53 protein-coding genes (2 of these 53 running past the window's edge) are annotated in these 57,671 nt (G+C 38.3%); 19 read left to right on the top strand and 34 right to left on the bottom strand.

Annotated elements, in window-relative coordinates; translation table 11 throughout:
* Nucleotides 1–773 carry the 5' portion of a pseudouridine synthase gene (locus J4N46_RS12700; protein WP_236013903.1) on the bottom strand. The gene continues 568 nt to the left of window position 1, outside the view, so 773 of the gene's 1,341 nt are visible here — the first part of the coding sequence; its start codon is at nucleotides 771–773; the stop codon falls past the left edge of the window.
* Between the two features lie 318 nt (nucleotides 774–1,091).
* On the opposite strand from J4N46_RS12700, the gene J4N46_RS09000 reads away from it, so the two are divergent.
* The 3 genes from J4N46_RS09000 to J4N46_RS08990 are packed head-to-tail and all read left to right on the top strand — an operon-like array spanning nucleotide 1,092 to nucleotide 4,190.
* Nucleotides 1,092–2,864: an AMP-dependent synthetase/ligase gene (locus J4N46_RS09000; RefSeq protein WP_009416483.1), complete on the top strand. Its 1,773-nt coding sequence runs from the start codon at nucleotides 1,092–1,094 to the stop codon at nucleotides 2,862–2,864.
* Complete coding sequence (locus J4N46_RS08995; RefSeq protein WP_208059019.1) at nucleotides 2,861–3,790, top strand: bifunctional riboflavin kinase/FAD synthetase; 930 nt, start codon at nucleotides 2,861–2,863, stop codon at nucleotides 3,788–3,790. Before J4N46_RS09000 ends, J4N46_RS08995 begins: the two co-directional genes overlap by 4 nt.
* Nucleotides 3,750–4,190: a deoxycytidylate deaminase gene (locus tag J4N46_RS08990; protein ID WP_034557516.1), complete on the top strand. Its 441-nt coding sequence runs from the start codon at nucleotides 3,750–3,752 to the stop codon at nucleotides 4,188–4,190. The genes J4N46_RS08995 and J4N46_RS08990 overlap by 41 nt, the downstream gene beginning before the upstream one ends.
* A 61-nt stretch (nucleotides 4,191–4,251) precedes the next feature.
* On the opposite strand, the gene J4N46_RS08985 is transcribed toward J4N46_RS08990, so the two are convergent.
* The 4 genes from J4N46_RS08985 to J4N46_RS08970 form a co-directional block, all read right to left on the bottom strand.
* Nucleotides 4,252–4,929: a hypothetical protein gene (locus tag J4N46_RS08985; RefSeq protein ID WP_208059018.1), complete on the bottom strand. Its 678-nt coding sequence runs from the start codon at nucleotides 4,927–4,929 to the stop codon at nucleotides 4,252–4,254.
* A gap of 96 nt (nucleotides 4,930–5,025) precedes the next feature.
* Nucleotides 5,026–6,504, bottom strand: coding sequence for a proline--tRNA ligase (proS, locus tag J4N46_RS08980; protein WP_208059017.1), 1,479 nt, complete (start codon nucleotides 6,502–6,504; stop codon nucleotides 5,026–5,028).
* Nucleotides 6,505–6,522: 18 nt separating this feature from the next.
* Complete coding sequence (locus tag J4N46_RS08975) at nucleotides 6,523–8,145, bottom strand: S41 family peptidase (protein ID WP_208059016.1); 1,623 nt, start codon at nucleotides 8,143–8,145, stop codon at nucleotides 6,523–6,525.
* A gap of 13 nt (nucleotides 8,146–8,158) precedes the next feature.
* Nucleotides 8,159–10,192 carry a protein-disulfide reductase DsbD family protein gene (locus J4N46_RS08970; RefSeq protein ID WP_208059015.1) on the bottom strand — a complete coding sequence of 678 codons (2,034 nt, stop codon included), beginning with the start codon at nucleotides 10,190–10,192 and terminating at the stop codon, nucleotides 8,159–8,161.
* 980 nt (nucleotides 10,193–11,172) lie between these two features.
* Here J4N46_RS08970 and J4N46_RS08965 point away from each other — a divergent pair.
* Both J4N46_RS08965 and J4N46_RS12955 read left to right on the top strand, forming a co-directional pair.
* A complete protein-coding gene (locus tag J4N46_RS08965; protein ID WP_208059014.1) occupies nucleotides 11,173–14,496 on the top strand; it encodes a helicase-related protein in 3,324 nt (1,107 codons plus the stop codon).
* A gap of 322 nt (nucleotides 14,497–14,818) precedes the next feature.
* Nucleotides 14,819–17,806, top strand: a complete 2,988-nt coding sequence (locus tag J4N46_RS12955; protein WP_208059013.1) for an Eco57I restriction-modification methylase domain-containing protein — start codon at nucleotides 14,819–14,821, stop codon at nucleotides 17,804–17,806.
* A gap of 20 nt (nucleotides 17,807–17,826) precedes the next feature.
* On the opposite strand, the gene J4N46_RS08955 is transcribed toward J4N46_RS12955, so the two are convergent.
* On the bottom strand, nucleotides 17,827–18,906 hold the full coding sequence (locus tag J4N46_RS08955) for an Eco57I restriction-modification methylase domain-containing protein (protein ID WP_317194297.1): 1,080 nt from the start codon (nucleotides 18,904–18,906) through the stop codon (nucleotides 17,827–17,829).
* 43 nt (nucleotides 18,907–18,949) lie between these two features.
* On the opposite strand from J4N46_RS08955, the gene J4N46_RS08950 reads away from it, so the two are divergent.
* Complete coding sequence (locus tag J4N46_RS08950; protein WP_208059012.1) at nucleotides 18,950–19,555, top strand: master DNA invertase Mpi family serine-type recombinase; 606 nt, start codon at nucleotides 18,950–18,952, stop codon at nucleotides 19,553–19,555.
* A 64-nt stretch (nucleotides 19,556–19,619) separates the two neighbouring features.
* Here J4N46_RS08950 and J4N46_RS08945 read toward each other — a convergent pair whose 3' ends face one another.
* Entirely contained in the window at nucleotides 19,620–21,248 is a 1,629-nt protein-coding gene (locus tag J4N46_RS08945; RefSeq protein ID WP_208059011.1) for an acyl-CoA carboxylase subunit beta, read from the bottom strand.
* Nucleotides 21,249–21,392: 144 nt separating this feature from the next.
* On the opposite strand from J4N46_RS08945, the gene J4N46_RS08940 reads away from it, so the two are divergent.
* From J4N46_RS08940 to ruvB, 3 genes are read left to right on the top strand one after another with little or no spacing between them, the layout of a single operon-like run.
* Entirely contained in the window at nucleotides 21,393–21,926 is a 534-nt protein-coding gene (locus J4N46_RS08940) for a ferritin (protein ID WP_208059010.1), read from the top strand.
* Nucleotides 21,927–21,930: 4 nt separating this feature from the next.
* The gene (locus J4N46_RS08935) at nucleotides 21,931–22,932 is read left to right on the top strand and encodes an SDR family NAD(P)-dependent oxidoreductase (RefSeq protein WP_208059009.1); all 1,002 of its coding nucleotides are present in this window, start codon (nucleotides 21,931–21,933) and stop codon (nucleotides 22,930–22,932) included.
* Complete coding sequence (ruvB, locus tag J4N46_RS08930) at nucleotides 22,929–23,954, top strand: Holliday junction branch migration DNA helicase RuvB (protein WP_208059008.1); 1,026 nt, start codon at nucleotides 22,929–22,931, stop codon at nucleotides 23,952–23,954. The genes J4N46_RS08935 and ruvB overlap by 4 nt, the downstream gene beginning before the upstream one ends.
* Before the next feature lie 80 nt (nucleotides 23,955–24,034).
* On the opposite strand, the gene atpG is transcribed toward ruvB, so the two are convergent.
* The 24 genes from atpG to deoC all read right to left on the bottom strand — a co-directional run bounded on the left by atpG (nucleotide 24,035) and on the right by deoC (nucleotide 45,842).
* The gene (gene atpG / locus J4N46_RS08925; protein ID WP_208059007.1) at nucleotides 24,035–24,886 is read right to left on the bottom strand and encodes an ATP synthase F1 subunit gamma; all 852 of its coding nucleotides are present in this window, start codon (nucleotides 24,884–24,886) and stop codon (nucleotides 24,035–24,037) included.
* Between the two features lie 34 nt (nucleotides 24,887–24,920).
* Nucleotides 24,921–25,634: a DUF1266 domain-containing protein gene (locus tag J4N46_RS08920; RefSeq protein ID WP_208059006.1), complete on the bottom strand. Its 714-nt coding sequence runs from the start codon at nucleotides 25,632–25,634 to the stop codon at nucleotides 24,921–24,923.
* A 22-nt stretch (nucleotides 25,635–25,656) separates the two neighbouring features.
* Nucleotides 25,657–27,237 (bottom strand): F0F1 ATP synthase subunit alpha, encoded by a 1,581-nt coding sequence (gene atpA / locus J4N46_RS08915; RefSeq protein WP_208059005.1) that lies wholly within the window; start codon nucleotides 27,235–27,237, stop codon nucleotides 25,657–25,659.
* A 25-nt stretch (nucleotides 27,238–27,262) separates the two neighbouring features.
* Nucleotides 27,263–27,790: a hypothetical protein gene (locus J4N46_RS08910; RefSeq protein ID WP_009416461.1), complete on the bottom strand. Its 528-nt coding sequence runs from the start codon at nucleotides 27,788–27,790 to the stop codon at nucleotides 27,263–27,265.
* A 53-nt stretch (nucleotides 27,791–27,843) separates the two neighbouring features.
* Nucleotides 27,844–28,392 (bottom strand): ATP synthase F1 subunit delta, encoded by a 549-nt coding sequence (gene atpH / locus J4N46_RS08905; RefSeq protein ID WP_009416460.1) that lies wholly within the window; start codon nucleotides 28,390–28,392, stop codon nucleotides 27,844–27,846.
* 10 nt (nucleotides 28,393–28,402) lie between these two features.
* On the bottom strand, nucleotides 28,403–28,894 hold the full coding sequence (locus J4N46_RS08900; protein ID WP_208059004.1) for a F0F1 ATP synthase subunit B: 492 nt from the start codon (nucleotides 28,892–28,894) through the stop codon (nucleotides 28,403–28,405).
* Between the two features lie 83 nt (nucleotides 28,895–28,977).
* On the bottom strand, nucleotides 28,978–29,181 hold the full coding sequence (gene atpE / locus J4N46_RS08895) for an ATP synthase F0 subunit C (RefSeq protein ID WP_208059003.1): 204 nt from the start codon (nucleotides 29,179–29,181) through the stop codon (nucleotides 28,978–28,980).
* A gap of 31 nt (nucleotides 29,182–29,212) precedes the next feature.
* Nucleotides 29,213–30,283, bottom strand: coding sequence for a F0F1 ATP synthase subunit A (gene atpB / locus J4N46_RS08890; protein ID WP_208059002.1), 1,071 nt, complete (start codon nucleotides 30,281–30,283; stop codon nucleotides 29,213–29,215).
* A gap of 321 nt (nucleotides 30,284–30,604) precedes the next feature.
* The gene (groL, locus tag J4N46_RS08885) at nucleotides 30,605–32,239 is read right to left on the bottom strand and encodes a chaperonin GroEL (RefSeq protein ID WP_208059001.1); all 1,635 of its coding nucleotides are present in this window, start codon (nucleotides 32,237–32,239) and stop codon (nucleotides 30,605–30,607) included.
* Between the two features lie 17 nt (nucleotides 32,240–32,256).
* Nucleotides 32,257–32,556 carry a hypothetical protein gene (locus tag J4N46_RS08880; protein WP_208059000.1) on the bottom strand — a complete coding sequence of 100 codons (300 nt, stop codon included), beginning with the start codon at nucleotides 32,554–32,556 and terminating at the stop codon, nucleotides 32,257–32,259.
* Nucleotides 32,557–32,569: 13 nt separating this feature from the next.
* A complete protein-coding gene (locus J4N46_RS08875) occupies nucleotides 32,570–32,848 on the bottom strand; it encodes a co-chaperone GroES (RefSeq protein WP_009416454.1) in 279 nt (92 codons plus the stop codon).
* 105 nt (nucleotides 32,849–32,953) lie between these two features.
* Nucleotides 32,954–33,325 (bottom strand): preprotein translocase subunit SecG, encoded by a 372-nt coding sequence (gene secG, locus J4N46_RS08870; RefSeq protein ID WP_208058999.1) that lies wholly within the window; start codon nucleotides 33,323–33,325, stop codon nucleotides 32,954–32,956.
* A gap of 2 nt (nucleotides 33,326–33,327) precedes the next feature.
* Entirely contained in the window at nucleotides 33,328–34,164 is an 837-nt protein-coding gene (locus tag J4N46_RS08865) for a hypothetical protein (RefSeq protein WP_009416452.1), read from the bottom strand.
* On the bottom strand, nucleotides 34,164–34,664 hold the full coding sequence (locus J4N46_RS08860; RefSeq protein WP_009416451.1) for an LptE family protein: 501 nt from the start codon (nucleotides 34,662–34,664) through the stop codon (nucleotides 34,164–34,166). The genes J4N46_RS08865 and J4N46_RS08860 overlap by 1 nt, the downstream gene beginning before the upstream one ends.
* 5 nt (nucleotides 34,665–34,669) lie before the next feature.
* Complete coding sequence (locus tag J4N46_RS08855; RefSeq protein WP_034557523.1) at nucleotides 34,670–35,320, bottom strand: protein-L-isoaspartate(D-aspartate) O-methyltransferase; 651 nt, start codon at nucleotides 35,318–35,320, stop codon at nucleotides 34,670–34,672.
* A 6-nt stretch (nucleotides 35,321–35,326) separates the two neighbouring features.
* The gene (gene tyrS / locus J4N46_RS08850) at nucleotides 35,327–36,622 is read right to left on the bottom strand and encodes a tyrosine--tRNA ligase (RefSeq protein WP_208058998.1); all 1,296 of its coding nucleotides are present in this window, start codon (nucleotides 36,620–36,622) and stop codon (nucleotides 35,327–35,329) included.
* 237 nt (nucleotides 36,623–36,859) lie between these two features.
* Nucleotides 36,860–40,834 carry a reprolysin-like metallopeptidase gene (locus J4N46_RS08845; protein WP_208058997.1) on the bottom strand — a complete coding sequence of 1,325 codons (3,975 nt, stop codon included), beginning with the start codon at nucleotides 40,832–40,834 and terminating at the stop codon, nucleotides 36,860–36,862.
* Nucleotides 40,835–40,847: 13 nt separating this feature from the next.
* Complete coding sequence (locus J4N46_RS08840; protein ID WP_208058996.1) at nucleotides 40,848–41,660, bottom strand: zeta toxin family protein; 813 nt, start codon at nucleotides 41,658–41,660, stop codon at nucleotides 40,848–40,850.
* Complete coding sequence (locus J4N46_RS08835) at nucleotides 41,641–41,892, bottom strand: hypothetical protein (RefSeq protein WP_208058995.1); 252 nt, start codon at nucleotides 41,890–41,892, stop codon at nucleotides 41,641–41,643. The genes J4N46_RS08840 and J4N46_RS08835 overlap by 20 nt, the downstream gene beginning before the upstream one ends.
* An 18-nt stretch (nucleotides 41,893–41,910) precedes the next feature.
* Nucleotides 41,911–43,740 carry a glycoside hydrolase family 13 protein gene (locus tag J4N46_RS08830; RefSeq protein WP_208058994.1) on the bottom strand — a complete coding sequence of 610 codons (1,830 nt, stop codon included), beginning with the start codon at nucleotides 43,738–43,740 and terminating at the stop codon, nucleotides 41,911–41,913.
* Nucleotides 43,741–43,811: 71 nt separating this feature from the next.
* Nucleotides 43,812–44,105, bottom strand: a complete 294-nt coding sequence (locus J4N46_RS08825; protein WP_208058993.1) for a type II toxin-antitoxin system RelE/ParE family toxin — start codon at nucleotides 44,103–44,105, stop codon at nucleotides 43,812–43,814.
* Nucleotides 44,077–44,343 (bottom strand): hypothetical protein, encoded by a 267-nt coding sequence (locus J4N46_RS08820; protein ID WP_009416444.1) that lies wholly within the window; start codon nucleotides 44,341–44,343, stop codon nucleotides 44,077–44,079. The genes J4N46_RS08825 and J4N46_RS08820 overlap by 29 nt, the downstream gene beginning before the upstream one ends.
* A 63-nt stretch (nucleotides 44,344–44,406) precedes the next feature.
* Nucleotides 44,407–45,180 (bottom strand): exodeoxyribonuclease III, encoded by a 774-nt coding sequence (locus tag J4N46_RS08815; protein WP_208058992.1) that lies wholly within the window; start codon nucleotides 45,178–45,180, stop codon nucleotides 44,407–44,409.
* Nucleotides 45,180–45,842 carry a deoxyribose-phosphate aldolase gene (gene deoC, locus J4N46_RS08810; RefSeq protein WP_208058991.1) on the bottom strand — a complete coding sequence of 221 codons (663 nt, stop codon included), beginning with the start codon at nucleotides 45,840–45,842 and terminating at the stop codon, nucleotides 45,180–45,182. Before deoC ends, J4N46_RS08815 begins: the two co-directional genes overlap by 1 nt.
* A 265-nt stretch (nucleotides 45,843–46,107) precedes the next feature.
* On the opposite strand from deoC, the gene yaaA reads away from it, so the two are divergent.
* A complete protein-coding gene (gene yaaA / locus J4N46_RS08805) occupies nucleotides 46,108–46,866 on the top strand; it encodes a peroxide stress protein YaaA (RefSeq protein WP_208058990.1) in 759 nt (252 codons plus the stop codon).
* A 227-nt stretch (nucleotides 46,867–47,093) separates the two neighbouring features.
* On the opposite strand, the gene J4N46_RS08800 is transcribed toward yaaA, so the two are convergent.
* Together J4N46_RS08800 and sucC are read right to left on the bottom strand one after the other, a co-directional pair.
* On the bottom strand, nucleotides 47,094–47,639 hold the full coding sequence (locus tag J4N46_RS08800) for a hypothetical protein (RefSeq protein WP_208058989.1): 546 nt from the start codon (nucleotides 47,637–47,639) through the stop codon (nucleotides 47,094–47,096).
* Nucleotides 47,640–47,794: 155 nt separating this feature from the next.
* Entirely contained in the window at nucleotides 47,795–48,988 is a 1,194-nt protein-coding gene (gene sucC / locus J4N46_RS08795; RefSeq protein ID WP_009416438.1) for an ADP-forming succinate--CoA ligase subunit beta, read from the bottom strand.
* A 118-nt stretch (nucleotides 48,989–49,106) separates the two neighbouring features.
* Between sucC and tsaD the strand changes: the two genes are divergently transcribed.
* The 9 genes from tsaD (at nucleotide 49,107) to mazG (ending at nucleotide 57,419) form a co-directional block, all read left to right on the top strand.
* Nucleotides 49,107–50,126: a tRNA (adenosine(37)-N6)-threonylcarbamoyltransferase complex transferase subunit TsaD gene (tsaD, locus tag J4N46_RS08790; RefSeq protein ID WP_208058988.1), complete on the top strand. Its 1,020-nt coding sequence runs from the start codon at nucleotides 49,107–49,109 to the stop codon at nucleotides 50,124–50,126.
* Nucleotides 50,127–50,493: 367 nt separating this feature from the next.
* Complete coding sequence (locus J4N46_RS08785; protein WP_009416435.1) at nucleotides 50,494–50,673, top strand: type II toxin-antitoxin system HicA family toxin; 180 nt, start codon at nucleotides 50,494–50,496, stop codon at nucleotides 50,671–50,673.
* Nucleotides 50,674–50,687: 14 nt separating this feature from the next.
* The gene (locus J4N46_RS08780) at nucleotides 50,688–51,068 is read left to right on the top strand and encodes a type II toxin-antitoxin system HicB family antitoxin (protein ID WP_009416434.1); all 381 of its coding nucleotides are present in this window, start codon (nucleotides 50,688–50,690) and stop codon (nucleotides 51,066–51,068) included.
* Between the two features lie 268 nt (nucleotides 51,069–51,336).
* A complete protein-coding gene (locus J4N46_RS08775) occupies nucleotides 51,337–52,230 on the top strand; it encodes a hypothetical protein (RefSeq protein ID WP_208058987.1) in 894 nt (297 codons plus the stop codon).
* A 146-nt stretch (nucleotides 52,231–52,376) separates the two neighbouring features.
* A complete protein-coding gene (locus J4N46_RS08770; RefSeq protein ID WP_208058986.1) occupies nucleotides 52,377–53,063 on the top strand; it encodes a metal-dependent hydrolase in 687 nt (228 codons plus the stop codon).
* Between the two features lie 105 nt (nucleotides 53,064–53,168).
* A complete protein-coding gene (locus tag J4N46_RS08765; RefSeq protein ID WP_208058985.1) occupies nucleotides 53,169–54,836 on the top strand; it encodes a M23 family metallopeptidase in 1,668 nt (555 codons plus the stop codon).
* A gap of 28 nt (nucleotides 54,837–54,864) precedes the next feature.
* A complete protein-coding gene (locus J4N46_RS08760; RefSeq protein WP_208058984.1) occupies nucleotides 54,865–55,242 on the top strand; it encodes a RidA family protein in 378 nt (125 codons plus the stop codon).
* An 18-nt stretch (nucleotides 55,243–55,260) separates the two neighbouring features.
* Entirely contained in the window at nucleotides 55,261–56,637 is a 1,377-nt protein-coding gene (hisS, locus tag J4N46_RS08755; protein ID WP_208058983.1) for a histidine--tRNA ligase, read from the top strand.
* Nucleotides 56,634–57,419 carry a nucleoside triphosphate pyrophosphohydrolase gene (gene mazG, locus J4N46_RS08750; protein WP_208059033.1) on the top strand — a complete coding sequence of 262 codons (786 nt, stop codon included), beginning with the start codon at nucleotides 56,634–56,636 and terminating at the stop codon, nucleotides 57,417–57,419. The genes hisS and mazG overlap by 4 nt, the downstream gene beginning before the upstream one ends.
* Here mazG and J4N46_RS08745 read toward each other — a convergent pair.
* Nucleotides 57,388–57,671: the end of a class I SAM-dependent methyltransferase gene (locus tag J4N46_RS08745; RefSeq protein ID WP_208058982.1), read on the bottom strand. 499 nt of this gene lie beyond the right edge of the window; 284 of the gene's 783 nt are visible here — the last part of the coding sequence; its start codon lies beyond the right edge, outside the window; its stop codon occupies nucleotides 57,388–57,390. The two genes, mazG and J4N46_RS08745, sit on opposite strands and share 32 nt — an antisense overlap.

Genomic DNA, 57,671 nt, shown 5'->3' with positions numbered 1-57,671 from the left:
AAACGCACTTCATCAGTAGGTTTTACTCTGTAACCTAAGGTAGTCATTACTTCGCCATTTACGGTTACGTTACCAGAGGAAATATAGACATCGGCATTGCGGCGTGAACAGATGCCTGCATCGGCGATGTATTTATTTAGGCGTATTTCTTCAGTAGAAGCCGGCAAATCATACTCTACAGGTTTTTGGTTATCAGGCTGGTAATAAGTTTTTTTGTTGAAAGGCTTTTTATAGCCATTGTTATTATTGCCTTTATAGCCTCCTTCTCGTGAGTTGCTATAGCGATTTCCGTTGTTATAGCGGTTTTCGCTATTGTTATAGCGATTTTCGTTGCTGCTGTAACGATTTTCGCTATTGCTGTAACGATTTTCGCTGTTGTTATAGCGGTTTTCGCTGTTTTTATAGCGATTATTTCCGTTATTATAACGATTTTCGTTATTATTATAGCGGTTTTCGTTATTGTTATAGCGATTATTTCCGTTGTTATAACGATTTTCGTTGTTATTATAGCGGTTTTCGCTATTGTTGTAACGATTTTCATTATTATTATAGCGGTTTTCGCTATTGTTATAACGATTTTCGTTATTATTATAGCGATTATTTCCGCTATTATAGCGGTTATTGCTATTATTACGTTGATTTTCTTGTTGGCTTTCGTAAGGTTTGTTGTAATCCCTACGTTTGTTATTCCCTTGATAATTATTTTTTGCCTGATAATTATTCTTACCCTGATAGTTTTCTCTGCCTTCTCGGCTGAATTTTCTGTTTTCCATATTAAATTTCTCTATTTTTTAATTACTCTTAATGATAACTTTTTGGTCAGGTTAGGTTAAATCATTGTAACTTTGGGGCAAAGATACAAAAAAAAACTGAATTATGATTTTTTTTAAATATTTTTTTGTAAGAATTGTAGTGTTGCTTATCTACCCCTTATCCTTCGCTTATCCTTCGCTCAAGGTTCGCTCATCCTTCGCTCATCCTTCGCTGGGAAGAATTATGAATTTTGAATTGAGAGGCTGTAAAAATTCATAATTCAAAATTCACAATTCAAAATTATTTTGTATCTTTGCCTCTCTAAAACAAAAAAATATATGATTACAGTTACTCGTTTATTTGATATTCCTTATTATCAACAAACTAAATACCCCTTATCAGTAGCTTTGGCTACTAAAGTAAATGGGATATGGCAAGAAACTTCTACCGATGAATATATTAAAAAAGTGAATACCGTAAGCAGGGGATTACTGCGCTTAGGTATTGAAAAAAACGATAAAATAGCGGTTATCTCTTCTAACAATCGTACGGACTGGCATATCTTGGATATTGGTATTCTGCAAGTGGGCGCCCAAAATGTCCCTATATACCCTACTATTACTGCTGATGACTTTGAATATATTCTAAACCACTCCGAATGCAAATATTGTGTCGTTTCTGACGTGGTTCTATACGAAAAAATAAAGGCTATCAAAGATAAACTACCTCACCTAAAAACAATTTATACCTTTGACGATGTGCCTAATGCCCAAAACTGGAACGAAATTATTGCTTTAGGTGCCGATGAAAGTAACCAAAATGAAGTAGAAGCTCGCAAAAATAGCATCGATAAGCACGATTTGGCTACAATTATCTACACTTCAGGCACTACAAGTAGACCAAAAGGGGTAATGCTATCTCACTGGAACATTATTTCTAACATCATCAACTGCCAAGACCGCTTGCCTGTGAAAACGGGGTCTACCGCACTCAGCTTCTTGCCTGTGTGCCACGTGTTTGAACGGATGCTTACTTACCTTTACCAATACGATGGATTGCAATTGTATTTTGCGGAATCTATTGATAAAATTAGCGATAACCTCCGCGAGGTGAAACCGCATATCCTCACCGTAGTACCACGATTGATAGAAAAAATCTACGACAAGATATTTGCCAAAGGTGCTGAACTTACAGGCATCAAGCGTACGCTGTTCTTTTGGGCACTGAACTTAGGCTTCCGCTACAAACCTTATGGCGAAAATGGCTGGTGGTACGAACTACAACTGAAAATAGCTAACAAACTTATATTCAACAAATGGCGGGAAGCTTTGGGCGGTCGTGTAGAAATGATTGTATCGGGTAGTGCTGCGCTCTCACCTCGATTGGCTAAGGTATTTTCAGCAGCAGGACTGACTATTATGGAGGGTTACGGACTTACTGAAACGGCTCCTGTAATTTCTGTAAACCGCGAGGCTGGAAGATATTGGAAAATAGGAACCGTAGGGAAGCCTGTTAACAATGTGCAAGTGAAAATAGCTGAAGACGGCGAAATACTGGTGAAAGGTGAAAACGTGATGCTGGGCTACTATAAAGACGAAGCGCAAACGAAAGAAAACATTACCGATGGCTTTTTTCATACTGGCGATATAGGCGAATTGGATAAGGAGGGCTTCCTAAAAATTACCGACCGCAAAAAGGAAATATTTAAAACCTCTGGTGGTAAATACGTATCGCCACAGCTGATTGAAAACAAACTTAAACTTTCCCGATTTATAGAAAACGCTATGGTAGTGGGCGAAGGTGAGAAAATGCCTGCAGCTATTATTCAGCCTAATTTTCCTTTTGTGAAAGAATGGGCACGCCGCCACAACGTAAATATAGGCACTACCAATGCTGAAATTGCTGCTAGCCCTATCCTGCACGAGCGTGTGGCTAAAGAGGTGGAACGCGTAAACCAACGCCTTGGCAAATGGGAACAGGTAAAACTTTTTGCCTTTACTCCCGATGAATGGACTATTGATGACGGACACCTTACCCCTACCCTAAAACTCAAACGCCGTGTTATCAAAGAAAAATATATAGACATCTATAACAAGTTTTACAACAAGTGATTGAAATAACTGATATTAGTACCTTTACCAGCCCTAAACCTACTGTTATTACTATCGGTACTTTTGACGGAGTACATCTCGGTCACCAAAAAATTATCAATAAGGTAGTGGAGAGCGCTCGCCGAGAAAACCTCTTGGCGACTATCTTTACTTTTTTCCCGCACCCTCGTATGATAGTGCAGCACGACAATAGTCTGAAACTGATTCATACTCTGAGTGAAAAGAAAGAGGCTCTAAAAGCCTTAGGAGTTGATTTACTGATTGTGCAACCCTTCAACGAAAAATTTGCGAATCTTACTGCTGAAGATTTTGTGCATAAGCTATTAGTAGAACGCCTTAATGCCAAAAAAGTAATCATTGGCTACGACCATCGCTTTGGCAAAGGGCGCACAGCTGATATAAAAGATATGGAACACTTTGGGGAACAATACGGCTTTGCAGTGGAAGAAATACCTGTGGAAGAAATCAATGAGGTGAGTGTGAGCTCTACGGCTATACGCAATGCACTGCTGTCAGGAAAGATGGATATTGCCGAACGCTACCTTGCTGCCCCTTATAGCCTTACAGGTACGGTGGTGCACGGAATGAAGTTGGGTCGTTCTATAGGCTACCCTACTGCTAATATAGTGGTAGATGACAAGTATAAACTTATCCCAAAGGACGGGGTTTATGCTGTGTATAGCCTTATCAACCAACAAAAGGTATACGGGATGATGAGCATAGGCAAAAACCCTACTATTGAGGGGAAAGGCAGCTCTATTGAAGTGCATTTTTTTGACTTTAACAGCGATATTTACGACCAGCAAATTACCATTTATTTCATAAAATACTTACGTGAAGAACAAAAATTTGATTCTATAGAACTCTTAAAACAACAAATAGCTAATGACGAAACAGCAGCGAGAAAAGCAATTGCGCTACGATAAAGCCTATATGCGAATGGCTATGGAGTGGGCTAAACTCTCTTATGCGCAACGTAAGCAAGTGGGTGCTATTATGGTGAAAGACCGAATGATTATTTCCGACGGCTATAATGGTACTCCTACAGGGTTTGATAACTGTTGTGAAGATGAACAAGGCAATACGCACTGGTTTGTACTGCACGCCGAAGCTAATGCTATAATGAAGGTTGCTGCCTCTACACAATCATCACAAGGCGCAACGCTATATATTACGATGTCGCCGTGCAAAGAGTGTAGTAAGCTTATCTATCAGTCGGGGATTAAGCGGGTGGTGTATAAAGAAGGTTACCGCGATAATGAAGGGTTGGTATTTTTAGAAAAAGCAGGGGTAGAAGTAGTGCATTTAGAAGATGTTGGGCAATAAAAAAATCAGGCTACTATATAGTATAGTGCCTGATTTTTTTTATTTTTAGTAGCTTTTTCTATTAAAAATAAGCGTTAAGAGTTGCTGAAAGTACTCCTAAACCATCTTTACCACCAATGTTGAAGCCCAGTCTATTTTTTTCTGTATTGCCATTACTTGCGTAAGTAAAGTTTACACCATAAGTGTATTGAGCTCCAAGTGCTACTTTAGGAAAGATAAAGTACTCAACCCCTGCAAAACCATTTACACCTAAGCCAAAGGCTGTTTGTTTTTTAGCAGGAGATACAAATCCTACCAAAGCATCAGCTCCATAGTAACCTTGCAAACGAGTAACGCCTTTTCTCCACTCTTTACCATAACCTGCTACTAAACCAACGCTACTTACAGCATCTACATCTTTATCTTTAGACAAGTTGAAGTTGAAGCTTGCTATGTAACGAGTAGCGGTATTATCGGTATCAAACTTTTTACCAACAAAAGTAAGTACTGAATGGGTAGAAGAGAAAACTCCTTCACCAAAACCAACAAAGTTTTGTCCTTCAAAAAGGTTTTGTCCTGAGTTAGAAGGTGAACCGTTGAATGCTTGTCCTACGAAAGTTAAAGCATTACCTACATTGAAACCGATTGACCAGTCTCCTTGTTTAGGAAGGTACTGTTCACCTTTAGAAGACACCAAACTTTGTGCTGATACAGCACCAAAAGCAAAAATTGCTACTAATGATAAAATAATTTTTTTCATCGTAATTATGTTTTTTTTAATTATTACAATGCAAAGATACTTCTTTTTATAATAACTACCAAATATTTTTATATATTTTTTCGTTATATTGCAATATTAATAGGCTTTAGCAAATAGTACTCGTCTTGCCGAAGGCTTGCCCGAATACATACATACTCCTGCCTCTTCTTTGCTGTTTAAAGGAATACAGCGTATGGTAGCTTTTGTCTCTTCTTTTATTTTTGCCTCTGTTTCGGCAGTACCATCCCAATGGGCTGCAAAGAAACCGCCTTTGGTTTCTAACAATTCCTTGAACTCGTCATAGCTATTTACCTCTGTAATATGAGTATCGCGGTAAGCTAAAGCTTTTTTGTACAAATTTTCTTGTATTTCGGCTAAGAGTTGTTGTATATGTGCAACAATAGCATCAGCGGAGATGGTTTCTTTGGTGAGGGTATCACGGCGAGCAACCTCAAAGGTGTGGTTCTCTAAGTCGCGTTGCCCCACTGCCAAGCGTACGGGTACGCCTTTTAGTTCATATTCATTAAACTTAAAACCTGGTGATTGGGTGTCACGATCGTCAAACTTCACGCTAATACCTTGTTTTTTAAGCTCTTCCATTAGCGGTGTAATGCGCTCACGCACGTTCTCTAATTGGGCAGTACCTTTATAAATAGGTACTATTACCACTTGTATGGGTGCCAAATTAGGCGGCAATACCAATCCGTTGTCATCGCTGTGGGTCATAATAAGGGCGCCCATCAGGCGAGTAGAAACCCCCCACGAAGTAGCCCATACATAATCTTGTTTTCCCTCTTTGCTCACGTATTTCACTTCAAAAGCCTTAGCGAAGTTTTGTCCTAAAAAGTGTGATGTGCCGGCTTGTAATGCTTTGCCGTCTTGCATCAATGCTTCAATACAATAGGTATCATCAGCCCCTGCAAAACGCTCACTTTCGGTTTTCACGCCTTTGATAACAGGTACTGCCATAAAGTTTTCTACAAAAGTAGCGTATACATTCATCATTTTTTCGGCTTCTTCTATTGCCTCAGCTTTGGTAGCGTGGGCGGTGTGCCCCTCTTGCCACAAAAATTCAGCTGTACGGAGGAACAAACGGGTACGCATTTCCCAGCGCACTACGTTAGCCCATTGATTTACAAGTATAGGCAAATCACGATAGGATTGAATCCAGTTTTTGTAGGTATTCCAGATGATGGCTTCAGAAGTGGGGCGCACTATCAGCTCTTCTTCTAATTTTGCTTCGGGGTCTACCATTAGCTTGCCTTTTTCGCTGGGGTCTGTTTTGAGGCGATAGTGAGTTACTACCGCACATTCTTTGGCAAAACCTTCTGCATTTTTTTCTTCAGCTTCAAAATAGCTCTTAGGAACAAACAGCGGAAAATAAGCGTTATAGTGTCCTGTTTCTTTGAACATACGGTCTAATTCAGCCTGCATTTTTTCCCATATAGCATAACCGTAAGGTTTAATCACCATACAGCCACGTACTCCTGAATTTTCAGCCAAATCGGCTTTTACGACCAATTCGTTATACCATTTAGAGTAATCTTCACTTCGCGAGGTTAAGTTCTTGCTCATACTATTTAGTTCGTTTTTTTAATAGTTTTTTTTGTGTTTCTTTTTAGTAGTAGAGGTGTGTTTTGGAGGTTTCAGATAGTGCAAGCATTCCTCTATATAGAGGTCGCCCTGGTTGCGTATCATTCCTGCTACATTTTCATTGAACCATATTTCGCCTAAATTTGCTTTTAGGTGCTTGGTAATGTCCTTTCCGTTTTTTGCAAAGTTAATACTAATACGCCTATCACGCAGGAATTTAGCAAAGGCGGTGAGCATTTCTTTCGGAATTTTATACTCGTTGATAAAATAGTTTTTATAGGGTTTGTTGTTTAGAGCGGGGTGTTTGTCTAAATATTCAAACAGAAAGAAACTTGTAAGCCCCGAACTTAAGAGTTCATTCACAAGATAACTTTCGGGTTTCATATCAATAGGTACAAACACATCGGGGTAGATACCGCCACCACCATAAACTATTTTCCCTTTAGGCGTTTTAAACTTAAGCGAATCGGGGACTGTAGCGTTATCTATAGGGACACTGCGGCGTTGCTGCACATAAGCGTAAGGTTTCTGTATAGAACGCCCTGTGGGAGTGTAGTAACGTGCTGTAGTAAGCCGTACTGCTGAGCCATCGGGTAAAGGCATTTCGCTCTGTACCAATCCTTTACCAAAGGTACGTCTGCCTACAATCACTCCTCTGTCATTATCTTGTAATGCTCCTGCTACAATTTCGCTTGCCGAAGCTGAATTTTCATTGACCAATACGAATATAGGACGATTTTCGAACAAGCCTCCATCGGTGGCATAAGTTTCTTCGGTTTCTTTGCGATTGTTTTTGGTAAATACAATCATTTTGTTTTTACGCAAAAACTCATCGGCTATTTGTATACCTACATTGAAAAAGCCTCCCGAATTGTTGCGCAAATCTAATATCAGGCTATTGATTCCTTCCTTATCAAGTGCTTTGAGGGCATTGGTAAATTCTTCGGTAGTGGTTTCGGCAAATCTATTCATACGAATATAGCCTAATGTATCATTCACCTTATAATAGCAATCTACACTCTTGATAGGGATAAACTTGCGCTGTATGGGCACGGTGAATATACTGTCTTTGTTTTTTCGGTAAATGGTTAAATCTACGCGAGATTCCATTTCGCCTTTCAGTATATTTTTGATTTTTTCGGTACTGAGGTGTTTTTTATAGAGGGTATCCTTGCCTGCCATCAAGATACGGTCGCCAAAGCGGATTCCTTTTTTTTGGGCATCACTATCCTCAATGGTTTTAATGACAGCTATGGTATCGCGATACACATAAAAGCTAATACCTACGCCTACAAACTTACCACTCATCGTTTCGGCTACCTCTTGTATGTCGTTTTTAGCGATGTAAGTGGAGTGTGGGTCTAATTTTCGCAAAATGCTATTAATCGTTAAATCGACAATGCTATCGGCGTTTACCTTATCAACATAATCCTCTTCTATATAATCCATCAGCTTGCCGAGTTTTTCCATATAAGGGCTTTGTGGAATTGTATCGTCAATCACTACGGGTAAAGGAGGGGGTGGCTTTGGGATATAGATATTAGCCAGCTGCCTACCCAATATCAATCCTAAAGCTAAAGTAGTTCCTATAATCGTGGGAAGTATATAGTATTTATTTTTCATCAGGATTCCCTAATTATTTTTTAAATGCACCAATACCTGTTTTTAGCCATTGGTAAAATTCTTCGGCTTCATCGGTATCGAGTGTATAACCAATGGGTGTGTTTAGGTTTTCTTCGTTATGCCCTACCAACACGTAAAAGGGTTGGGTATTGGCTTTATAGCGAAGCGTTTGGAATTCTGTCCACTTTTGTCCTATTGTTTTTATCATTTTTCCTTCACGCACTTGTGAAGGTTTTACTTCGTTTTCGGGCAGTGGGCGTTTGTCATCTACATAAAGGGAAATAAGCACAACTTCATTGCGCAACACATCGAGCACCTGAGGGTCTGGCCATACATTTTGCTCCATACGCCTACAATTGACACACGACCAGCCTGTAAAATCTAACAATACGGGTTTGTTTACCTGTTTGGCATAGGCTAATCCTTTATCGTAATCGTCAAAAGTTACAATATTGTGAGGCTTAAACAAGTGAGCTCCTTCGGGTAACTTGCCTTCATCTACACCTGTTGCATTGCCACCGGCAGTATAGCCTACCCCGTAAGGTGATTCGCTATAATGTTGTGGAGGTGGGAACGCATTGATAAGGTTTAGTGGTGCGCCCCACATCCCTGGTAGCATATAAATCGTAAAGCTGAGGGTGAGCAAGCCTAAGCACAACCTGCCTACTGAAATACGGCTTTCGTTGTCATCGTGTGGCAAGCGTATTTTGCCAAACAAATAGAGGCTCAAGGCACCAAATATGGCTATCCAAATGGCGATAAACACTTCGCGTTCGAACCAATGGCTTTGTTCAACCAAATCGGCATTTGATAAGAATTTGAATGCTAAAGCGAGCTCTAAAAATCCTAATACTACTTTGACTGTATTGAGCCATCCACCTGATTTAGGCATTGAGTGTAGCCACCCTGGGAAGGCTGCAAAAAGGGCAAAAGGAAGTGCTATAGCCAATGAAAAACCAAACATTCCCATAATAGGAGCGATGCCCCCTTCGGAAGCGGCTTGCACTAAGAGCGTGCCTACAATGGGGCCTGTGCAAGAGAATGACACTATAGCTAAAGCTAACGCCATAAAGAAGATGCCTACAAAGCCACTGCGGTCGGCTTGGGCGTCTATTTTAGTACTCCACGAGCTAGGCAAAGTAAGTTCAAATGCTCCTAAGAACGACACAGCAAAAACTACTAAGATAATGAAAAATATGAGGTTGAACCAGAAGCTACTTGCCAAAGCGTTTAGCGCATCGGAGCCAAAAACTGCGGTAACTACAGAACCTAAAAGCACGTAAATGACGATGATGGAAAGTCCGTAGATAACGGCATTTCTAATACCTTTGGCTTTTGATTTACTTTGCTTGGTGAAGTAGCTCACCGTCATTGGTATCATTGGGAACACGCAGGGGGTAAGCAATGCTGCAAAACCTGAAAAGAAGGAGATAATGAATATCGTCCATATGCCCATTTGCCCTACTGGGGCATCATTGGTGGCACTATCGGTGGGGGTAGCTACTGCTTTTGTATTGCTGGTAGCGGTAGCTGCTGTATTGTCATCGGGGGTGAGGGTAAAGCTAAATTGGGGGGTGGCTGTAGCGACTGCACTGCTGGTGGTATTGGGCAGTGTAAACTCTAAGTCGGCAGTATCTGGGGGGAGACAACTGTGGTCGTTACAGCTCATAAATTCGACACTTGCTTTAATAGTTTGCAAGGGCTGTGTGAGCTTGATGTGTTGTGTGAAAGTAGCCCGATTGTAAAAATAGGCTATTTCCATATCGAAGACGTTGTCGTGCTTTACAATAGGTTTTGACTCTTCGGGTGTGCCTATTAGCTCATAGCCTTCTTGTTTTTCAAAAGTGAAGGTGGTGGGTACAGGTCCGTTGGCAGGCAGGTGCTGTCCGTAGAGTTTCCAACCGTTTTCTATTGTAGCAAAGGCTACTAAGTTGTATTCGTTGTCGTTAATTTTCTGGGCTTGTGTAGTCCATTTTACAGGGTTGTGTATCTGTGCGGATACAGCTACTGTAAAGGCTATCATTATCAGTGTTATAAATTTTCTCATTATTGTTTTTATAATGTTTAATATTTAAAATTTTAAATGTTTAATATTCAATGGTTAAAATATATGTTTTATAAAAATTACTTGTGCGGCACTCTCTTTGGGGCATAACACTTACCAAAGAAACATAGCATATATTGTGCCAAAAAATACTACTGCTTTTGCAGGGGGCAAAGGTACGAAATAATGTTTAATTATTAATGCTTTGAGAAGAATTTTGAATTTTGAATTCTGAATTTTGAATTTTGAATTGATGGGACTTGTAGGACTTTTGGGACTTGTGGGAGGTGTGGGACTTGGGGGGAGTGCGTTATCCTTCGCTAAACCTTCGCTCATCCTTCGCTCATCCTTCGCTGAAGGTTCGGTGAGAAGAATTTTGATTTGATGGGACTGTTGGGACTTGTGGGGAGTGCGTTATCCTTCGCTAAACCTTCGCTCATCCTTCGCTGAAGGTTCGGTGAGAAGAAATTTGATTTGATGGGACTTTTGGGACTTGTGGGAGGTGTGGGACTTGTGGGGTTTTGGGGGGAATGTTCCAGAAAAACTTTGGCAAACTTTGAAAGTTTGCCAAAGTGTGTGGCGCAGCGAGGGACGGGGGAATTATGAATTGGGAGTGATTGTATAAAAAATATTTGTTTATTAAAAAACATTTACTATTTTTGCCGTTGTTTAAAAAAAATGTCTTTTTCTTTAAAACTGACTATGGAAAGGTTATATACTGGTATTATTAAACAGATAATAAAACACAAAAATAAGGGAATTATTGCCTATACTGATGATAGTGGTATAGAACAAAAAACTCTTTTTTTTTAATTTGAAATTAAAAGGTAAAACAAGAAAATATTGAATATTGCGAAATTTTTGAAGGAAAAATCTATTATTTGAATGAATGTCCTTATAAGATTGGAAAAGATATTTATGTGATTGTTGCAGGAGTTGATAAAAAAGGAATTATTAATTTTAAAACCGTATTGTAAGCATTTATGAGTTCTAAGTTTTTCACCAATACCGAAGGGAATACCTTGTTTAAGAAGTTTGAAGGAGTGCTTGAAAATAATCCTATAGCTTTTTTTGATGCTTTAGTAGGCTATTTTAGGGCTTCAGGTTATTTTAAATTGCGTCCTTTTTTAGAGAAAATGAGCGAAATACGTATATTGGTGGGTATTAATGCTGATAAACTAATTGCTGATGCTAAACGAAAAGGATTATTATACTTAGAGGATAAGATTAAAACGAAAGAAGAACTTTTGAGGTCTATTACACAAGATATAGATAAAGCTCCTTATGAAGCTGAAGTGGAGGATGGTATTAAGCAGTTTTTAGACGATATTTTTTCGGGCAAAGTAAAGATAAGAGCTTACGGACAGAAAAAACTGCATGCTAAATTCTATATCTTACGCCCAATGAACTTTAATAAAGATTCTTTTGCAAGTGTGATAATGGGTTCGTCTAACCTTACAAATGCTGGTTTAGGGATTTATGATGATGCTAATTACGAACTTAACGTACAACTCAACAGTTATGATGATGTAAAGTTTGCTCTTGATGAGTTTGAGCCTCTTTGGAAAAATGCTTCTGAACTTATTCCTGCAGATATAGACAAGCTGATCGCAGGCACTTATTTAGCTAAAAATACTCTTACTCCTTATGATTTGTATTTAAAAATGCTTATAGAGTATTTTGGTGAAGAAGCTGTTTTGGATAGTCTAAACAATGAAGAACTACCTGAAGGGTATACCAATTTGCAATATCAGGCTGATGCTGTAAATGAGGGAGTGCGTATGCTGATGAAACACAATGGTTTTATACTAGCTGATGTCGTGGGACTTGGTAAAACAGTGGTAGCAACTCGCATCATAAAGAAGTATATTGCCAAGAACGGACATAACACTAAAGTATTGGTAGTTCATCCTAATGCTTTGAAAGTGGGGTGGGAAAACACAATAAAAGATTTTGGTATAGGTAATTATGTTGATTTTATTTCAAATGGTAGCTTACACAAACTATTTATAGATAAAAACATTGACTATCAGAAACCTGAGGAATATGATCTTATTATAGTGGATGAAGCTCATAATTTTCGTTCGTCTAACACTACTAAATACGAATATTTAGAGTTACTTTGTAAAACACCACGTATAGGATTGGGTAATGATATGAGTAATAGAAAAAAAGTAATACTTATTTCGGCTACCCCTATCAATAATAAGCCTGATGATATAGCAAACCAAATATTTCTCTTTCAAGATGCAAGGAATTCAACTATTGAAGGAGTTCCTAACCTTAAATCATTCTTTTATGAGAAAAGTGTAGCATACCAAAACTTAAAAAGTTTGAAAGGTGATGCGCTAATAAAGGAGGTAAAAGCTATTTATGAGCCTATCAGAGAAAAAGTATTTTCGGAAATAGTAATTAGGCGTACACGTGCTGACATTAAGAAAATAGAACGTTATAGTGAAGATATAGCCTCGCAAGGAATGACATTCCCTACAGTAGTAGGTCCTAATAAAATAAGCTATAATTTTAATGCTTATCAGGCACAAGTATTTGAAAGTACAGTAACTGCTATTCTCACTAATTTGGCTTATTACAGGTATAGAGCTATTGAATTTCTTAATCCTGAATTTGCTAATTTATACGATAATGCTCAACACATAGCTTTACAGTTGGCAATGATAATGAAGACATTACTGGTAAAACGTTTGGAAAGTAGTTTTACAGCTTTTGTTAATTCTTTACGCCGCTTCAAAATTTCTAACCAGAGAATGATAGAAATGTTTGCCAATGATAAAGTGTATATTGCTCCTGATTTGGATATTAATAAGTTTTTAGACAATTACCGAGAAGAAGAATTAGAGGCTAAAATAGAATCTTTAAGTGAAAAATCGCCTAAGAATAGGATATTTAAGGCTAAAGATTTTTCGGAAGGCTTATTGGAAGGACTCAAAAAAGACCAAGTAATATTGGAAGCATTGGTACAACAGTGGGAAAATATAGGAGAAGACCCTAAGCTAGAAGAGTTTTTTAAAACAATAAATACTACTCTTTTGGATGAGAGGAATATAGAGAAAAAATTAGTTATCTTTTCTGAAAGTACAGAAACAGTTGATTATTTAGCTGATGAGCTTAGAAAGATAGGCAGGAATGATGTGTTGGCTATCAGTGCTAAAAATAGCAAAACTCAATTTGCTACTATTCGTAAGAATTTTGATGCTAATTACCCTGAAAATCAGGAAAATAAATACAATATAATCATTACTACAGAAGTACTTGCTGAGGGTGTTAACTTGCACCGAGCTAATGTGATATTGAATTATGATATACCTTGGAATGCTACTAAACTAATGCAGCGTATAGGGCGCGTGAATCGTATTGGTAGCAAAGCTAAAAACATTTATGTTTATAACTTTTTCCCGACTGCTGAATCTAACAAACTAATAACTCTTAACGAAAAGGCTCTGAAAAAACTACAAAGTTTTCACACTGCATTGGGGGAGGATGCCAAAGTGTATACGGAAGAGGAACAAATAGTAGATAACGTTTTAGGTAATCTACAAACACAAGAAGAAGTAGATGAGCGTTTACAATATTTGGAAAAAGTACGTATGCTATATAAAAATGATTTGAAAACCTACCAACGTATTAAAAAATTACCTTTAAAAAGTCGTATTGCACGATTAGCCAATGTGAAACGTGAAGAAGCTCTTGCTGTTATAGGACAACCTATAGATAATGCTGTACTTTGCTATCTGCGCAACCAAATGAAAGAAGGTTTTTATGTAGCTAATGAAAACAACTGTGTGGAAATTACTTTTTACCAAGCTATTAAGCTATTTGAAGCTACCAAAGAGGAAAAAACCACTATTATTGAAACACAATTATTTAAACCTGTAAATAAGGCTATTATTCATTTTAAGGAAGTATACAACAGAGAGTATTCGGTTGAAGAATTTGATAAATACAATTTAAATAAGCAGGAAAATAAAGCAAAAAAATTCTTAGAAAATTTGATAAAGATGAAAGTGCAAGCAGGACTTACAGATATGCAAGTAACAATTATAAAAACAGGCTTGGAGACTATATATAGAGGAAAATTTAATCGTTTTTTAAGAGAAGTAACTCAATTAGCGACTATACAGAAAAAGAAGCAATTTCCTCTATCAATATTGGTAGAGAAACTTGCAGAGATATTAAATCATTATCCTTTTGCAGAGATAGCTCGTCTTGATAGTTTACGACTAAAAGAAAATCATATAGTTCAAACCTACGAAGAACCTACTATAGTGCTTACAGAAACTTTTATTTAAGATGACAAAGACCGAATTACGCCAAATATTTCAAGCTCCTTACAACCAAAAAACTTGGGGGCATAGTCTTCATTTTTTGAGTGGCAATAACGATAGATTACAATTACTTTTACCACCCAAAAGTATTACTCTTTATACTAATGAAGCTACTAAGCTAGTAAAAAGCTTTCATCTGTTAGGAAAGCTGAGAACAAACGATGATGTAGAGTTCCCCATCTATGAAGTGATTTTGAATAACAAGGTACAGATAAGCCATAATAAAGTAACGGTAAACAACTTTGTAAAGAAGTATATCGTAAACAATGCTATTGAAGGAGCACTGGTGACTTATGCTTATGAAGATACCGATAGAAAAGAATGGCGTTTTTCATTCATCAGTAAAAATACAGCTAGTGAATTTTTTGCTGAGGCTGAAAGTAAAGAAACTAATCCGCGAAAATATACTTACGTTTTTGGTACAGATGAGCTTCATACTACAGCTGTTGAGCGCTTTTTTACTCTACAACAATCTAATTTTGAAGTAAAAGATTTTTTTGCTGCTTTTGAAGTAGAAGCACTTAATAAAGAGTTCTTTGAAGAGTATAAAGCTATATATGAGGATTTTGTAGAACACATTACAGGAAAGCGTTTTGTAAAAGAAAAAGGGAAATGGGTAGAGAAAGAAAAACACTTGCCAGACCCACAATATCTCTCTCCTTTTGGAGAAGATGACAAATGCGTACGTGATTACGTAAAGAAACTATTAGGACGCTTGGTGTTTTTATATTTCTTACAAAAGAAAGAATGGCTGAATGGTGATGTAAATTATCTGAAAAATTTATTTGGAAAATCAGATAAAACATCTTTTTTGGAAGAGGTATTAGAGCCACTATTTTTTGGAGTACTTAATACCAAACCAGAAGACAGAAGAGCGCTTTTTGAAGCTGAGCAGTGGAATTTATCACTACTAAAGGAATGGGAAAAAGTGCCTTACCTGAATGGGGGGCTGTTTGAAAGAGATATTATAGATAATGAAAGGGTTATTTTCTCGGAAGAACTTTTTGAGCGTACCTTTGAGTTTTTTAGTAGATACAATTTTACCATTGATGAGAACGACCCTGAAGATACCCAAATAGGTATTGATCCTGAAATGTTAGGGAAAATATTTGAGAATCTTTTGGAAGACAATAAGGATAAAGGGGCGTTCTATACTCCTAAAGAGATTGTACAATATATGTGCAGAGAGTCGCTTATTGCCTACCTAACTGAGAAACACAAAGAGGAAGAGGTAAACATACGCAATTTAGTAGAAAAGCACAACACTAAATGGGAGGAGGATACTTGCAAAAAAGTACTTAATAGTCTAAAAGAGGTAAAAATATGTGACCCAGCGATTGGGTCGGGAGCATTCCCTATGGGGATGCTGAATGAGTTGTACAAATGTAGGATAGCACTTGGGGAGGAGAAGTCGGTAAATATAAAGAAGGAGATCTTGCAAAACAATATCTATGGAGTAGATATTGAGAAAGGGGCTGTGGATATAGCACGTTTGCGTTTTTGGTTAGCCTTGGTGGTAGATGAGACTATTCCAGAACCTTTGCCTAATTTAGATTTTAAAATTATGCAGGGAAATAGCTTGTTAGAGAGCTATCAGGGAGTGGATTTGAGTAATCTCACAACAGAAAATAATAATTTAATGCTTGTTGAAAATTCACAAAAAGACTTATTTGGAAACTATGTAGAACCACAGCTTAAAATAACCTTTACCAAAAAAGACTTTACTGAAAGCTTGCAGCAAGATATTAAAAAATATTTTAGTGTTACAGACGCTGAAACAAAGAAGCGTTTAAGAAAACAAATTAACAACAAAATACAGGAGCATATAGATTATAATTTGGAGTTGCGTAGAAATCACCTAGAAAGATTAAAGTTAGAAATTACTCCTAAATATAAAAATGATATTTTAACTCTTAAGCAAGAAAGAGAAAAAGAATCCTTAGAGCAGGAGATAGCAAAATTAGATATAAGCCGTAAGGAAATAATAAAACTACAAGAAACAGATGAAAAACCTTTTTTCTTATGGCATATATATTTTGCTGATGTATTTAAAGGGGCAAATAATTTAAACAACTCTGGCTTCGATATTGTCATTGGTAACCCACCATACATTGATTCAGAAGCAATGGTGAAAAATGGACAAGAAGCTATTAGAAATACATTATCTATAGAATATGACTTCTGTAAAGGTAATTGGGATATTTATATAGCTTTTTTTGAAAAAGGTTTTAAAATACTTAACGAAAAAGGAATATTAACATATATCACCCCTGATAAGTGGACTTCTAAGCCTTTTGGTTATGAATTAAGAAAAGAACTATTCCCAAACTTTTATAGAATAACAGAATGCGGAAGAAATATTTTTGAAAGTGCTAATGTAGATGCAATTATAACATTTCTAACAAAAAAATTAAAAAAGGAAATTCTTATAGATATTTTTGCAAAAGAAAATATTATAAACTTTTCTATCATCAGTAAAGAAATAATAAAAGAGCCTTACTCTTTAGATTGGTTATTCTCTAAAAATATTAGTATCATAAATAAGGTAGATTCTTGTATAAAAATATTTTCTGACTATTGGGTATGTGAAAATGCCTGTGCAACATCAGATGCTTATAAGATAAAACCATACATATCTGATACAAAGTATGATTCTAGTAGACTGAAAATAATAAATACAGGAACAATAGGTAGATTTATATCTAAATGGGGGGAGAAAACAATGACTTACCTTAAAGATAAATATCAGATTCCAACAGTTAATAAAGAAGAGTTTAGTTTGAATTTTAAAAATAGTTATGGTATGAAATCTTATTGCCCTAAAATTATTATTAAGGGCTTAACTTTATTGGACGCTTGCATTGATAAAGAAGGTATTATTATTCCTGGAAAATCAACATTAGTTATCACATCTGATACTGCAAAAGAACTTTTTTTCCCTTTAGCCCTTATAAATTCAAAGTTTTCTATTTTTTATATAACAGAAAAATATAGAGGCTCAAGCTACAATCAAGGTATAAATTTCAATCCTGAAATGATTAATAACTTACCTATTCCTTTAATAGAAAAGGATATATTATATCCTTTTATAACTTTAGTAACACAAATTCTTAATGCTAAAGAAAAGGATTCTAACTTTGACACAATAGACTTAGAAAATCAGATAGATATCTTAGTCTATAAACTTTATAACCTAACGTATGAAGAGGTAAAAATAATAGATCCTAATATTGAAAGTATTATATCAAAAGAAGAATATGAAGCAAAGAAGTGAGTTTTTAACTCACTTCTTTGTTAATCATTGTCAGATAGTCTAAATTCTATTTCATAGTTTTTTATAAAATCAATTTCTTCTTGTGTAAGTCCGTACAAAGGACAAATAAGATCGTCTATTTTGTCAATAATATGTTTTGATTTTTGAATTTTATACTCTTTAAATTCATTGATATGATAACTTGAATCCTCTGTTACAGTCCTATTCTTAGCATTATTTTCTATATCAGCTAAGTATTCTTGATAAAGTTTTTCTAATGCTACAATATCTTTATCACTAAGATAGGGTATTGTAAAATTCTCTATTTCATAACTTTTCCAATTAAGATTGTCAGAATAAATCTGATAAAACCAAAAAGAAAGATTACTACTTAGTATTCCTCCAATAGAATTAGATAATTCAGAAGAAAATAATAGCATTTTTTCAGCAGAAGAACCTGTTGAATAATTTGTAACAACTTTAAAATATCTTCCTCCTGCAGCTCTATAATATATAGGATTCCCTTTCTCTGATAGATATTTAGATATAGTTTTTTGATTGAGTATTTTTGTTAAAATATTTCTTTCTATATTATAGCTGATTTTTGGTATACGTCCTACTAACATTAGATCTTTTGTTTCAACAAAATCTAAATTATTAATAAGTTGTTCAAGATTAAAGTTTTTTCCTCTTCTATACATTTTAGTAGATAGAATACTCTCACAAGGTGTATTTGTTTTCACATATTGAATAATGGAAGTATTTACCATTGCATTTTCAAAAACAGGTTTAGGACGAACCGCATAAGAGGACAGCTTTATTGCTCTACAATTATTTCTTAGTAGCTTATGAATTCCTATTACAGCTTCGCTTGATGTAATAGATATAGGTACTATAAAGCCTAAATTTCCTCCTTTTTTCAATAGGTTATAGCCTAATTCAATAAAGAGTGTATACGTATCTAATGAACCTTTTTGTATTCCTTTGATAGTTTGAGCAGATATATATTTCTTCTTTAAAACCTCTTTATCTTCTTGTGAAAGTTTAGCTCCATACGGTGGGTTACCAATGACAATATCGAAGCCAGAGTTGTTTAAATTATTTGCCCATCTTTGTTTTATTATTTTTAGCTATCTTTGTCGGTTAATTAAATTAATTTAGACAATGATATACGGTTACATTAGAGTAAGTTCTGACAAACAGACTGTTGAAAACCAACGTTTTGAAATTGGTAATTTCTGTGAGAAAAACAACCTAACTATTGATGTTTGGGTTGAAGAAACCATCTCGGGGATGACAAAAGTGGAGAATAGAAAACTTGGTAAACTCCTTAAAAAAATGAAGAAGAATGATGTGCTTATTTGCTCGGAGTTGTCGCGGTTGGGGCGTAACCTCTTGATGATTATGGGGGTGCTGAATGAGTGTATGAACCGCGATATTCAGGTGTGGACTATCAAAGATAATTATCGCTTGGGGAGCGATATCAATAGCAAGGTGCTGGCGTTTGCCTTTGGGCTTTCGGCTGAAATTGAACGCAACCTTATCAGTCAGCGTACCAAAGAGGCTTTGGCTCGCAAAAAAGCGGAGGGGGTAGTGTTGGGTCGCCCTAAAGGTAGTAAATCTTCCAAAACGAAACTTACGGGAATGGAAAAACAAATTAAGGAGCTTTTGGACAAGAAGGTGTCGTATTCGGCTATCGGGCGTATTTTGGGGGTGCATCGGCTTACGGTAAGTGCTTTTGTAAAGGAAAGGCTGGAAAAACTTATGTAAAGAGGGGGAGAATTACCTTTGGCAAACTCTTGAAATTTGCCAAAGGTGTGGCGTAGTTGTTTTTTTAGACTTGAATAACGCCTAAATTGAAGGGGCGTTCGATAGGGGCGTGGTTGGCTGCTTCGATGCCGATGGAAATCCAATTGCGGGTTTCTAATGGGTCTATCACTGCATCTGTCCAAAGGCGAGCGGCTGCGTAATAGGGTGAAATTTGAGCATCGTATTTGTCTTTTATATGGTTGTAGAGCTGTGTTTCTTTTTCAGGGGTGAGTTCTTCGCCTTTCTTTTTGAGGGTTGCAGCTTCTATTTGCAAGAGTACTTTGGCGGCTTGTGCTCCGCCCATTACGGCTATATTGCCTGATGTCCAAGATACAATAAGGCGGGGGTCGTAGGCTTTACCGCACATTGCGTAATTGCCTGCGCCATAGGAATTGCCTATAATAACTGTAAATTTGGGCACTACGGAATTGGCTACGGCATTGACTAATTTAGCTCCGTCTTTGATGATACCTCCGTGTTCGGATTTGGAGCCTACCATAAAGCCTGTAACGTCTTGAAGAAAGACAAGTGGTATTTTTTTCTGATTGCAATTGGCGATAAAGCGGGTTGCCTTGTCGGCACTATCGGAATAGATAACGCCGCCAAATTGGAGTTCGCCTTTTTTGGTTTTTACTACTTTTCGCTGATTGGCTACGATGCCTACTGCCCAGCCATCGATGCGGGCATAACCTGTGATAATGGTTTGTCCGTAGCCTTCTTTGTATTCGTCAAACTCGGAATTATCTACCAATCGGTAAATAATTTCTTTCATATCGTAAGGTTCGGAGCGCAATTTGGGCAAAATGCCATAAATCTCCTTAGGGTTTTTAGCGGGTTTTTGAGGTGTAACACGATTGAAGCCTGCTTTTTGTGCATCGGCTATTTTGCTCATAGTGCGGCGGACGCGGTTGAGTGCATCTTTGTCGTCGAGGGCTTTATAATCGGTAACTCCGCTGATTTCGCAGTGTGTGGTGGCGCCTCCAAGTGTTTCATTATCTATATTTTCGCCTATAGCGGCTTTTACTAAATAGCTGCCTGCCAAGAAAATACTGCCTGTTTTATCAACAATCATAGCTTCATCGCTCATAATGGGCAAATAGGCTCCTCCTGCCACGCAACTGCCCATCACTACGGCTATTTGAGTGATGCCCATACTGCTCATCATCGCATTGTTGCGGAAAATGCGCCCGAAATGCTCTTTGTCGGGGAATATTTCATCTTGCAAAGGGAGGTATACGCCAGCACTATCGACAAGGTAGATGATGGGCAAGCGATTTTCAATAGAGATTTCTTGTGCACGAAGGTTTTTCTTGGCTGTAATGGGGAACCAAGCTCCTGCTTTTACGGTGGGGTCGTTGGCAACAACTACGCATTGTTGTCCTTCTACATAACCGATTACTACTACCACGCCTGCAGCTGGGCAACCGCCGTGTTCGGGGTACATACCATCGCCTGCAAAAGCTCCAATTTCAATATATGGAGCCTCTTTATCTAACAGATAATCTATGCGTTCGCGAGCTGATAACTTGCCTTGAGCGTGAAGTTTTTCGAGGTTTTTAGCACCGCCTCCTTCTTTTACTTTTTTGAGGCGTTTGCGCAATTCGCTAAGTGCTAACTTGTTAAAATCGTCGTTGCTATTAAAATCTAAATCCATTTTCAGTAGTATATGAAAGCGCAAAGATATGAATAATAATTCATTATAAATTAAAATTTGGTGCTTTTTGTTGCTTTGGGATTGTCAATTGCATTTTAATTCGTACATTTGCAGCATCAATAACTTAAAAACAAATCGAAAAAAATGACAAAACACAAGTACACGAGAAAGCAAACCAGCCTACACCCAGAAATTATTGACTTGCTAAATGAACAAGTAAGCAAAGAAGCTGAAGCGAGCTCACTTTACTTGGCAATGGCGTCTTGGTCGGAGTACAACGGTTATCCTCGTAGCGCTGAGTTCTTTTACGATCACGCTGTGGAAGAAAGAGATCATATGATGAAAATCTTCCGCTTTTTGAACGAAAACGGAGCTCGCGCATACGCTCCTAAAGTGGGTGAAGTGCAACAAGATTTTGAATCTCTTAAAGAGGTTTACGAAAAAACTTTAGAACACGAAATTAAAGTTACTCAATCTATCTTTGCTATATTCAAAAAAGCACGCCAATCTGACGACTATGCTTCTGAAAACTTCCTACAATGGTTTGTACAAGAGCAGCTTGAGGAAGAGCGTTTGGTGCACTCTATCTTAGACTTGTTTGAGTTCTACGATGAAAACTCATCACCTATAGACCTTAAACTAATTGACGACCGTATTCCATTGGAAGGAAAGGAGTAACAAAATGATTTTAGTAACTGGTGGTACAGGGCTGATTGGTAGCTCCTTGCTTTTTTACCTTACACAAAATAAGGAGCATAAAGTGAGGGCTATCTATCGTAATGCCGATACCTTACAGCGAGTAAAACAACTATTTAACAGCCTATCTAACAATGGCGAAGCGCAATTTGCTGCTATTGATTGGGTAGTTGCCGACCTTAATGACATCCCTGCGCTTGAAAAAGCGTTTAGGGATGTTACTTTTGTTTTTCACTGTGCGGGACTCATCTCTTTCAAACCCAACGATTTTGATAAACTTATAGAAGTGAACGTACAGGGCACGGCAAATATTGTGAACTTATGTATTGACTTTGGGGTGAAAAAGCTGTGCTATGTGAGTTCGGTAGCTACACTTTCGGCAACTCCTAACAAACTAATTACCGAAGAGAGCGACTGGAACAACGAGGAAAACAACACTGATTACGCTATCAGCAAACACGGTGGCGAAATGGAGGTGTGGCGTGGCTCGCAAGAGGGGCTAAAAGTGGTGGTGGTAAACCCTTCGGTAGTGCTGGGCAGTGGGTTCTACGACAGTGGTTCGGGACTGCTATTCAAGAAAATAGCTGAAGGATTGTCTTACTACCCCTCGGGAGGCACGGGCTTTGTAGCGGTAACTGATGTTGTACGCGCTATGATACTACTGCAGTTTTCGGAAATTGAAAATAGGCGTTTTATACTCAATACGGCTAATTTAAGCTATCACTCTCTTTTTGAAAAAATAGCCCAAGCAATGGGCGCAAAAGCTCCTACAAAACTTGTATCGCATAAAAAACTGCGTTTATTGGCTCGATTGGATGCTTTTTTGAGCTTTTTACACTTGAAAAAACAACAACTTTCACTATCGGCAGCTGATGCTTTGGGGCTTACAACTACTTATGATGGTAGCGCCATAGAAAAAGCTATCAACTTTAAATACAGCGACATAGACGATGTAATAAAAAAGAGTGCTAAGGGACTAACAAAATGAATGCAAATTTAAATCCTAATAAAGAAAATTACAGTAGCCAAGAATTGGATATAGAGCGGGCACTACGTCCGCTTTCATTTTCTGATTTTGCAGGTCAGGAGGCTGTATTGGAGAATCTGAAAGTATTCGTAAAAGCTGCGAATATGAGGCAAGAAGCACTCGACCACACGCTATTTCACGGGCCTCCAGGACTAGGGAAAACGACCCTAGCGCATATTTTGGCTAATGAATTGGGAGTGGGGATAAAGATTACCTCAGGCCCTGTATTGGACAAACCGGGTGATTTAGCAGGATTGCTGACTAACCTAAAGGAACGCGATGTTCTTTTTATAGACGAAATACATAGGCTAAGCCCTGTGGTGGAAGAGTATCTGTATTCGGCAATGGAGGATTATAAGATTGATATTATGATTGAATCGGGTCCTAACGCACGAACAGTACAGATAAAACTCAATCCTTTTACTCTGATAGGTGCTACTACGCGCTCAGGACTATTGACGGCTCCTATGCGGGCTCGCTTTGGAATACAAAGCCGCTTGCAGTACTATTCTACCGAATTATTAGCCGAGATAGTGCAACGCAGTGCTACTATCTTAAAAGTACCCATTAGTGCAGAAGCAGCTACCGAATTGGCAAGTCGTAGTCGTGGTACGCCTCGAATTGCAAATGCTCTGTTACGGCGCATTCGCGATTTTGCACAAATAAAAGGTAATGGAAAAATTGATATAGAAATCACTCGTTTTGGGCTTAAAGCTCTAAATGTAGACGCTCACGGACTAGACGAAATGGATAATAAGATTTTAGCTACCTTGATAGATAAATTCAAAGGAGGGCCTGTAGGGATTAGTACACTTGCTACAGCTGTTTCGGAAAGCGCGGAAACAATTGAAGAAGTATACGAACCTTTCTTGATACAAGAAGGCTTTATAGTGCGCACTCCGCGAGGTCGTGAGGTTACCAACTTGGCATATAAGCACTTAGGACGCTTAAATCCTGAAAAACAACCTTCACTTTTTGACTAAACCCTCAAAAAAGAAAGGCTATCTAAGAATTAAAAACTCTCAGATAGCCTTTTTTCTATTTTATAATAAGGCAAACCTAATTAAGCCAAAGCCTCAGAACCGCCCACAATTTCAATAATCTCACCTGTAATTGTAGCCTGACGTGCTTTATTGTAAGTAAGTATAAGCTCATTTTTAAGCTCTTGCGCATTATCAGTAGCTTTATGCATAGCCGTCATACGGGCTCCGTGTTCAGAAGCTGAAGAATCACGTAAAGCTTTAAACAACTGCATTTTTAACGAACGAGGTATCAATTCCTCTACTATCTCACGTTTAGAAGGCTCGTAGATATAATCAGTAACAGCTTCTTTAGAAGATACCGGTTGAATTGGTAAAAATGTTTCGGTTGTTAATATCTGAGTAGCAGCATTCTTAAAGCTGTTATACACAAGCACAATTTGATCAAATTGTTGCGAGGTGTAAAGTTGCATCAGCTCAGAAGCAACATCGGCAGCTGCGGCATAAGATAAATTATCAAATATATGATTGTTATTAGCCAATACCTTATCTGTCTTTCTCAGAATATCATTACCTTTTTTACCAAGTGTATAGAAGTGCAATTGCTTACCTTTAAAGGTAGTTTGCTGCAACTCCAACACTTTCTTCAGTACACTCGAGTTGAAAGCACCGCAAAGCCCACGATTGGAGGTAATAGCCACTATAAGTACATTTTTTGTTTCACCTGCTCGTGGATTATACACATTCTCGCTGCCTAAAGCTGAACTGAGATGCTCTAACAATTGTTTTAACTTGTAAGCATAAGGTTTCATTGATAGAATAGCATCTTGCGCTTTCTTAAGTTTAGCTGCCGATACCATTTTCATAGCTCCCGTGATTTGCATCGTAGAGCTCACTGATGAAATCCTGCTTCGTATTTCTTTTAAATTTGCCATTGTATCAATTTAGCATTCGCAATTTATATTGCGGTTAAAAAGAGTATTTCTGATAAACATCTATATCTTCTATCCTTCTCAATGAAGGCGACTTACTATGAAATAGCTGTGAGGCTAAAATAATAAACTCTTCTAAATCAAAGCCTTGAATAGTACGTCCTAAAAGGAAAGAGATAGTATATTCTTGCCAATTTTTGCCTTTTTCTTTTGCAATAGCAGCTACTTGGTTTAGTACTTCCCACATTTCAGCCTCGGTAAGATACTTACACCAATAGCACCATTTAGCTAATGAGGCAGCACGGCACAAATCCCAAGCGTAAGCACTTTGTACAGCTGCTACTTCTGCTACTTCTATTCCCAAACCTTTGGCTATTTGTTTCTGTATTTTGCTAAGCTCAGCAGAAGTTTGTGTGAGTGCTGGGCGGAACTGCTGCGAACGCTTCAGTGCCAATAAGTCGCTTAAGGTAGCTTTAGCACTTGCAGCATCAGTAACACTCCACTGCTGGCGCAATCCTGACTGATACCTATCTAACACCTCTTTAGGCATAAGGTTTGTAAGGTTCTCACCGCGATAATAAGCTAATATCGCTCCGTAAGTAAGCAAACGTTTTTGCTCATCTGTAAGCGGTTGCTGATTGATGTGCCCTACTTGTCCCTGCAAGCGCTTCTTTGCATATAGGTTAGTTACCAAAATTTGTAGCCCAACCGCCACTACTATTATAATAATTATATATACATAAAAAGGCATAATAATTTTCTATGATGTTAAATTATTTAATGTATTTTTCTGCTAATTCCTTAGCTACTTTCTCAAGAGTAGCGGTAATCTCATCGGTGAGCTTGTCTGCTTTAAGCTCGTCCAACACATCGCGATGTGAAATATTCAGAAACTCTAAATATTCTTTCTCAAATTCTTTTATCTTATTTACAGGCACTTGGCGTAATAAGTTTTTAGAACCCGCATAAATAATCGCAATTTGATTTTCTACAGGGTAAGGGTCGCTTTGTGATTGTTTTAATATCTCAACATTACGCTTACCTTTTTCTATAACCCCCATAGTAGCAGCATCAAGGTCTGAACCAAACTTAGCAAAAGCCTCAAGCTCACGGTATTGAGCTTGGTCTAACTTCAGTGTACCCGCTACTTTTTTCATTGATTTAATCTGTGCTGAACCACCTACTCGCGATACCGAGATACCCACGTTGATAGCAGGGCGTACCCCAGAGTTGAAAAGGTCGGACTCTAAGAATATCTGTCCGTCAGTAATAGAAATCACATTGGTAGGGATATATGCTGATACGTCACCTGCTTGTGTTTCGATGATAGGAAGAGCCGTAAGAGAGCCTCCTCCTTTCACTAAGTGTTTAATAGTATCAGGAAGATCGTTCATTTGGCGTGCAATAGTATCATCGCCAATCACTTTAGCAGCACGTTCTAAGAGGCGAGAGTGCAAGTAGAACACGTCTCCAGGGTAAGCTTCACGTCCTGGTGGGCGGCGCAATAACAACGACACCTCACGATAAGCCACCGCTTGTTTAGAAAGGTCGTCATAAATAATAAGTGCTGGGCGACCTGTGTCGCGGAAATACTCACCTATAGCAGCACCCGCAAAAGGCGCATATACTTGCATAGGTGCAGGATCGGAAGCATTAGCCGCCACAATAGTAGTATATGCCAAAGCACCTGCATCTTCCAATGTTTTGGTAATACCTGCTACGGTTGAAGCTTTTTGTCCTATAGCCACATAAATACAATATACGGGCTTACCAGCATCGTAAAACTCTTTTTGGTTTAGAATAGTATCTATACACACCGAAGTTTTCCCTGTTTGTCGGTCTCCAATCACCAACTCACGTTGCCCACGACCAATAGGTATCATTGCATCAATCGCTTTAATACCTGTTTGTAATGGTTCATTCACTGGCTGACGGAAAATAACCCCTGGTGCTTTGCGCTCTAAAGGCATTTCGTAAAGTTCCCCAGTAATAGGTCCTTTACCATCTATAGGCTGCCCAAGAGTATTTACCACACGCCCTACAATACCTTCACCCACGTTGATAGAAGCTATCAGTCCTGTGCGTTTTACAGTATCTCCTTCTTTAATATCGGTTGATGTACCTAAAAGAGTAATCCCTACGTTATCTTCTTCAAGGTTAAGTACAATACCTTTTAATCCATTTTCAAATTTTACCAACTCACCATATTGAGCATTCGACAGCCCAAAAATACGAGCAATACCATCACCCACTTGCAATACCGTACCCACTTCTTCAAGTGAAGCATCAGCATCAAAATGTGCTAATTGTTCTTTTAAAATTGCTGAAATTTCAGCGGCTTTAATTTCTGCCATCTTTTTCAGTTATTAATTTTAGTCCTTAGTTTTTAGTATTTGTTTTTTTAGAGTGTTGTTGCTTTGCTGCTTTTTTTGCAAGATTATTATCTGTTAGCAAATCACTTTCAGCAACAATACGCCATTCATCTTTCATTTTCTGAAATATCAAATAGGAAGGATAGTCTTTCGTTTTTTGATTTATTGTAACACTTTTTACAAACGAACACTTAGCCCTCTCCCCATTCTGCTGAATACTAATAGTTCCTTTTATTTGCTGATAATAGTCGGGTTTAGCTTTTAGATAAGCCATTTTCTTATCAATACACTTATCTTTATTATTAGCCTCGCCATAGAGCAATACATCATCGGCATACAAATCACTAAAGGTATACAGCCCCCTTTCGTTATGAGCTTTATTCCACTTTTTTACAAGTCCTTCTAATTCTTGATTGTCTTCACCAAAACCTTCCGAGCTGTAAGGCTTGTTGTAGATGTTTGCTGTAACAATCTCCTCTGCATTACTATTAAAGCTCCACAATAACAATAATAATATATATAGTATTTTATTCATAAACCATCAATTTTCATACATCATTCAAAATCACTATAATATTACAAAGGCTTTTATACAAAAAGCTTTTCTTGGAAGTCCTGCCTCAATTTATTCAATTTATAAGCAAGACTTGCATTGTACTGTACATCACCCACACGCAAGATAAAGCCCCCTATAATATGCTCATCTACTTTGTTTTCAAGTGTCATATGAGGGTTCTTAGTAAGACTTATCACTTTTTGAAGCATTTCTCCCTTTAGTTTTTCATCTAATGGCAGTGCCGTAGTTACCACCGCTATTTCGTTATGCTTATAGCTGTTATATTGTATGATAAAGTTACCTGCTATATGTCCTAACATTGGCAAACGCCTATTCTCAATCAGTAAGTCTAACAAACGCTTTACTTGTGGTGATATAGTTGTAAAGACTTTCTCCAATACACTTCGCTTCACCGTAGTTTTTACTATAGGCGAAATAAGCATACGCTCTAAGTCTTTATGTTCTTTTATAGTTTTATTTATCAAACTCATATCTTGGAATACCACCTCGAGCGCATTTTGCTCAATAGCATATTCCAGCAAAGCTTTGGCGTATCTGTTTGCAGCTCTCAATCCGTACATAGTTTTCAGCTTAGTTTAAAGTTACGTCCTTTAAATAGTTATTGATAAGTACTGTTTGTTTTTTAGTATCAACAAGCTCATTTATCATTATTTTTTGCGCCATTTCTATTGAAAGAGCAGCTATTTGATCTTTTAGTTGGGCTAATGCTACTTTTTTCTCACTATCAATTAGATCTTTAGCCTGTTTTATAAGCTTATCACCTTCGCGTTGTGCCTCTTCTTTAGCCTCAGCCACAATTTTGTCTTTCATTTCACGAGCTTCTTTCAGCATCAAATCGCGTTCTACACGCGCCTCTGCAAGCAATCGCTCGTTATTAGCCTTCAAATTTTGCATTTCTTTTTTAGCCTCTTCAGCAGCTTCCAAAGCACTGTTAATAGATGCCTCGCGCTCCTTTACCGATTTCATTATAGGCTTCCAAGCATATTTAGAAAGCAAAAATAACAAAATTAGAAAGGTGATAGTATTCCAAAATAATAAACTCTCAGGATGTGCTAAATTCATTTTATTTAGTTATTAGTTATTAGTCATTTGTTAATAGTAAAACCACCTTACAACCAACCGTTATAAGGTGGTTTTTCATTGATTTACTTGTTAGTAATTAGAGCTACGATTACCGCGAAAAGAGCAACCCCTTCTATCAAAGCGGCAGCAATAATCATTGCGGTTTGGATTTTTGAGGTAGCTTCTGGCTGGCGTGCAATAGCTTCCATTGCCGAGCCACCTATTTTACCAATACCAAGTCCTGCTCCAAGTGCTGCTAATCCAGCACCAATACCTGCTAAAATCATATATATAAAATTTAAATGTTTACATATTATTTTAATGATGTTCTTCTTCCACCGCATTTCCTATAAATAGTGCCGATAACAACGTAAATACATACGCCTGCAATACAGCCACCAACAGCTCCAATGTACTGATGAACAAAGAGAACAATATAGAAACAGGTGATACCCACACTGTTTTAAAGATAAATATAAGCGATAGCAAACTGAGTATAATGATGTGCCCTGCACTCATATTGGCAAACAAACGCACCATTAAGGCAAAAGGCTTTGTAAATATACCAATAATTTCTATAGGAATCATTATGGGCAACAAAAGCGGTGGAACACCAGGGGTAGCAAAAATATGTTTCCAATAATTCTTATTACTACTAAATAGCGTAATAAGAAGCGTAAATACGGCTAATACTGCGGTAAATAGAATATTATTAGTAACTGTTGCTGCAAAAGGGAAGAAAGGTATTAGCCCAAATAAGTTTGCTACCCATATAAGAAAGAAAACAGTTAGCAAATAAGGCATATAACGCATATAATATTTCTCGCCTATATTAGGAATTGCAATCTCATCGCGTATGTAAAGCACTAAAGGCTCTAATAAGCCTGCCATTCCTTTGGGTGCTTTGGGATTCTTCTTGTACGAACGAGCCATAGAAGTAAACAAAACTACCAATAGCACTGAAATGAGTAACAGCGAAAATACATTTTTTGTAATTGAAAAGTTTAGCGGACGAGCATTCGTTACCTTCCCTTGTTCATTAAAAGCAACCGTACCATCTTCATTGGCATAGTAAATATCTTCTTTATAGCGCACAAAGCGTTGTCCGTCTTTCTCTACCACTACTTTTCCTTCATTATCGTGGTGAAACTCACTCGACAAAAAAGTTACTAGCCCATTATCAGTATACAAGATAATAGGTAGTGGCATTGCATAGCTATGCCCATTGTAATCGAATAAATGGAAATCGTGACTGTCCCCCGTATGCCCATCAATCAAATCGTTGATGTTAAAAGGCTTATCATCTTGTGAGGCTGAAGCATTGCTCACCAAAGGAAATAACGCTATTAAAAATAAAGTGATATACGTAATACAATTTTTCACTTTCATTATTTTTGTTGTTTTTACTTGTGCAAAAATAGAGCTTTATTTTCTAATTAAAAAATTTTCAGGCTACTTTTTATGTTAAATTTTTATGATTATTTTATATTTTGCTGATAATCAATTATTAATAATCTTAAATTTTATTTTCGTATCATTTCTTTTTTTACCTTTCAGCTTTCATTTTGCACTTAAAACAATAGTTTTTCCTTTTTATAGCTATAGTTGAGGATTTTTTGAATTACTTTTCAAACAGTCGCTGTGTGAGGCATAATTATAAAAAAAGACTGCCAAAAGCTGACAGTCTTTTTTATAGTGTAATAACATTTTTTACATCATTCCTGGCATACCACCACCCATTGGAGGCATTGCCGCTGCTTTATCGTCTTTAATATCTACCAAAGCACATTCGGTAGTAAGTATCATTCCTGCTACTGATGCAGCATTTTCAAGTGCTACACGAGTTACCTTTTTAGGGTCGATGATACCTGCTTTGAACATATCGCAATAGTTGTCGGTTTTAGCGTTGTATCCGAAAGCATCACGTGATGACTCAAGTACTTTTGCTACTACTACCGAACCTTCTACACCTGCATTTTCTACAATAGTACGCAAAGGAGCTTCTAAGGCTTTTAGTATAATTTTCATACCTGTTTCCTCATCAGTATTTACAGGTTTTAGTTTAGCCAAAGCACCTTTAGCACGGATAAGCGCAATACCACCACCTGCTACAATACCTTCTTCTACAGCAGCACGTGTTGCGTGAAGCGCATCGTCTACGCGGTCTTTTTTCTCTTTCATTTCCACTTCAGATGCTGCACCTATATATAATACGGCTACCCCGCCTGAAAGTTTTGCCAAACGCTCTTGTAGTTTTTCGCGGTCATAATCAGATGACGTATTTTCTATTTGTGCTTTTATTTGTGCAGCACGCGCTTTGATATCTTCTGATTTTCCAGCACCGTTTACAATTGTAGTATTATCTTTGTCAATAGATACTCTTTCGGCAGTACCAAGCATATCTATAGTAGCGTTTTCAAGGGTAAAGCCTCTTTCTTCAGCAATTACTGTACCTCCTGTAAGGATAGCAATATCTTCAAGCATTGCTTTGCGGCGGTCGCCAAAACCAGGAGCTTTTACAGCTGCAATACGTAGCGTACCACGTAGTTTGTTCACTACAAGAGTAGCCAAAGCTTCACCATCAATATCTTCAGCAATAATCAACAAAGGTTTTCCTGATTGTGCTACAGGCTCTAATACAGGTAGCAAATCTTTCATAGTAGAGATTTTTTTGTCGTACAACAATATGTACGGACGATCTAGCTCTGCTAGCATTTTTTCAGAATCTGTTACAAAGTAAGGAGATAGGTAACCACGATCAAACTGCATACCTTCTACTACATCCACATAAGTATCAGTACCTTTAGCTTCTTCAACAGTGATAACCCCTTCTTTACCTACTTTTTCAAACGCTTGCGCAATAAGTTCGCCTATTGCATCATCGTTATTAGCCGAAATAGAAGCTACTTGTTTAATTTTTTCAGAAGAAGAACCTACTTCTTTTGCTTGTTTAGCAAGGTTTTCAATGATTTTAGCTACGGCTTTATCAATACCGCGCTTCAAATCCATAGGGTTAGCCCCAGAGGCTACGTTTTTAAGACCTTCTTTTACGATAGCTTGTGCCAAAACAGTAGCGGTAGTAGTACCATCACCTGCAAGGTCGTTGGTTTTAGAAGCAACTTCTTTCACCATTTGAGCTCCCATATTTTCAAGAGCGTCTTCCAATTCTATTTCCTTAGCTACGCTCACCCCGTCTTTAGTAACTTGTGGTGAACCAAATGATTTGCTAATGATTACGTTGCGCCCTTTAGGACCCAATGTTACTTTTACAGCATTTGCCAAGGCATCAACCCCACGTTTTAAGCCTTCGCGCGCTTCAATATCAAATTTAATATCTTTTGCCATTTTTCTCTAATTAGTTATTAAAAATATGTTAAAACATCTTGAATGAAGTTTAGATCTAAAAATTCATCAGGTAAGATAAACCAACAAGGGTTTCCATAAAAAGCAGGGAATCCTAAACATTCTTTTGTTCCATTCTGTTTATCGGGGTCGCTATTTTCTTTGCTAGAAACATTCCATCTTACACCTATTTTCTGTTTTCCATTATGATCAGTGATTTTAGCAATAGAATAGGCAACAGTTTGCTTTATTACTATTAGACTGCTGATTTGATCTTTTGGGACTAAAATACTTTGAGGATCTTTTATTTTAAAACTCATAAATTCCCTTTTTTTAGATTACTGCCAACACGTCGTTTTCGCGCATAATAAGATAATCTTTACCTTCCAATTTTAGTTCAGTGCCTGCATATTTTCCATAAAGCACCACATCACCTACTTTTAGGGTTACAGGGTTATCTTTAGTACCAGCCCCCACAGCCACTACTGTACCTTTTTGGGGTTTTTCTTTTGCTGTATCGGGGATAATAATCCCTGATGCTGTAGTAGTTTCGGCTACGGCAGGTTCTATCACTACCCTATCTGCCAATGGTTTAATATTCAATTTTGCCATTATTCTTGTTATTTTTTATTTTGTTATTATTGTTTTATTGCCACGTTGTGCAATCAACTTATTACCAAAATTGTGCCACGCTCATTTTGCTGACATTTTGTCAGTTTAATTTCCTGTTTGAGATGAAGTGGCAGGGGTTGCAGGAGCTGCATTGTCATTATTGGCAGGAGCTTGTGTATTTTCAATAGGGTTTGTTGCAGGTAAATTGCCGTCTAACAATTTAGAATCTGCATTTACGCCTGTATTTCCTTGCAAAAGAGTATTAGCTATCAAGATAAGGGCACCAAGAGCAATTGCAAATGTCCAAGTGCTGCGTTCAAGGAAGTCGCCTGTTTTCTTTACTCCTCCTACTACTTGTGTATTACCACCAAAGGTAGAAGAAAGTCCGCCTCCTTTAGGGTTTTGTACCATTATTACCAAAGCAAGTAGCAAGCATACGGCTACTATCAAAATTAAAAAGATGTTGAATACTGTCATTGTTATAAATTATTTTGTTGTAGTTTTTTGATTTTTTCTATTTCGGCTGCAAAGTAAGCACTTTTTTTTGGATTTTTCAAAATTAATATTTGATATGCCTGTATTGCTTGTTTGTATTTACGCTGATTTACATACACTTGCGCCAAAGTTTCTGTCATTAATTGTTTTTCATCGGTTTTTACTTCATCGGCTAAATTCACATTGGAGACGTAATCTTTTGAGGGTTCTATTTTAGGATTGGTCTCTAAGAATTTATCAATAATTTTAAACTTCTCGGCTACATTTTCATCTTTGTATTGGGTGGGTGGTGGGGTAGGTGTAATTGTATCGGTGCGATTCATCCAGCTTGGCTGGGTATTTTCGGCTTCTTCCACACTTTTTTTAGGAACGAATATATCTGCTAATTCGCGATGATTAATGAGTTCATCGGGGAATATATCTTCTTGAAAGATAGGATCGGGCAATTTAGGGCGAAAAGTACGCGGTTCGCTTTCTATATAACTCACTTGTGGTGGTGTATGCTCGTTTATCGTAGGGTCTTTTCGCTCGTGAGCCTTACTAATACGTTGAAAATCGCTGCTTATATCAGTAAATCGCGAAATATCGCTTTTTGAATTGATAAAATTGAACAATATTGTGCGATTTGTAACGTGAACAGCCGCCAATTTCAGTGCCTTATGGTATTTGTAATCACCTTCGGTATGCAACATTTTGAGCTGTAATACTCTGGCTGCCTGAAAATAAGGATATTCTTTCACTATCTCATCAAGTTCTTGCATTTGCTTGTAATTGATGGTGTGAGGTTCTTTTATAATATGTATAAATTCAGCTACTGTCATTACCAATCGGCTAATGATGCATTAAAAATATCTTGTGTAATACGTTCAAATATCTGTGGGATAGCCTCCCTTTTCACACTATTGAACTGTGCGGCAGCAGGATAATCGTAATAAAACGAAAAGCGTTTTTCAAAATCTTTTTTTTCTTCGGTATTATTAGTGAAACGCACTTTCACAGCTATGGTAAGTCGGTTTTGAGCTGCTGTTTGTCCTGCAGTAGCAGTCATTGGTGTAATGTTAAATTCTACTATTTCGCCCTCATATACCAAGTCGCCATTGCGGTCGGTAAGGCTTAAGTTGGTTTGGTTGTTTATGAGGTCTTGTAAGGCTATTGTAAAATCTCGGTCGAGACCAGGTTCTACCAAAGGTGCTTCATTTCTGAAAAAATTTACTTGAAAGGTTTTAGCATCGCCCGTGCTACCTCCTGTAAAGTTGTAGATACCACAACTTGACAACAGTAAAAATCCAACAGCAATAAGGGCGTTTCTAAAATTTTTCATCACTATTAATTTTTTTCTTTAAGCATTGGAACAAACTGAAATTCACCATAGTCTGTTTTGTGAAATTCTTTTTCTGAGACACGTTCGTATAGTGTCATCACCTGCGACCCCTCCCCTATTGGGATAACCATTCGTCCGCCTACTGCCAATTGCGAAAGCAAATCTTGTGGCACATAGGGTGCTCCTGCTGTTACTAATATTCTATCAAAAGGGGCTATTTGGGGTAATCCTTTATAGCCATCGCCAAAGTATAAATGGGCTCTTCGGTTTATTAGTTTGGGCAATAGTAGTTGCGTTTGCTTAAAAAGTTTATACTGGCGCTCAATACTATAAAGCCGTACACCAAGGTAAAGCAGTACGCTACTTTGGTAACCACTGCCTGTGCCTATTTCTAATACTTTATGTCCTTGTTGCACTTGCAGTAGTTCTGTTTGGAAAGCTACTGTATAAGGTTGCGAAATGGTTTGGTCTTCATCTATTGGCAAAGCCTGATCTTTATAAGCATAGTCTTCAAAACCCAAGTCGATATATAAATGTCGTGGAATTGCTCTTATGGCTTCTAAAACTCTGGCGTCTTTTATGCCTTTTTCTTTTAATAATGCTACCAATTGATTGCGCTGCCCTTGATGTTTGAGTGTGTCATTCAGTGGTTGCATCATCTATTATATTAATTTCAATACAAAATAGTTCTTTTTACCTCGTTGTAACAGCACAAATTTGCCATTAATGATATCTTTTTCGCCTACTATATAGTTTTCGCCTACTTTTTCTTTATTTACAGCTATAGAATTTTCTTTCAAAGCTCGTCTTGCTTCTGAATTTGAAGCTATAAAACCTGTTTTTGCTGAAAGTACTCCTATCATATCTATTCCTGCAATTACATCGGCTTTGGGCAATTCGGCTTGTGGCACTCCTTCAAAGACATCTAAGAAGGTTTGCTCGTCTAATTGCTTCAAATCGTTGGAGGTAGAATTACCAAAAAGTATTTGTGAAGCTTTTTTCACTTTTTCCAAGTCGTCTTGGCTATGTACCAATACAGTCAGTTCATCGGCTAATTTGTTTTGCAAAACGCGCAAATGAGGTGCTTGGTTGTGCTGTGCAATGAGTTCCTCGATAGTTTCTTTGCTCAGCATTGTAAATATTTTGATATAGCGTTTAGCGTCTTCGTCTGAGGTATTCAGCCAATATTGGTAGAATTTATAAGGTGATGTTTTTTCGGGGTCGAGCCATACGTTCCCTCCTTCACTTTTACCAAATTTAGTACCATCGGCTTTGGTGATGAGTGGGCAAGTAAGAGCATAGGCTTTGCCAGAAGCGATACGCCTAATGAGTTCGGTACCTGTGGTGATATTTCCCCATTGGTCGGAACCTCCCATTTGCAAGGTCAGTCCTTTTTCTTGATAGAGGTGCAAGAAGTCATAGCCTTGTAGTAGCTGGTATGAAAATTCGGTAAATGACATTCCGTCAGTATTTTCGTTGGGGTCGAAACGTTTTTTTACAGAATCTTTAGCCATCATATAATTGACGGTGATATGCTTGCCGATGTCGCGTATGAAGGAAAGGAATGAAAAATCTTTCATCCAATCGTAGTTGTTTACTAACTCGGCACGATTATCTGCCTCGCTTTCAAAGTCGAGGAATTTGGCTAATTGTTTTTTTATACCTTTTATATTATGAGCTAAAGTTTCTTCTGTGAGCAAATTGCGTTCTACTGATTTTCCTGAAGGGTCGCCAATCATTCCTGTGGCACCTCCTACTAGTGCATAAGGTTTATGCCCACAATTTTGGAAGTGTCGCAACATCATTACTCCTACTAAGTGCCCTATATGCAGAGAGTCTGCAGTAGGATCAATTCCCACATAAGCAGCGCGCAACGCCTCTAATAAGTGTTGTTCTGTTTCAGGCATAATATCCTGAATCATACCTCGCCATCGCAATTCTTCTACAAAATTCTTCATTAGTTTTACCTCGTTTTTAAAAAAATTTGTGCAAAGGTACGAAAATAATGTTTAATGAACAATGATTGATGATTAATTTTCTTTTTTCGCTAGTGCTAGCAGCATTAGTGAATGTTTATCCTTCGTCACACATACTCGGCTGTGCCAGCTCGCCGACTTTCCTTCGCTCAACCTTCGCTCATCCTTCGCTCATCGTTCGCTCAACCTTCGCTGAAAATAGGAAATAAAAAGGAGGAGCTATCTCACATACAAAAATCCTTGTTTTGCTTCTTCTTTGCCGTTTTTGTAGTATCTAACGATATAAAAATAGGTTCCTGCTAACGATTTGTTTCTTCCTATCACTCCTTGTACATTAGGATAACCTCTAAACACTTCACCATATTCTTGATAATGATTGCTTTCGTATACTTTTAATCCCATTTCATCAAAAATAACTACTGAAATGGCAGTATTAGCATCTGTATTATCTATACGGAAATAATTTTCGGAATTATTTTCTAAAGATACGCCGTTATATACTACGACTTCTTCTTTTTCTGAAGTTTTGACTACCTTAATATTTATGGTTTGGGTATGGCTGCGCTGGTTGCCACATACATCACGGGCTACCCAATGGTAAATAACTTTTGTTAGTTTTTCATCGGTATATTCTTCTTCTTGAGTACGTTTAACTGTTGGAGCACCTGCACAACCATCTTCTGCCGAAATACTTTGTTGTGTAGGAATCTGTTCGTTTTCATCTATTGTAATATCTTGTGGCAAATCGCCTACAAAACTAGGTGGTACATCATCCCATACTTTGATAGTTTGTGTGTGGGTGAGGGTACTGCAACCATCGGTAGCGGTAAAGATGCGCAATAGGGTAAAACGATTGAGGCATTGTACAGCTGTTTTCAGCTCTTGCACACGATAACTCACACTTGCACAGCCTCCTGTAGTAGTAGGTGTTACCACAGCTGGGACTTCTTTGGCACAACTAAAATTAAGGTCGTGAGGTAGGGTTGAAGCTACAAATGCTAAAGGAGGAGTTGCTGCTTTAGGAGTGAAAACAATAGTCTGAGTATAAACAGCCTGATTACCACAAGCATCTTTTGCTTTCCATATATACAACAATTTACTTACCTTACCATTCTGTTTCTCAGTCTGTTGTATAGTACTTACTGAAGCACTTCCACAATTATCTGTAGCGGTAAGTACTATTTGTGTAGGGGTAACTTTGCCCTCTTCTATCGTAATATCCTGCGGCAAATCGCCTACAAAAGTAGGTGGTACATCATCCCATACTTTGATAGTTTGTGTGTGAGTAAGGGTACTGCAACCATCGGTAGCAGTAAAGATACGCAATAGGGTAAAACGATTGAGGCATTGTACAGCTGTTTTCTGCTCTTGCACACGATAACTCACACTTGCACAGCCTCCTGTAGTAGTGGGTGTTACCACTGCTGGCACTTCTTTGGCACAAGCTAGTGTAAGGTCGTGAGGTAGGGTTGAAGGTACAAATGCCAAAGGAGGTGTTGCTGCTTTGGGAGTGAAAACAATAGTCTGAGTATAAACAGCCTGATTACCACAAGCATCTTTTGCTTTCCATATATACAACAATTTACTTACCTTGCCATTCTGTTTCTCCGTCTGCTGTGTAGTACTTACTGAAGCACTTCCACAATTATCTGTAGCGGTAAGTACTATTTGTGTAGGGGTAACATTGCCCTCTTCTATTGTAATATCCTGTGGTAGAGTTCCTACAAAAGTAGGTGGCACATCATCCCACATTTTGATAGTTTGCGTGTGGGTAAGGGTACTGCAACCATCGGTAGCAGTAAAGATACGCAATAGGGTAAAACGATTGAGGCATTGTACGGCTGTTTTCTGCTCTTGCACACGATAACTCACACTTGCACAGCCTCCTGTAGTAGTGGGTGTTACCACAGCTGGCACTTCTTTGGCACAACTAAAATTAAGGTCGTGAGGTAAGGTTGAAGCTACAAATGCCAAAGGAGGAGTTGCTGCTTTAGGAGTGAAAACAATAGTCTGAGTATAAACAGCCTGATTACCACAAGCATCTTTTGCTTTCCATATATACAACAATTTACTTACTTTACCATTCTGTTTCTCAGTCTGTTGTGTAGTACTTACTGAAACACTTCCACAATTATCTGTAGCGGTAAGTACTATTTGTATAGGAGTAACGTTGCCCTCTTCTATTGTAATATCCTGTGGTAGAGTTCCTACAAAAGTAGGTGGTACATCATCCCATACTTTGATAGTTTGCGTGTGGGTGAGGGTACTGCAACCATCGGTAGCTATAAAGATACGCAATAGGGTAAAACGATTATCGCACAGCACAGCAGTTTTCTTCTCTTCCATACGATAGCTAACACTCGCACAGCCCCCCGTAGTGGTAGGCATTACCGTTGTAGGCACTTCCTTAGCACAACCAAGATTAAGGTCTTGAGGCAAAGTAGCAACTACAAATACTAAAGGCTCAGAAGCAAGATTGTTGTCTTTTTCAATAGTAAAGCCTCCTGTTTTAGGATTATAATCTGTAAGCGCAAACGCCAATCCCTCTATTACCTCTACTTTTAGCACTGCTTTAGATGTATTGATATTAGGCAAAGTAACCTCTTCGGTACCATCATTTGCCGTTTCGGCTAAAACAATATGCTTAAACGTTTTTCCTAAATCATCTGATAGTAGCACACGCACCTTTGTATCTGCAAAAATAGCGGTGTCAACCTTCCATTGTAGCAAGATTTTCTCACCCCCTTTGTATTTATTTTTAGGGTTAGTGGTGATTTCAAAAGGCGTTCCCTCTTTTACAGTAACCTTTGTTTCTGCCAAATCGTATTGTACTATATAATCGGCAGATTGTTGAGGTTGCGCATCACTTACCCCCAACCAAAAGGTAAAAGTACCCGTTGCTTGATGTGCTAAACCGCTATTGGCTACTACTGTGCCCGAATCATTATATTCTGTTTTAATCGTAACAGGGTTGGTGGTAGTAGGTTTGTAAATAGTGTATTGGGTTATAGGGGTTTCGTCAGCATTGCGTACATCGTGCTGATTTACAGCATATAGCAGTTGATCGCTATCGGGGTCGGTAGCGGGAATATAAAACTGGAAGAAAGTGCCTTTCGGAATCGTATAATGACTTTTGAGTTTGTTGTGGTCTATACGAGGGGCTTGAGTAGTAAAGGTTTTATCGTGAGCTTTTGTAGGTACTTCTGTCAATCGTTTGCGTATACGCTCTATGCTCGATAGCGAGAAAAAATCACGCGGACTGCCATAGCTCATCACCGAAGTACCACTCCCCTGCTCTGTTTTTTCACTATCATAGGCAGTAGAACCTTTATGAGAGCTAAAAGTATGTCTGCCGCCAAATAGGTGTCCTATTTCGTGTGCTATAACTTCTTTGGTAAGTACAGCTACTGCATCAGCTTTGGTATTAGATTGATAAACTCCTTCAATATACGCCAATCCTCTTGTACCTTTCTTCAAAGAGCTAGTATATACAAGAGAAATACCCACATCATAACTATTTTCGCCAATAAGATCTCCGATAACACGAGTTGAATTACTCATCACATAATCGGCACGATCAGTTCTTCTGAAGGTTTCTTTTGCTTCATCTTTGATAATAAGGCGTTCATCTTTTAACACTTCAAAACGCACTCCTAAATCGCGCAGGTATATTTCGTTGAGAAAGTTTTCAGTATCTGCCCAAAAGGTTTCTACTTTTTCTAGCTTTTCTTTGAAGTGCTCTGTAGTGAATGTGCTATAAGGGATGTGCATTGCCAATCGGTATACTCTTAGCACTTGGGTATTGGCAATCTTTGGTTGCGCTTGTTCGGCAGCTAAAACAGGTCTTGCGTAAAGATTGTGTTGTTCTTCCTTATCTTGATTGCCGCAGATACCTTCTTCATCTTTATAAAATACTAACTGCCCTTTACTATCGGAAATTTCGTATGAAATTCCTTGATAATTAAAACTCCCCGAAACAGACTTTCCAACTGAAAGAGTTGCCACAAAGTTGCCATTGTGGTACCCTACAAAACTTTTAATTCCTTTTTTCGCAAACGAAGTAGGGCGCTCTTGCCATTGAATGTCAATTCCCTGCTGTTCTGACACTGCTTTTAGCCATTTATCTGCTTCATTTTGTGCTTTTCCGAAGAAAACACATCCTATCAGTATTCCTATTGTGATAATATTCCTCATAATTTTTGTTTTTTTAGTTTTTTATCTGTTGAACTAATATTTCTACTATAGCTTTTATAGAGGGTATCATTCGTGGTATAGCCATATTAGTTCGTTCTATCAATTGTAAACGAAGTGCCTTATCCTGATATTGTTTTTCTCTTGCATTTATAACTTCTACCGAAGGTAGAATATTTACATCCCATTCTTCTTTATTCAATGTAAAAGTAACTAAATGTTTTTCAGCCTGATAGCTGTAAAGATGTATTTTATTAACTGCTTTTTCAGTATATAAACGGTCTAGTGAACAGAGTAGCCCTTCTACCGCTTTGTCGTGCGAACTTTTGTCTGCTAATCTCCCATATCCTTGAAAATCAATTTCCTCCTGATAACGCAAATAAAAACCTAATTCTGTAAAAAGAGCAGGTGCTGCTATTGCAAAGGCTTCGGTGTCAAAACCATTTTCTCTAAATGCCAATGCAGTACGCAAGGGTACTTCTGGATTGCGCATAGTACCTTCTACAATAATATTGTATTTATAGGTTATAGCCTCTTGTATGAGAGCCTCTGTGAAAAAGTTAGAGAATATTTGTGTTTCAACCGAATATCTCTCAGTATATTTTATAAGTTCATCTGCTTCAGGGTGAAACTCCCTATAAATATCCCCATTTACAAAAAGGAAATCCTTATCAGGGAACTGTCGTAAAATAGCTTTTGCCAATCCACTCTTTCCCGAAGCAGGCTGTCCCCCTAATATAAAGGCTATCGGCTTTTCTTGCGAAACTATTCCTTTAATTAATTTATCCTTTTTATTGAGATAAATACTTTTAACTTTTTCTAAATCCATTCATTTCTTTTATTAACGGACTATAATAATGCACTACTTTATCCATAACAGAAAGTCGTGCCATATCATTTATACCATATAGCATTTTTTCTTCTTGTAAATACATTGCTATTTTTTGATTTAATAACTCCTTTTCTTCAGCGTTATTAGTTTCATCTATTTGTTTAATAGTTCTTACTTTCAATGACCCTACAATTTGTAGAGCTGTATCTAAACTAATGGGTTCTTTCATAGTTCATTCTCTTTTTAATTACTTATTCATCACTATAATAAAGCTTGTCTTCCCTGCTATTTGCAAAGTATCTCCTAAAACTATTTCTTTTCCTGATATTATCTCTTTACCCTTCAAAAATCCCGCCAAACTCTCTGCAAAGCGGTTCAGCTGTAGTGTTTGCGGCTTTTCGCTGTTGTTGAGCACTACCATTACCGTCTCAGTATCGTTGTAGCGAAAATAAACATACACTTCGTTTTCAGGCAAATATTGCTTAGTTTTACCATAGTGAATCACTGCCTTATCCTTACGCCAATTGAAAAGCTGAGCGGTAAAATCGTAATACTCATTTTGGATAGTCGTACGCCCAGCGGCAGAGAAAGCATTTTGAGTATCTCCTTGCCAACCCCCTGGAAAATCTTGTCGTATGTCGCCATCGCCTTTGCTCTTATCGCCTGCCATACCTATCTCGCTGCCGTAGTACAATTGCGGAATACCGCGTGCCGTAGCCAAAAGGGTGATAGTGAGCTTGTAATCGGCTATTTTAGGATATACTTGATTGACACGTGCGGTATCGTGGTTTTCAGCAAATATAAGTATATTATTAATATCTTTATAGAGAAAATCATTTGTAAAATTGTCATACAACTGTATCATACCCTTATCCCACGAAGGAGCTGAGCGAAATGCTTCGCCTATCGCATTAAAAAGCGGAAAATCCATCACAGTAGGCAGATAAGTATTGTAGCTCTGTATCGCACTTATAGGGCTGTCTTTTTGCCAATACGACACCTGAGCACTTTGGTTGAGCCATACCTCGCCCATAATATTAAAGTAAGGATACTCATTCATAATCGCTTTTGTCCATTTAGCGATGCCCTCTTTGTCGTTGTATGAATAGGTATCTACGCGCAGTCCATCAAGGTCGGCGTATTCTATCCACCAGATAGCATTCTGGGTGAGGTAGTTAAGCACCAAAGGATTGGCTTGGTTTAGGTCGGGCATAGAGGGGGCAAACCAGCCTTTTTCGCAGTATTTTTTATCCCATTCGGAAGCATTGCTATCCATTTGGGTACTCATACGGAAAGTACTCTGCCCGTACCCTGGGAACTGATGCAACCAATCGTAGCAAGGCAAGTCTTTCACCATCCAATGCTGACTGCCCCAGTGGTTCGTTACATAATCTTTAATGAGCTTCATTCCCCGCTTGTGCAAAGCCGCTGATAGCTGTATATATTCCTCATTCGTACCATAGCGAGGGTCTATTTTATAGACATCAGTTTGGGCATAAGTGTGATACGAATGTTGCAGTTCGTTATCCTCACATAAGGGCGTATGCCATATAGCCGTAGCCCCTAAGGATTGTATATAGTCCAGATAGTTGATAATCCCTTGAATATCACCCCCATGTCTGCCGTCAGAAGCCTCTCGGTTCAGTTTATCAACAAGAGCCAAATGCGAATTGTTATCGGGATTACCATTAGCAAAACGATCGGGCATCAGCAAGTAAATCATATCAGAGCTATCGAAGCCTTTACGGAGGGCAGAGCCCTCGCGCCTGCTCTTCAGCGGGTAAGTTACTGAGGTTACTTGCTTCTTTTTATCAAAAAGAGAAATATGGTAATTACCAGCTTTTTTAGTTTTGGTATCTACAGTAACAAACAGATAATTAGGGTTTTCAGTTTTCAATACATTGATGATAGGCAAATCACTTTCTACGCGGTATTGCGCTATATTTTTGCCATAGAGCAATACTTGCACCTCAGCGTATTGCATTCCTTCCCACCAAAACGGCGGTTCTACGCGCTCTATTTGAGCGTGTGTATTAAAAAAAGTAAATAGTCCCATAAGGATAATGATATATTTCATTATTAAATAGATAAATTGCAATTTGATAATAAAAGCCTACCTTAATCATTACAAGGCAGGCTTTGTTGGTTTTAAAATAAAGGTTTTTGCTTAGTACTTCTAAAATCAATAATCCAAATAGTAGTTTCTTCCTCTATAATCCTATAATAAAGAGCAAACTTACCTTTAAAAAAGATTTTAAGATATAAATTTATTTTCTCACTATAATAATTTTTTTGGTAAGGATTCTCTTGTATTTCTTTCAAAGCTTTTTCTGTCTCTACAATAATTTTATTAGAATAGGTTTCAGAATCATTACGTTCTGTCCAATAATCAAGAGTATTGAATAGTGCCAATTTAGCGTTTATTGTCCATTTTGTTTTCATATATCCGCTGTCTTGCTTCTCTAAAAACCTCCTCACTATCTATTAGCATTCCTTTTTGGGCTTGTGCTATTGATTTTTCTAATCTTGCTATATCCTCTACTGACAAATCATCATAAAAATCATAGTTTTTTTCTTCTATGATCTCTGTATGTGCTTTAAACTTCTCTAATATTGTTTTGATAATAGGAAAATCTAAAACACTTACTTCTGATTGAAATCTTATAACTCCTGTTTGCATACCTCTATATATTTTGGGCAAAGATAGTTATTTTTTTTCAAATGAGTGCTATATTATAAATTACTACGCTTTTTTATCGGTGATTTCGAGCAGTATAGGGCAATGGTCGCTGTGGTGGGCTTCGGGCAAAATGAGGGCGCGAGTCATACGATTTTCTAAGGGGGTGGCTACTAAATGATAGTCGATTCGCCAGCCTTTATTGTTGTTGCGCGCATTAGCTCTATAGCTCCACCACGAATATTGATGGGGCTCTTTGTGAAAATAACGAAAACTATCTATAAAACCGCTTTTCATAAAGGTATCAATCCACGCTCGCTCTACGGGCAAAAACCCTGATACAGTGGCATTGCGTACGGGGTCGTGGATATCAATTGCTTGGTGACAGATGTTGTAATCGCCGCAGATTACTAAATTGGGTACTTTCTTTTTTAGCTCATCGATATATTTCTGAAAATCGTCCATAAAAGTGAGCTTAAAATCTAACCTATCGGGGTTGGTGCCTGAAGGCAGGTATAGGCTCATTACTGAAACATCTTCAAAATCGGCACGGAGCACACGTCCTTCTTTGTCCATATAGTCAATTCCGGTACCTACTTCTACGTGTTTGGGTGCTATTTTTGAAAGAATTGCTACCCCACTATAGCCTTTTTTTTCGGCGCTGTGATAATATTGGTGGGTGTAGCCTAATTGGGCAAATACTTCGGTGGGTATTTGTGCCTCTATGGCTTTTATTTCTTGTAGGCATAACACATCGGGGTTGGCTGATTGCAACCATTGGGCGAAGCCTTTGGTGAGGGCTGCCCTGATGCCATTTACATTATAACTGATAATTTTCATTAGTAACCTGTTCCTTTTTCTCCTTTAAAAATCGCAATACCATTGGAAGTTCCTATGCGTTCTACTCCCAGATTTACGTACTGCATAGCTGTTTGGTAATCGCGTATACCGCCAGAGGCTTTTACTTTTGCCTTGTGCTGTACGCATTCTTTCATAAGAGCTACATCGGCGAGGGTGGCTCCTGCTGAGCCAAAGCCTGTAGAGGTTTTCACAAAATCGGCTTGTGCCTCGAGCGCTAAGCGGCAAGCCAATCGTTTTTCATCATCGGTAAGATAGCAGGTTTCTAAAATTACTTTTAGCACGCGATTCTCGCCAACGATGTTTTTAAGTGTTTTTATTTCTTCTAATACTTTATCGACTTTGCCTGACTTGAGTAGCCCTACGTTTAGTACCATATCAATTTCGTCTGCTCCATCGGCTATTGCTTGATTTGTTTCAAAGTATTTAGCTTCAGCAGCCATTGCTCCTAAGGGGAAACCTACTACGCTGCAGACTTTGACATTTGTACCTGTTAAAAAATTCTTTGCAGTAGCTACATAGCCACTATTTACACACACTGAATAGAAGTCGTAGGTTATGGCTTCTTGGCAAAGGGTTTCAATTTCAGCAATGGTAGCTGTAGTTTTCAAAAGTGTGTGATCTATAAGTTTGTTTAGTTTCATATATTGTTGTTTTTTATCAACTTTTAAAAATATAAATATTTGTGCAAATATAAGACTTTTTTTATATTTGCGCAAAATTTTTAATCTTATGGGTGCGAGCCGCACGGGCTTTTATTATTCGCTCAACCTTCGCTCATCCTTCGCTCATCCTTCGCTGAAGGTTCGGTGGGGAACAATTTTGAATTTTGAATTTTGAATTATGAATTGGGCGATGTGGATTGGGGGAATGGGATGAGTTGTAGTTTATTGTTTATTAAATATTGTTATGAAAATTGTACTTTCGCCAGCTAAAACTATGAATTTTGAAGGGATAGTCCCTACAAAACGCTATTCGTTGCCTCTTTTTCAGCAAGAAATTTCTGAGGTGCATTCTTCGCTAAAGCCGCTATCGCCACAAGCGCTATCGGCTTTGATGCATATTTCGCCTAAACTGGCTGACCTAAATTGGCAACGCAACCAATCGTTTGTAATGCCGTTTACGCCTGAAAATGCGCGTCCTGCTCTTTTTGCTTACGATGGCGATGTGTATGATGGGCTGCAGGCGGCTACGCTTTCGGAGAAACATATTGAGAAATTGCAGGGTTGCTTGCGGATACTCTCGGGGCTTTATGGTATGCTGAAGCCTTTAGACCTTATTGCGCCTTATCGGTTGGAAATGGGGATTAAATTGGCTGTTGGGGAGTATGCTGACTTATACACTTTCTGGAAAAATAAAATTACACAAGCCCTGAATGAAGAATTAGTACCTAATGAGCTTTTTATCAACTTGGCGAGTGAGGAATATTTTAAGGTGATTGACAGTTCGCTGCTGAAAGTGCCTGTTGTTACGCCTATATTCAAAGATTACAAGGGCGATGTGCTGAAGGTGGTGAGTTTTTATGCTAAAAAAGCGAGGGGACGGATGTTGCGCTATTTGGCTGAAAACGAAATTACTTCAATAGATGACCTCAAGGGGTTTGATGCTGATGGGTATACGTATGCAGCGCATTTATCTGAGGGGTATAAATTGGTGTTTATAAGGTAGTTATATAGAGGCTATCTAAAATATTTTGCTTTAGTTTAAAACAAGCTTATTAATAAATAGAATATTTTTGTAACTAATTGATTATTAACATCCCCCCTTCCCCCCTTCAAAAGGGGGGGGAGATGCCGAAGTTGTACTATTAAAGACTTTTTGGACAGCCTCTTTATAAGGTAGTTATATGATCCTTTGCCAAAGTGTATGTAAAAAAAATCGTTGTGTGCTGTATTTTAGAAGTTCCTTATAATTCCTATTGAAAGGTAGGGCTGTAGGTAGGTGCGTTCTATCGTTATGTTATTCTTTTCGTAAACTGCGCCGATAACTTTAGTTCCTAATGCTATATAAGGGTGTGTATCTAGAATAGATAATGAGGAGAAAAGTTGCACTTCGGTACCGCAGCGCATAAAAAACCAGTCGGAATAACGCTCACGGGTGGGAGAACCCATTACAAAATGAGTTTCGGAACGCAGGCTAATTTTTTCGTTTGTATAGAATCTAAAGCTGCCACTAAGCCCTATGCCCGAAGTGATAGTTTGGGCTTTGTTGAGAAGCTCATCGCGGAAGGAAGAGAAGCCCAGCTCTAAGATAAGTCCTAAGCGGAATTTCTCGGAAAAGCTATAACCCATCCCAATATCTAAATTGATTTGGCTCATCGCTTTTTCACCACTCACAAAGTTACTTCCAAAAGAAAGGTTATCGTTGTGGTAAATCCCTTTTTGTGCCAAAGCTAAATGAGTAAATAGCAAGGCAAATACTGCTAAAAATACTTTTTTCATAGTTTTTAATTATTTATTATTTTTAAGGCGCAAAGATATAACTTAATTGTAAAAAAAAAACACTATCAATAAAAAATTTTGCCAAAGGCTAAGATAATATCTTATAAACCTTTGGCAAAGTTACAATCAAATTTGTGTATATGAAAAAAACTTCTTTATGATAATACTTCTTTTACCTTATCGGCAGCTTCTTGGAATAAGATAGCTGAATGTACCGCTAAGCCTGAATTATCAATTAATTCTTTAGCTATTTCGGCATTAGTACCTTGCAAACGCACGATAATAGGCACTTTTATTTCGTCACCCATATTTTTGTAGGCATCTACAATACCTTGAGCTACACGGTCGCAACGTACAATACCGCCGAAGATATTCACCAAAATAGCCTTTACATTAGGGTCTTTTAAGATGATGCGGAAGGCAGTTTCTACACGTTTAGCATCGGCAGTTCCACCTACATCGAGGAAGTTTGCAGGGGCGCCACCTGCCTGCTTAATCAAGTCCATTGTAGCCATTGCCAAGCCAGCACCATTTACCATACAGCCTACGTTACCATCAAGAGCCACATAGTTAAGTCCGGCGGCTTTAGCTTCTACTTCTATAGGGTTTTCTTCGCGGAGGTCTCGGTAAGCTGCATATTCGGGGTGGCGATAGAGAGAGTTATCGTCAAGTACTACTTTAGCATCTACTGCAAGAATTTTGTTATCGGAAGTTTTTAGTACGGGGTTGATTTCGAACAGACTAGCGTCTGCCGACACATAAGCTTTGTAAAGCGCAGTAACGAATTTGACCATCTCTTTTTGAGCTTCGCCTGTAAGTCCCAAATTGAATGCTACTTGTCGTGCTTGGAAAGGAAGCAAGCCTACTGCGGGGTCTATTTCTTCAGTAAAGATAAGGTGAGGTGTTTTTTCGGCTACAGCTTCTATATCCATACCACCTTCGGTAGAATACATTATCATATTCTTACCAGTAGCTCGGTTTAGCAATACCGACATATAGAACTCTGAAGGTTCGCTTTCGCCAGGGTAATAGACATCTTCGGCAATAAGCACTTGGTGCACTTTTTTACCTGTAGGAGGTGTTTGAGGAGTTACGAGCATCATTCCGATGATGTTATTAGCCAAAGGTTCTACGTCTTTCAGCCCTTTAGCTAATTTTACTCCGCCTCCTTTACCTCGACCTCCAGCGTGTATTTGCGCTTTTACCACATACCACTGTGTGCCCGTTTGCTCAGTAAGCTGTTTTGCTGCCTCTACAGCTTCAGCAGGATTTTGCGCTACAATACCACGTTGTACGCGTACTCCAAAACTCGATAGGATTTCTTTTCCTTGATATTCGTGTAAATTCATACGTTGATTAATTTTAGAACTTTCGCACAAAGATAAGAACATTTTCGGAATATAAAAATTTTTTTAGTAAAAAAAAGAAAATATTTTTTTATACCTTTGCGGCTCAATTAGATAAATAATGGAAAAAGTTTATATTTTGGCTATCGAATCTTCTTGTGATGATACCTCAGCATCAGTACTTTGCAATGATAAAGTGCTTTCTAACGAAGTAGCCAATCAAGCTGTACATCAGCAATACGGGGGGGTGGTTCCGGAGCTTGCCTCGCGTGCTCATTTACAAAATATAGTGCCTGTAGTGGCAACGGCTTTACAAAAAGCGGGCATCAACAAAAGCGAACTTTCAGCAGTAGCTTTTACACGGGGTCCTGGTTTATTGGGGTCGTTATTAGTGGGTACTTCATTTGCTAAGGCAATGGCTATGGGGCTGGGCATTCCACTTATTGAGGTGAATCATATGCAGGCACACATCTTGGCGCACTTTATTGACGAAGGGCAGCCTAAGCCTTCTTTCCCTTTTCTTGCTATGACTATCAGCGGCGGACATACGCAGATTGTGCAGGTGAATAGTTTTTTTGATTTTCGGGTATTGGGTGAAACTTTGGACGATGCTGTGGGCGAGGCTTTTGACAAGACTGCTAAAATACTTGGGCTGCCCTACCCTGGAGGCCCGCTTATTGATAAATATGCCCAAGAGGGCAACCCTACTGCTTACTCTTTTGGCAAACCTAATATTCCTGCACTCAATTTTAGTTTTTCGGGGCTTAAGACTTCTATTTTATATTTTATTCAGAAGCAAACTGAGCAGAACCCTAATTTCATTGCTGAAAATCTTGCTGATATTTGTGCTTCGGTGCAACACACTATTATAGAGATACTGATGAAAAAACTAAAACGAGCGGCTAAAGAAACGGGCATCAAGCATATAGCTATAGGGGGTGGGGTCTCTGCCAACACAGGGATTCGCAACGCACTGCAAGCCTTAGGGGCGCAATATGGATGGCATACTTATATACCTAAATTTCAGTATTGTACCGACAACGCTGCTATGATAGGCATTGTAGGTTATTACAAATACTTACAAGAGCAGTTTGTAGGGCAGGAAGTTACCGCACAAGCGCGTTTGTCATTAGGCAGGTAGTGGGGAAGAATTATGAATTTTGAATTTTGAATTGGTAGTATGGCTGGAATTGGCAATTAAAAATAAAACTAAAATTTCTTTGGTAGGTTAAAAAAATATAGTACTTTTGCAGCGTAAAAATGCAAAGGCATTTTGTTTATAGTTGCCCTTTTACACAAGCAGTAAAACAGGCACTTAAAAAGCGAACTACACAAGCCTCTTCCAAGCGGAGAGGCTTTTTTGTATTGGTGGGTGATGTGTGGTGAGCAGAGATTTTTATGATTTAGATTGTAATAGCAGGAGATTGTGTAAAAATATTTTTGCAGAAAAATTTGTTTATAAGTATATAATTATATACCTTTGCATTATGAAAACTAAGTAAAACTATATGAAGTCAAGTGAGTTACACCGGCTTATCATTGAAAATGGTTGGATACTGATACGAGTAGCTGGTAGCCATTATATCTATCAGAAAAATGATAAAACATATCCTGTTCCTTATCACGGAAGCAAAGAGGTAGGGAAAGGGCTTGAGAAAAAAGTAAAAAAAGAAATGGATTTATCCTAAAAACATTATATCATATGAAAAATATTACCATTATTATAGAACGTAGTAGTGATTTTTATTGGGCTTATGCTGATAATATAGAGGGCATAAGTGCTGGAGGCAAGACTGTACAAGAGGCTAAAGATGGTATTTTGGAAGTAATTGCCCTACAAAAAGAACTTGGTAATTTTCCTTATACTGACTATATCCTTACTTATAAATACGACACTGAAAGTGTTTTGCAATATTTTAAAGGTGTAATAAGCAATCCTGCTTTTGAGCGACTTACAGGTATCAATCAGAAACTTATTCACCAATACGCCGTAGGGCTAAAAAAACCACGTGCTGCTCAACGTCAAAAAATACAAGAAGGACTACATAAATTAGGTGCTGAATTGCTTAGTATACAATTATAAAAAAGCTCTCAATAAAAGTCTTTGATGTTTTTTTGAATTTAAAAACTAAAATTTCTTTGGTAGATTAAAAAAAATATAGTACTTTTGCAGCGTAAAAATGCAAAGGCATTTTGTTTATAGTGTCCTTTTACACAAGCAGTAAAACAGGCACTTAAAAAGCGAACTATACAAGCCTCTTCCAAGCGGGGGGGCTTTTTTATCTTAACTTTTATTTAACAACGGAAAACAAAAAAGAGTATTATATTTGCAGCAAATTAAAAAATAACATATGAAAAAGATTTTACTTGGCTTTTTAGCCGCAGCTACTTTTTTGGTAGGTTGTAACAAAAATGAGGACACACCTAATAACATTCCTCAAAACCCAAACTTGCCAAAGAAACTGATTGATAAAAACAAAGATGGTAATATAAAAGAAGTTCGCTCATATACCTATACAAGGAATTTGCTTACTGAAATTGCCATTACTGAATACAATAATGGTGTACAAACAGGTACCACTAAGGTTGTTTACAGCTACGAAGGTAACCTTATAAAAGAAGTAAAAGCAGCTGAAAATGAATTGAAATACTACTACGAAAATGGAAAGATTTCTACAGTAACCGAAAATGAGATGGGTGATATCCATACTATCCAATGTACCTATGAGGGTAATCGGCTTACTAATGTATTAGCTACTCACTCGGAAACAGTATCTGTAAATGGAGATGTGCAAAGCGGCACAAGCCATATAGAGGCACAATACACTTATGATGGCAACACTGTAACCCAAGTAATGAGCTCTTATACTAAAGATAAGAATGGGGTGATAATAAATAGCTACGGGGTGGATAGCAAAACAACAATTTACACTATTGTCAATGATAATATACTGAAAATCATAGACAATGAAAATTCTATAGTATGTGAGTATGACAATCACCCTAACCCTGCATATGAACTAGATAAATTGGTGGGAACAAATGTATATAAAATATTTGATGTGGAGTTCTCTAAAAATAACATTACAAAGATTACTAAAACAAACCAAATGACACCAAAGGTGGAGGTAACAACTTTTGAATACCGCTATGATGCGTCAGGTCGCCCTATAGAGATAAAAAAATATATAAAAGAGGGTGATGACGAGCGAAAATTAGAAAGTATTAGAGAATTTGAATATTAGTGGTTGGTATCAAAGCGAACTATAGAAGCCTCTCCTAAGCGGAGGGGCTTTTTTATGTCTGCGGGTGGAATTGGCGCGTACTAAATTATTTATTAAACATTGCTTATTAAACATTATTTCTTACCTTTGCCAAAAATATTTTAATTATGAAAGTAACTTATTTAGGACACGCTTGCGTGAATATTGAAATTAATGGTAAATACTTTTTGGTAGACCCTTTTATTTCGGCTAACCCTTTAGCAAAACACATTGACATCAACTCTGTTCCAGCAGATTATATTCTTATTACTCACGCTCACGGCGACCACATTGCTGATGTGGAGGCTATTGCGAAACGTACAGGGGCTCAGCTGATTAGTAACCCTGAAATACTACAATACTTTCGCAACTTGGGGCTTGATGGGCACGATATGAACATCGGGGGGTCGCACCGCTTTGAAGACGGTACTGTAAAGATAAAAATGATAAAAGCTGAACACTCGTCTTCATTTCCTGATGGCACCTATGGCGGTAACCCTGCGGGATTTTTAGTGATTTACAACGACCAAACTATCTATATATCGGGGGATACGGCTTTGCACTACGATATGAAGATTATCCCGCACCAATACCGCATCGATTTGGGTATCTTCCCTATAGGTAATAACTATACTATGGGGGTGCGCGATGCTCTTACTGCGGCTCGCTTTGTAGAAACTAACAACGTGCTGGGGGTGCATTACAACACTTTCCCTGTTATTACTATAGACACGGAAGCTGCGGTACGAAAATTTAAAGATGACCATCGGCGCTTACACCTCCCTGCGATAGGAGAAACAATTAATGTTATATAGTGGTTGGTCGTTAGCAAGTTGCAGGCTAACGATTAAAAACTATGGACTAACAACTAAAACTACGGATTATGGAGTAACAATTAAAGATTAATAACTCATAATAGAATGAATAAAAAACTCATCATTATACTCTTATCACTTGTTACTTGTATGGCAATGGGGCAAGCGTTTCAGCCTGCTATGCCGCTGAATACGCCTCCGCTATTGGCTGGGAACTTTGCAGAATTGCGTCCGAATCATTTTCACGGGGGATTGGACTTTAAGACTTTAGGGAAAGAGGGCTTGGAGGTGTTGGCTGCGCAAGATGGCTATATCTCGCGGATAAAGGTAAGTCCGTATGGTTATGGGAAAACGCTTTACATTACTCACGCCAATGGTTATGTAACTACCTATAATCATTTGCAAAAGTACGCCCCTGAAATAGAGGCTTTTGTAAAGAAAAAGCAATACGAAAAACAAAGTTACGACATAGACATTATCCCAACGGAAGATATGTTTGTAGTAAAGAAAGGCGATTGGGTAGCGGTGAGTGGCAATACAGGAGGCAGCCAAGGTCCGCACTTGCATTTTGAGGTGCGCGATACGAGCAATAACGGCTGGAATCCGTTGCTTTTTGGCTTTAACGACATTGAAGATACCACTCCGCCAGAGGTTACACAACTATTTGCTTACTCGCTTAGCGAAGATGCACAAGTGGAGGAAACCCAATTGCCACGCCAAATTCACAAAACCAAACAGCCTGATGGTACTTACCTTGCCGATAAAATTTCGGCTATTGGCACTATAGGTTTTGGCTTTAGTGCTTATGACAGGCAAGACGGCACTGCTCACAAAAACGGGATTTACAAAGCAACCTTACAGCTGAATGGTGAAACCCAATTAGTATCTGCTTTTGACAAAGTAAATTTTGACGATACTCGCTACATCAATGTATTAGTGGATTATCCTCACTATATAGATCATAAAGGCTTTGTGCAGCTGTTGTACAAAACACCAGGTAACAAACTGGAAATTTACCCTGTACTGAACCCTAACAATGGTTACCTTACTATCGCTGAAGGGCAACAATACACAGTTACAGTGATAGTGGAGGATTTTAAGGGCAATGCTACTCGCATCAATATTCCTATTGAAGGGGCGCGTGCTGAACTAAAAACTCCACGCCTAGAAGACAAAGGTAATACTGAAATTATCGCTAGCAGAGACAACTATTACGAACTGCCTAATGGCAATGTGTATTTCCCTGAAAACACTTTCTACGAAAACATCAAAATTAGCCTTAGTGGCGAAGGTGAATCGGTGCAAATAGGCGACTATAAAACGCCCATACACAAATTTTACACGCTGAGCATCAAGAATACGAAGTACAAAGATGACGAGGTGAACAGGGTATACATATCACGTGGGGGGAGCTTTGAGCCTACGGTGTATAAAGACGGCTTTTTTACGGCACGTGTGCGTGGCTTAGGACGGTTTTCGCTTCGCAAAGACGAAACGCCTCCTGTAGTAAAAGCACTTAACTTTAAGAACAAAGGCATTGTAAAAGCCGATGTGCTGAAACTGAGTGTAAGCGATAACCTCAGCGGCTTTTCTCATTGTTCGGCAACTCTAAACGGACAGTGGATTCTGTTTGAATATGAGCCTAAAAACCACACCTTGAATTTCAATTTTGCCGATATTACCCCTTCTGACAGTAATAGCTACGATTTGGAAGTAAAAGCCTTTGACAAAGCAGGCAATGTAGGCACTCTAAAAGCGACTTTTACAAGATAATTCAATAAATAACTAAAAATATACAGAAATGAAAAAGATTATTTTTACCCCCAATGCACCAGCCCCTATAGGTCCTTATACCCAAGCTGTAGTTGCTGGTAACACTCTTTACGTATCGGGACAAATACCCGTAAACCCAGCCACAGGCGAAGTCGTAAAAGGGATAGAAGCCGCTACCGAGCAAGTGATGGAAAATCTAAAGGCTATCCTTAGCGAGGCAGGTGCGAGTTTTGAAAATGTAGTAAAAACGACTATTTTTTTGGCTGATATGGGTCAGTTTGCACAAGTAAATGCTGTATATGCGCGTTATTTTGACGAAGCTACGGCACCTGCACGCGAAACGGTGCAAGTAGCGCAATTGCCTAAGGCTGTGGAGGTAGAGATTTCGTGTATAGCGGTATTGTAAACTTCAAAAACAATTGTAATGGCAGTACAAAAACCAAGTATCCCCAAGGGGACAAGAGATTTTTCGCCCAACGAAGTAGCTAAACGTAATTTTATCATCAATACTATAAAGAATGCTTTCACTACTTTTGGTTTTCAACCTATAGAGACCCCAAGTTTTGAAAATTACGATACCCTGATGGGAAAATACGGCGAAGAGGGTGATCGTCTTATCTTTAAAATACTCAATTCGGGAGATTTCACACAAGGGGTAAAATCTGAAGATTGGGAAGCTAAAAATGCGCAACGCCTTACGCCGCAACTTTCGGAAAAGGCGTTGCGTTATGACCTTACGGTACCTTTTGCACGCTATGTAGTGCAACATCAAAACGAACTTACTTTTCCATTTAAACGCTACCAAATACAACCTGTATGGCGTGCTGACCGACCACAAAAAGGGCGATTTAGAGAGTTTTACCAGTGTGATGCCGATGTGGTAGGCTCGCACAGCTTATGGCAAGAAATAGAGTTTATACAGCTGTACGATTGCGTATTTACTGCATTAAACCTAAAAGGGGTAACTATCAAGATAAACAATCGCAAAATATTGAGTGGTTTTGCTGAAATGATAGGCGAACAAGATAAACTAATAGATTTTACTGTTGCCTTAGACAAACTGGACAAAATAGGCAAAGAGGGCGTTATTGCTGAAATGCTCGCTAAAGGCATTGGTACTGAAGCTATTGAAAAGGTAAAGCCTATTTTTAGCTTGGAAGGTTCGTTTGCTAAAAAATTGGAAGTGTTAAAAGCTATGTTGTCTAGCTCGGAAACGGGTCTAAAAGGGGTAGAAGAGCTCTCGTTTGTAGAGCAACAGCTTAAGCATCTTCCGCTACAAACGGCATTGATAGACCTTGATGTTACCTTGGCGAGAGGGCTAAATTACTATACAGGAGCTATTTTTGAAATTGCAGCGCCAGAAGGGGTGCAAATGGGCTCTATTGGCGGCGGTGGCAGGTATGACGACCTCACAAGTATCTTTGGACTAAAGGGTGTGAGCGGCATTGGAGTTTCGTTTGGTTTAGACCGCATAGGCTTGGTAATGGACGAGTTAAACCTCTTTCCTGAAACTATCAACAATGGGTTGGAAATATTATGCTTAAACTTTGGCGATGCCGAAGCCTTGCAATGCACACAGCTATTGCAACAATTGCGCCAACAGGGCAAAAGAGCAGCTCTTTACCCTGATGCTGCAAAAATTAAAAAGCAAATGGAATACGCTAACAAAAATCAGATTCCTTTTGTAATCATTATAGGTGAAAGCGAATTGCAAAACGGCACTTTTGTACTGAAAAATATGCTAAGTGGCACTCAAGAAGTTTACAAAACAAGTGAAGTAAACACAATAGTATGGCAATGAGAGAAAAACAATTGGCAGCTTTTGGCAGGCTTTTAGACATTATGGACGACCTGCGCGCGAAATGTCCGTGGGATAAAAAGCAAACGATGGAAAGTCTGCGCCACCTTACTATAGAAGAAACTTACGAATTGGGCGATGCTATCTTGAACAACGACTTACAAGAAGTGAAAAAGGAGCTGGGTGACCTGCTATTGCACATTGTTTTCTATGCGAAAATAGGCAGTGAAACAGGTGATTTTGACATTGCGGATGTAGCTAATGGCGTGTGCGACAAACTCATAGTACGCCACCCCCACATCTATGGCAATGTGAAGGTAGCCAACGAAGAAGATGTAAAACGCAATTGGGAAAAAATAAAGCTACAAGAAGGTAACAAAAGTGTGCTGGGCGGAGTGCCCCAGAGTTTGCCTGCTCTTGTAAAAGCAAGTAGGATACAAGATAAAGCGGCAGGTGTAGGCTTTGATTGGGAGAATATAGACGATGTATTTGCTAAAATAAAGGAAGAGATAGACGAACTTCACGCGGAAGTAAAAGCACAAAAGCACACCGCCATAGAAGCAGAATTTGGCGATGTGCTTTTTAGCCTAATAAACTATGCTCGTTTTTTAAAAGTGAATCCTGAAGATGCCTTAGAGCGTACAAACAAAAAGTTTATTACGCGCTTTCAGTACTTAGAGCGCAAGGCTGCCGAAAGGGGCAAATCGTTGCGGGATATGACTTTAGCCGAAATGGAAAGCTATTGGCAAGAGGCTAAAGGGGTTTTTGAGCCACCAAAGCAATAGCATCGAGGTTTTGCTGATGCTTGCGGAAAGATTGCTTCATCTTTTGCACTCGCTTGCGCAAATCGGGGAAACGCAACAAATTAAACAGGAATTTGAGGGTTCGGAAAAAGCCCTCATCTTCCAATATGCGACTGCCCTCTAACAACAACATTGGACTGTGTTGCTCTTTTATCACCTTAAAGCCTTGTTCTTCTAGGAGTGTTTTCCACTCTTTGGCTGTCATTGGGCGAGCGTGTACCCTAATATTACTAC

Source organism: Capnocytophaga bilenii (assembly GCF_017565765.1).
Lineage (GTDB): Bacteria > Bacteroidota > Bacteroidia > Flavobacteriales > Flavobacteriaceae > Capnocytophaga > Capnocytophaga bilenii.
Note: the sequence above shows the minus strand (reverse complement) of the source record. Positions and strands in the feature narration are given on the sequence as shown.

Bases quoted from the DNA above. Each gene is read 5' to 3' on its own strand.
- J4N46_RS09000 (WP_009416483.1), top strand. From the start codon at position 1,092: ATGATTACAGTTACTCGTTTATTTGATATTCCTTATTATCAACAAACT.
- J4N46_RS08990 (WP_034557516.1), top strand. From the start codon at position 3,750: ATGACGAAACAGCAGCGAGAAAAGCAATTGCGCTACGATAAAGCCTAT.
- J4N46_RS08985 (WP_208059018.1), bottom strand. From the start codon at position 4,929: ATGAAAAAAATTATTTTATCATTAGTAGCAATTTTTGCTTTTGGTGCT.
- proS (WP_208059017.1), bottom strand. From the start codon at position 6,504: ATGAGCAAGAACTTAACCTCGCGAAGTGAAGATTACTCTAAATGGTAT.
- J4N46_RS08975 (WP_208059016.1), bottom strand. From the start codon at position 8,145: ATGAAAAATAAATACTATATACTTCCCACGATTATAGGAACTACTTTA.
- J4N46_RS08970 (WP_208059015.1), bottom strand. From the start codon at position 10,192: ATGAGAAAATTTATAACACTGATAATGATAGCCTTTACAGTAGCTGTA.
- J4N46_RS08965 (WP_208059014.1), top strand. From the start codon at position 11,173: ATGAGTTCTAAGTTTTTCACCAATACCGAAGGGAATACCTTGTTTAAG.
- J4N46_RS08950 (WP_208059012.1), top strand. From the start codon at position 18,950: ATGATATACGGTTACATTAGAGTAAGTTCTGACAAACAGACTGTTGAA.
- J4N46_RS08945 (WP_208059011.1), bottom strand. From the start codon at position 21,248: ATGGATTTAGATTTTAATAGCAACGACGATTTTAACAAGTTAGCACTT.
- J4N46_RS08940 (WP_208059010.1), top strand. From the start codon at position 21,393: ATGACAAAACACAAGTACACGAGAAAGCAAACCAGCCTACACCCAGAA.
- J4N46_RS08935 (WP_208059009.1), top strand. From the start codon at position 21,931: ATGATTTTAGTAACTGGTGGTACAGGGCTGATTGGTAGCTCCTTGCTT.
- ruvB (WP_208059008.1), top strand. From the start codon at position 22,929: ATGAATGCAAATTTAAATCCTAATAAAGAAAATTACAGTAGCCAAGAA.
- atpG (WP_208059007.1), bottom strand. From the start codon at position 24,886: ATGGCAAATTTAAAAGAAATACGAAGCAGGATTTCATCAGTGAGCTCT.
- J4N46_RS08920 (WP_208059006.1), bottom strand. From the start codon at position 25,634: ATGCCTTTTTATGTATATATAATTATTATAATAGTAGTGGCGGTTGGG.
- atpA (WP_208059005.1), bottom strand. From the start codon at position 27,237: ATGGCAGAAATTAAAGCCGCTGAAATTTCAGCAATTTTAAAAGAACAA.
- J4N46_RS08910 (WP_009416461.1), bottom strand. From the start codon at position 27,790: ATGAATAAAATACTATATATATTATTATTGTTATTGTGGAGCTTTAAT.
- atpH (WP_009416460.1), bottom strand. From the start codon at position 28,392: ATGTACGGATTGAGAGCTGCAAACAGATACGCCAAAGCTTTGCTGGAA.
- J4N46_RS08900 (WP_208059004.1), bottom strand. From the start codon at position 28,894: ATGAATTTAGCACATCCTGAGAGTTTATTATTTTGGAATACTATCACC.
- atpE (WP_208059003.1), bottom strand. From the start codon at position 29,181: ATGATTTTAGCAGGTATTGGTGCTGGATTAGCAGCACTTGGAGCAGGA.
- atpB (WP_208059002.1), bottom strand. From the start codon at position 30,283: ATGAAAGTGAAAAATTGTATTACGTATATCACTTTATTTTTAATAGCG.
- groL (WP_208059001.1), bottom strand. From the start codon at position 32,239: ATGGCAAAAGATATTAAATTTGATATTGAAGCGCGCGAAGGCTTAAAA.
- J4N46_RS08880 (WP_208059000.1), bottom strand. From the start codon at position 32,556: ATGAGTTTTAAAATAAAAGATCCTCAAAGTATTTTAGTCCCAAAAGAT.
- J4N46_RS08875 (WP_009416454.1), bottom strand. From the start codon at position 32,848: ATGGCAAAATTGAATATTAAACCATTGGCAGATAGGGTAGTGATAGAA.
- secG (WP_208058999.1), bottom strand. From the start codon at position 33,325: ATGACAGTATTCAACATCTTTTTAATTTTGATAGTAGCCGTATGCTTG.
- J4N46_RS08865 (WP_009416452.1), bottom strand. From the start codon at position 34,164: ATGACAGTAGCTGAATTTATACATATTATAAAAGAACCTCACACCATC.
- J4N46_RS08860 (WP_009416451.1), bottom strand. From the start codon at position 34,664: ATGAAAAATTTTAGAAACGCCCTTATTGCTGTTGGATTTTTACTGTTG.
- J4N46_RS08855 (WP_034557523.1), bottom strand. From the start codon at position 35,320: ATGCAACCACTGAATGACACACTCAAACATCAAGGGCAGCGCAATCAA.
- tyrS (WP_208058998.1), bottom strand. From the start codon at position 36,622: ATGAAGAATTTTGTAGAAGAATTGCGATGGCGAGGTATGATTCAGGAT.
- J4N46_RS08845 (WP_208058997.1), bottom strand. From the start codon at position 40,834: ATGAGGAATATTATCACAATAGGAATACTGATAGGATGTGTTTTCTTC.
- J4N46_RS08840 (WP_208058996.1), bottom strand. From the start codon at position 41,660: ATGGATTTAGAAAAAGTTAAAAGTATTTATCTCAATAAAAAGGATAAA.
- J4N46_RS08835 (WP_208058995.1), bottom strand. From the start codon at position 41,892: ATGAAAGAACCCATTAGTTTAGATACAGCTCTACAAATTGTAGGGTCA.
- J4N46_RS08830 (WP_208058994.1), bottom strand. From the start codon at position 43,740: ATGAAATATATCATTATCCTTATGGGACTATTTACTTTTTTTAATACA.
- J4N46_RS08825 (WP_208058993.1), bottom strand. From the start codon at position 44,105: ATGAAAACAAAATGGACAATAAACGCTAAATTGGCACTATTCAATACT.
- J4N46_RS08820 (WP_009416444.1), bottom strand. From the start codon at position 44,343: ATGCAAACAGGAGTTATAAGATTTCAATCAGAAGTAAGTGTTTTAGAT.
- J4N46_RS08815 (WP_208058992.1), bottom strand. From the start codon at position 45,180: ATGAAAATTATCAGTTATAATGTAAATGGCATCAGGGCAGCCCTCACC.
- deoC (WP_208058991.1), bottom strand. From the start codon at position 45,842: ATGAAACTAAACAAACTTATAGATCACACACTTTTGAAAACTACAGCT.
- yaaA (WP_208058990.1), top strand. From the start codon at position 46,108: ATGAAAATTGTACTTTCGCCAGCTAAAACTATGAATTTTGAAGGGATA.
- J4N46_RS08800 (WP_208058989.1), bottom strand. From the start codon at position 47,639: ATGAAAAAAGTATTTTTAGCAGTATTTGCCTTGCTATTTACTCATTTA.
- sucC (WP_009416438.1), bottom strand. From the start codon at position 48,988: ATGAATTTACACGAATATCAAGGAAAAGAAATCCTATCGAGTTTTGGA.
- tsaD (WP_208058988.1), top strand. From the start codon at position 49,107: ATGGAAAAAGTTTATATTTTGGCTATCGAATCTTCTTGTGATGATACC.
- J4N46_RS08785 (WP_009416435.1), top strand. From the start codon at position 50,494: ATGAAGTCAAGTGAGTTACACCGGCTTATCATTGAAAATGGTTGGATA.
- J4N46_RS08780 (WP_009416434.1), top strand. From the start codon at position 50,688: ATGAAAAATATTACCATTATTATAGAACGTAGTAGTGATTTTTATTGG.
- J4N46_RS08775 (WP_208058987.1), top strand. From the start codon at position 51,337: ATGAAAAAGATTTTACTTGGCTTTTTAGCCGCAGCTACTTTTTTGGTA.
- J4N46_RS08770 (WP_208058986.1), top strand. From the start codon at position 52,377: ATGAAAGTAACTTATTTAGGACACGCTTGCGTGAATATTGAAATTAAT.
- J4N46_RS08765 (WP_208058985.1), top strand. From the start codon at position 53,169: ATGAATAAAAAACTCATCATTATACTCTTATCACTTGTTACTTGTATG.
- J4N46_RS08760 (WP_208058984.1), top strand. From the start codon at position 54,865: ATGAAAAAGATTATTTTTACCCCCAATGCACCAGCCCCTATAGGTCCT.
- hisS (WP_208058983.1), top strand. From the start codon at position 55,261: ATGGCAGTACAAAAACCAAGTATCCCCAAGGGGACAAGAGATTTTTCG.
- mazG (WP_208059033.1), top strand. From the start codon at position 56,634: ATGAGAGAAAAACAATTGGCAGCTTTTGGCAGGCTTTTAGACATTATG.